This window comes from Kocuria turfanensis, assembly GCF_001580365.1.
GTDB lineage: Bacteria > Actinomycetota > Actinomycetes > Actinomycetales > Micrococcaceae > Kocuria > Kocuria turfanensis.
This window is the reverse complement of sequence record NZ_CP014480.1, coordinates 3094253-3150330: the sequence shown is the minus strand read 5'-3', so window position 1 is coordinate 3150330 and position 56078 is coordinate 3094253. Positions and strand designations below refer to the sequence as shown.

The following is a 56078-nucleotide window of genomic DNA, read 5'->3' as shown; positions in this document are numbered from 1 at the left end:
ACCCGCCCCCGGTGTCCCGCGGCCCCGCTGCGCGCCCTTCCGGCTCTGACCGGCCCCGCCCCGCGCCCCACCGGCGCTGACTGACCCCGCCCCGCGCCCCACCGGCGCTGACTGACCCCGCTTTCCCCGAGTGACCACGGTCTCCTGTGGTCACTCGGGGAAAGCGGGGTCAGTCGCAGCCCGGGCCGAACCGCCCGGGCGGGGGTGTCAGGGGCGGAGCCGTCCGGGGCGGGATCGGTCACGGCGCGGTCGCCCGGGCCAGCTCCCGGCGGAGCATGGACACGAGCAGCTCCGGTCGTCCCGTCACGGTGGCCCAGTCGGTGCGCAGCACCCGCCAGCCCCGGTTCGTGAGGGCCTTCTCCCGCTGTCGCTCCGCGATCAGCACGTGGTCCGCCCTGCCGTGGGCGCCCGAGTAGGTAACCAGCCCGTCGAACTCGAGGATCAGCCGCGCCTGCGGCCACACGAAGTCCGGGCGGAAGATCCCCAGGTCCGTCTCGACCTCCACCTGGAGCTCCGGCGGCGGCAGCCCTGCCCGGACGACGACCAGTCGGGTGAGCGTCTCCCCCACCGACTCCGATCGGGGGTCCGCCAGCTCGAGGACGACCCGGGCTCGGCGGACACCCCGGTGTCCCGGCAGGGCGGCGCACCGGGCCAGGAGCTCCTGCCGGGACACGCCCAGCCGGAGCGCGTGGTCGACCAGGGCCAGCGCTCCGGGCACGGGCAGGAAACGCGCGCAGTCCAGCGCGGTGCGGGCGTGGGAGGTGGCCCGGAAGCCGTTGGCCTCGACCACGTCGGCGGGCGGCAGCTCGGCCCAGTGGTGCACGACGTGCCGGTTGTTCCGGCTCCCGTGGTCGATCTGCTGGATGACGTGCGGGACGAGCGGACGGTGCAGGACCCGGAGGCCGAGCACCGTGGCCGCGGAGTCCCGGCAGAAGACGGGCGCCCGGCGGGCCGAGCGGCGCACGGCCACGTGCATCTGGTACGCCCGGTCGCCGGGCCGGAGCCGGCTCCACCACGGGGCGGGCGCGTAGATGCCCGGCACCACCCGCACCAGGGTCCCCCCGCGGACGGCCCGCTGGGCCGAGGCCGGGGAGATCCCGGCCTCCTCCAGCTCGGCCAGACTGAACAGCCGGTGCGACACGTCGGTCATGCCCCCACCGTGGACCTGCGGGCACCGCGCCGGCCGAGGCGCGGCGAGGTATGTGGACGCTGCCGGGCAGTGGGCCCGTCCGGTCCCGCCGGTGCAGTGCGGCCCGTCCTCGCACCCGAGTGACCACGGGATCCCCGAGTGACCACGGGTTGACGTGGTCGCTCGGAGGTCCCGTGGTCACTCGCGGAGAGGGGCGTGGTCACTCGCGGAGAGGGGCGTGGTCACTCGCGGAGCAGGGCGGGGGCCAGCACCGCCTCGGCGATGCGGTCGGCGTCGGCCAGGGTCCGCGCGCCCAGCTCCGCGGACGCCCCGGCCTCCGCGGCGATCGCCACGCCCCACTGCACGGCCGAGAGCTGCAGGCCGAGCACGTGCACCCCGGGCTCCACCCCGCCGTCGACCCGCACGGCCCGGTACGGGGGGCGGCTGACGTCGAGGCCGGTGCCGGGAACGGTCGCGACGCCGTCCCGGGTCTCCATCGCCCGCACCCGGACCAGGCCCTCCCGGTGCATCGAGGTCAGCAGCGGCGAGATGTTGCGGCGGACGTCGTTGGGCGGTGACATGGCCTCCACCAGGTGCTCGGCGTGGAAGGGCTCGTCCTTGACCCACGGTGAGCCGGCCACGAACCGGCCCTCCTCCTCGTCCACGAGGAACTGCGGGTCGGGGCCCAGGAAACGGACCACCCCGGCCCGGGCGAGGGCCGCCAGCTGCTGGGTCCGCAGCACGGGCGGCCCCGAGGCGAGGCCCTCCACGAACGGCTCGAAGCTCCGGCGCAGCTCGTCCGTCCAGGAGGCGTCACCGATCCCGATGTCCGCGAGCACGGCCTTGAGCACGGTGCGCGCGGCGTTGAGCGAGGCGACCGCCATCTGCAGCGGGTCGTCCTCCCCCGCGAGGGCCCCGTGCACGTCCCGGTCCAGGTGGTGGACCACGGCCGCGGCGTACTCGTCGTGGGAGCCGAAGCCGATCCCCTCGAACGGGCGGGCGAGCCGGAGCGCATTGAGCTGCCGGCCCGGCACCACCGCCGAGGCGATGAGCCGCTCCGCACGGGAGGTCCACGGCCCCTCCGGGTGGTCGTCCCCGGTGCCGAGCACGGCGTCGAAGCGGGCCAGGAAGTCCTCCGGGTCGGTCTCGAACGCCTCGGGGGCCGTCCTGGCCAGGACCGTGTAGTAGTTCCACTGGGCGTCCTTGCGGATCAGCGGGTAGAGGTCCGCCTCGAAGGACAGGGGCCCGTCCGCCCGCGCCGCGAGCGCCCGCACGGCGTCGAGGGTGAAGAAGCGGGTGCGCAGCGAACGCGCGTAGTAGCCCTCGAGCACCGCCTTGGAGCGGTAGGGGGCGCCGCGGCGGGAACCGGCCACGATCACCGGCTCCCGGCCCGAGGGGTGGTAGACGAAGCGCTCCCCCTCCTGGGTGTAGATCCCGCCGCGGCCCTCGGTCACCTGGGCCAGGACGTCGCAGAAGTTCAGCCCCATCCCGCGCACCAGGACGGTCTCCCCGGCCGGCAGGTCCTCCCAGTGGACGTCGGCGGGCACGGCCGGCGGCCAGTAGGTCAGCCCGAACTCCGCGGCGCCGTCCACGAGCTCCTGCTGGTCCGGGCGCAGGTCGGCGTCGAGGTGGCCGAGGGCGAGCACCACGGCGTCGGCCGGCAGGTTCTGTCCGCCGCTGATCTCCACGTCGTAGCGGTGCCGGGCGTGCTCGCGCACGTGCACGCCCACGGCCTCGGCCCGGTGCACGGTCAGCTGGGCCGAGCCCGGGAGGGCGTCCCGCAGGGCGCGGAAGACCCAGTCGAGGTAGACCCCGTACATCCGCCGGGAGGGATAGGACGTGGGGGTCATCCGGGTGAGGTGCGCGGCGTCGTCGGGGTCCACGGCGATCTCCCCGGACACGGCCGCGAGCCGCCAGTGCTCGAAGCTCATGTTCCGCAGCGGCTCGACCGGGTCCACGGGCAGCACCCCGTCGTCGGCGATCACCGTGGGGTACAGCGACGGCGTGTTCATGAGGTAGAGCGGGGACTGGTTCGTCCGCCACACGTGGCCGGGGCCGGGCGGGAAGGGGTCGACGACGTCGATGCGCACGCGGGTGCCCGAGGCCGCCGAGCGGGCCGCGAGCCGCTCCACCACGGACAGCCCGCGCGGGCCCGCCCCGATCACCGTGACACGTCGTTCGGTCCCTGTCCTGCCCGCTGCACTCATGACCATCAGGGTATCGACCCGCGCGGGCAGGGCCGGACGGGGCTGTGCCGGACGGGGGCGGGGCCTACGATGGCGGACATGACCGAGACCGCTGGGACCGCCGCCCGACCGACCGCCGAGCAGCCGCACGACGAGCACCTGTGGCTGGAGGAGATCACGGGCGAGGCGCCGCTGCAGTGGGTCGCCGGGCAGAACGCCCGCACGCTGTCGGCGCTCGAGGGACCGCAGCTGCGCCGTCTGGAGGCGGACGTGCTCGAGGTCATGGACTCGACCGAGCGGATCCCCATGGTCGCCAAGCACGGGCCGCACTACTACAACTTCTGGCGCGACGCCGAGCACCCGCGCGGTGTCCTGCGCCGCACCACGTGGGAGTCCTGGCTGAGCGAGGAGCCCGAGTGGGAGCTGCTGCTCGACGTCGACGCCCTGGCCGCGGAGGAGGGCGTGGAGTGGGTCTACGGCGGCGCCCGGCTGCTGCGGCCCCAGTACACCGGCGGGCAGCACCGGCGGGCGCTGATCAGCCTCTCCCCCGACGGCGGCGACGCCAAGCGGGTGCGCGAGTTCGACCTCGAGCGCCGGCAGTTCGTGCCCGGCGGCTTCGACGTCCCCACGGCCAAGTCCTCGGTGAGCTGGGTCGACGCGGACACCGTGCACGTGGGCACCGACTTCGGGCCCGGCTCGATGACCGTCTCCTCCTACCCCCGCACGGTGCGCGTGCTCCGCCGCGGCCAGGACCTGGCCCAGGCCCGCCAGGTCTTCGAGGTGGACGAGCAGCACGTCCAGGCGGTGTTCGTGCGCGACCACACCCCCGGGTTCGTCCGGGACCTGGCCGTGGACGTGGTCGACTTCTTCTCCTCCCGCACCTACCTGCTGCGGGAGGGCGAGCTCGTGCACGTCGACGTGCCCGACAGCGTCACGGTGGACCTGCACCGGCAGTGGCTGCTGCTGCGGCCCCAGGAGGATCTGGAGCTGGACGGGACCGTCCACCCCGCGGGGTCCCTGCTGGCGGCCGACCTCGAGGCCTTCCTGGCCGGGGACCGGTCCGTGGCACCGGTCTTCGTCCCGGACGAGCGCACCGCGCTGCAGTCCTGGTCCTGGACGGCCGACCGGCTGATCCTGAACCTGCTGCGGGACGTCTCCTCGGTGGTGCACGTGGCCGCACCGGGTCCGTGGACCACCGTCGAGCTGCCCGGGGCGCCGGCGCTGTCCAGCCTGGACGCCTACGCCGTCGACGACGAGGACCCGGAGGCGGGCAACGACTACTGGCTGGTGGCCACCGGCTTCCTCACCCCGACCACCGTCTCCCGGGGCACCCTCCCGGCCGGCGCGGGCGCCGGGGCGCCCCCGCGGGTGGCGAGGACCGCGCCGGCGTTCTTCGACGCCTCGGGGCTGGCCGTCGAGCAGCACTTCGCGGTCTCCGCCGACGGCACCCGGGTGCCCTACTTCCAGGTGGGTCCGGCCGAGCCGGTGCTCGACGGGGGGAACCCGACCCTGCTCTCGGGCTACGGGGGCTTCGAGGTCTCCCGGACCCCCGCCTACTCCGGGGCGCTCGGGCGGTCCTGGCTGACCCGCACCGACGCCGCCGGCCGCTCCGGGGTGTACGTGCTCGCCAACATCCGGGGCGGCGGGGAGTACGGCCCGGCGTGGCACCGGGCCGCGCTGCGGGAGCACCGGCACCGCGCCTACGAGGACTTCGCGGCGGTCGCCGCGGACCTGCAGGCCCGGGGCGTGTGCGCGCGCCGGCGCCTGGCCTGCTCGGGCGGGTCCAACGGCGGGCTGCTCGTGGGCAACATGCTCACCCGGTGGCCGGAGCTCTTCGGCGCCGTCTCCTGCGGGGTGCCGCTGCTGGACATGCGCCGCTACACGAAGCTGTCCGCCGGGGCCTCCTGGATCGCGGAGTACGGGGACCCGGACGACCCCGCGCAGTGGGAGTCCGTGCGCACGTTCTCGCCCTACCACCTGGTGCGCGAGGGTCAGGACTACCCGCCGGTGCTGTTCTGGACCGCCACGAGCGACGACCGCGTGGGCCCGGTGCAGGCCCGCAAGACCGCGGCGCGGATGCTGGGGCTGGGCCACGAGGACGTGTGGTTCTACGAGGCCACCGACGGCGGGCACGCGGGCGCCGGGGACAACCGGCAGGCGGCCCGGCTGCACGCCCTCTCCCACGAGTTCCTCTGGGCGGCGCTGCACCGGGACTGAGCCCGGTCCGGGTCAGCGCCGCTCGCGCTCCGGGACCACCCAGCCCATCACGAGGGAGACGACCCCGATGATCAGGGTGGCCAGCACCGCGGTCCAGAAGAACTCGTCGATCTCGAGCCGCAGCGGCGTGAACGAGCTCAGCCAGGACGTCAGCCACAGCATCGCCGCGTTGACCACGATGGCGAACAGGCCCAGCGTCAGGCAGGTGATGGGCAGGGACAGGATCGTCAGCACGGGCCGCACGATCGCGTTGACGACGCCGAAGACCAGCCCCACGAAGAGGTAGGCCAGGACGGAGGCCGTGGTCTCGCCGCCGACGGCCGAGACCACGGAGGGGTCCGCCGTGAGCTGCATCCCGGGCAGGATCCAGGCGGCCACCCAGATGGCGAGCGCGTTGACGAGGACGCGGAGCAGGAAGGACATGGCCCCATCCTGTCAGGCGCCGGCGTCGGGGCGACAGGAGCGGACGCTCGGTGACGGGCGCCCGGGCACGGAGGCTCAGGGGTGGGCGCGCAGGAACGGACGCCCGGGGGCGGACGCCCGGAAGGCGCTCAGGAGCGGCGCGAGGCGAGGGCCCAGCCGACCGCGCCGAGCGCCGCGACGAGGGCCAGGCCGACGGGCAGGGCGATCCGGACCGGCTCGACGGCCGGCTGCCACGTCACGGCGCCGTCCCGGAGCACGTACACCCCGGCCGGGGAGGCGTTGACCCCGAAGCCCAGGCCCGAGCCGCTGCCGGAGTCCCCGTGCTGCTCGCCGGAGCCGCCCCCGCCGCCGCCCCAGCCGCGGACGTGGGCCACCGGGACGATCGTGGCGCCGTCGAGCTCGTAGGCCTCGCCGAAGACCCGGCGCACCGTCACGGCGTCGAGGGCCCGCTCCAGCACGGAGCGGTCGGGGACCCCGGACTCCCACCGCGCGGTGGTGCGCCCCGAGGACGGGTCGGCCGGGACGGAGGGCTGCTGCTGCTCGGACATGGTCTTCCCCCTGGGGTCGGTCCGTCGGCGACGCTGGGCACCATTCTAGGAAGCGGCCCGGCGGCGGTCACGGGCACGGCCGCAGATGACGCGCGGCACCGGGTCCGGCGGGAGCCCCGGAACGCGAAACACCCCGGACCGTAGGTCCGGGGTGTTTCCGATGTCCTGAGACATCACAACGCGGAGACGGGGGGATTTGAACCCCCGGTCGAGTTTAACCCCGACCCTTCATTAGCAGTGAAGTCCATTCGGCCGCTCTGGCACGTCTCCATCCGCCGTCCACCACGCCGGGTGGACAACACAGGCCAGCTTAAGCGAGGACCGGCCACGGGGTCAAAGCCGACGCCCCGCCCCCGGCCGCGGGACCACCGACCGGTAGAGCCGGTCGAGGTCGGCGGCGATCCGCTCGCTCCCGTAGACGGAGCGGATCTCGTGGGCCATCTCCTCGGGCGGGAGCAGGGCGTGCGCGCCGACGACGTCCAGCACGGCCTGCCCGAAGGCCTCCGGGGTGCGCTCGGCCACGAGCCGCCCGTTGCGGGGATGCACGAAGTCCCGCTGCCCGCCCACGGCGCCCATGACCACGGGCCGGCCCGCGGCGAGGGCCTCGGCGGCGGCGACGCAGAAGGTCTCGGAGCGGCTGGGCAGCAGGAACACGTCCGAGGCGGCCAGGCGCCGCTGGACCTCCTCGGCGCCCACGGTGCCGGCGAGCAGGACGCGGCCCTCGAGCCCGAGCTCCCGCGCCCGGTCCCGGACGTCCTGCTCGAGCTCCCCGGCCCCGCACCAGGTGAGGCGCACGTCGTGACCGGCGTCCCGCAGCCAGGCCACCGCCTCGACCGCCAGCAGCGGGTCCTTGATCGCGCGCAGCGCGCCGACGGCCAGCAGCTCGAGCCTGCGCCCGCGCGGCGGGGCGGTGACGTGCTCGGCGTGGTCGACCACGTTGCCGATCCGCTCGACCCGCTCGGGGTCCGCGAAGCGGCGCAGCACCTCGCACATCATGGTGCTCACGCCCGTGACCCGGTCCGGCAGGCGCAGGATCCGGCGGCTCCAGGCCAGGCGCCGCCACAGCGGCCCGTTCTGCTCAGGGGTGAGCACGCCGTTCCAGTGCTCCGTGTGCACCCACGGGCGGCGGCGGGCGACGGGCAGGCAGACCAGCGCGGCCGAGAACGGCATGGTGTGCAGGACGTCCGCGGCCGCGAGGTGCCGGCCGACCTCGGCCCAGGCCCGCAGCACCGTGGCCGGGCTCAGCGGGTGGAACGGGAGCCGGAGCACGGGGACGCCGTCCCACTCCTCCTGGGCGGCCGGCCCGGTGCGCAGCAGCCGCACGTGCAGGACCCGGACGTCGTGGTGCCGGGCGATCGCCCGGACGTGCCGGGGCACGAACGGGGTCTCCCCGGGCCGCTCCGCGGACGGGTACCAGGTGCTGACGACCAGCACGCGCACGGCGCTCAGCCCTCGTCCGCGACGGTGCGGGCGGTGGCGCTTCCGGTGCTGCCGGCGGTGGTGCCGGCGGTGGCGCCGTCGGGGACGGTGCGGCAGGGGGCGCCGGGAACGCTGCGGGACTCGGCGCAGGGCCCGGCGCTGGACGGGGTGGGGGCGACGGTCATGCTGCCACCCTATCGGCGGGGCCGCGCCCGGGGCGGTCCGGGCACCGTGCCGGGGCCCGAGTAGACTCGGGCCCGATGACCAGCCCAGCCCCCGGGTCGGCCGCCTGATGTCCCGGCTGCGCTCGATCCTCTTCCCGCCCCCCAACCACGCGAACACCGACAACCCCCTGGGGTCGGCGTTCGCGCTGACCGTGGTGGCCGTGTTCGTCCAGGGCCTGTCCCGCTTCGGCTACAGCGTGCTGGTGGGCAATCTGCTGGGCCAGGAGGCGCTCGCCGACGTCAACCTGACGATCTCGCTGGCCCTGTTCCTCGTCCTGCTGTGGCCCCAGGCCTCCGGCACCGCGGCGTCCAAGTTCATCGCGATGGCCCGGGGCCGCCAGGACCCGGACGCGCAGGCGGCCACGGCGTCCTTCACCGCGACCAGCGCCTCCGCGGGCATGGCGCTGCTGTCGGTCTCGGCGGTGCTCTACGCCGCGTTCGTGCTCGAGCTCCCGGGGGCCTACACGGTCTCGGCGGGCCTGCTCGTGCTCTCCCTGTCGGCGTACAACTTCGTGCGCGGCGTGCGCACGGGCAACAACCAGTTCGTGACGACGACGGCGTGGGACACCATCAGCTCGTTCCTCACCCTCACCCTGCTGCTGCTGGTCCTGCTCGCGGGCTGGCACTGGGTGCTGCTGCTGCCCCTGATCACCGGCTACGCGGTCTACGCCCTGCCCGCGTGGCCGCGCCGCAGCCGGGCGCGGCTCGACCCCGCCCAGCGCCGGGAGATCCTGGTGTTCACCGCCTGGGGATCGGCCCACCTGGTGGCCGCGACCGGTCTGATGCAGCTGTCCCTGGTGATCGGCGACGGCTTCGCCACCAAGGCCGAGGTCGGCCTCTACGCCGCCGCGGTGTCCCTCGCGACCCCCGCCAGCATGCTCTCCGGGGCCATGCTCACCGCCCTGTCCCCGAGCGTGGCCCGCATGTACGCCGCCGGCGACACCGGGGGCCTGACCCGCCAGGTGGACACGATCCTGCGCACGATGGTCACGGTCTTCCTGCCGGTCTTCGGCGTGGGCGCCCTGTGGGCGGAGCCCGTCCTGCGGCTGGTCTACTTCGGGGACCCCGACTTCGTGGACGCCGAGCCGCTGCTGGTCCTGCTGTTCCTGGCGGTCTCGGCGACCAGCTTCAACGCCGCGAACGCCCGGCTCAACGGCACCGAGCCCTGGGGGATCAAGGTCCTGGCCGCCGCCAACGGCCTGGGCCTGGCCGTGGGGGTGTGCACCATGCTGCTGCTGGGCCCGGAGCTGGGGATCGTGGCCTCGGCCGTGGGCTATCTCGTGGGCTCGCTGATCAGCGCGGTCCTGCCGCTGCTGGTGGTCTGGCGGCTGGACCGGATGCGGTGGGGCGGGATCGTGCTGCGCATCGTCGTCGGCTACGGGCTGGTCCTGGCCGGCCTGCAGGTGCTCGGCCCGCAGTTCCGGTTGCTGCCGGCCCTGGCGGTGACCGCCGTGTTCCTCGCGGTCTGGGCCGGGCTCAGCGCGCGGGACCTGCGGCCCATGGTCCGGGCCGTCGGGGGCCGCTTCCGGCGCTGAGCCGCGCTCCGCCGGTCACCCGCCGGGCAGGGACTGCGCCCGGCCCTCCGCCAGCCGGTCGAACTGCTCCGCGAAGGCCGGGACCATGGTGACCACGTAGTCGTGGGGCATGTGGTTGTCGTCCATGTAGACCCAGCGGTTGCCGATCCGCGACGGGCACGTCCCGTCCGGGCAGATCCAGTCGCTCATGTCCACGTTGACGAAGTTCCCGTGCGCCGCCTCGAGCGCGTCCGCCGGGTTCTGCGGGGCCAGTTTCTGCTCCCGCGGCGGGTTGCAGCGCGCGGCGTCGGGGCCGTCCTGGTCGATGCAGGTGACCATGTTGAAGGAGAAGCGCGGGTTGTCGCGGATCCCGACCACGGTGACGCCCCGCTCGTCCAGGTCGTCGAGGAGCTGCGCGAACCCGGGAGCGATCTCTTCGCCGGGCCCGTCGGTGGAGGTGACGGTGGAGGTCGTGAACACCACGTCGATGTCCTGCTCCTCGATGTACTGGTCCGTGAGCCGGATGAGCTCCTGGCACTCGGTCTCGTCGGTGGTCTCGACCGGCTGGTACCGGCAGGCGCCCTTGACGGCGGAGAGCAGGTTCCAGCCGCGGTCCTCGGCGACGCGCTGGAACGCCGGCAGCCACTGCTCGGCGTGGGAGTTGCCGACCACCATGGCGTCGACCTCGGCGTCCGGGTCCACGGGCAGGGCCGTGCACGCCACCACGTGGTCGCCGAACCAGTCCTGCGTCGCGTCGTCGCACTTCTCCGGCAGCGTCGCCCACTGGCCCTCCCGCACCAGGGGGTTCGGGATCGTGGGCACCGCCGGGTCCTGCTGCCACGCGAGGTCCCCGGCCAGGACGGCGGCTCCCGGGTTCTCGACGGCGGCCCGCGCCGCGGCCTCCTGCGCGTGCCGGTCCAGGACGACCCGGGCGCCCGCGGCGGGGACCAGCACGAGGGCCACGCACAGCACGATCAGCCCGAGCTGGCGCAGAACGGCCCGCGCCCCGGTCCCGGGCCGCAGCGGCCGCTCGACCAGCCGGTGCACCAGGACGCCCAGGACGATGCTGGCCAGCAGGATGACCAGCCCGTGCAGCAGCGTGGCCTTTTCCCGGTCCGTGACCACCAGATAGGTCACGAGCACCGGCCAGTGCACGAGGTAGACCGCGTAGGAGGCCTCGCCGAGCACCAGGAGGGGGCGGCGGGTGAGCAGGGCGTCGGCCCCGCGCGGGTCGCCGGTGTGGCCGGCGAGGATCACCAGGGCCGCCCCGGTCAGCGGCCACAGCGCCGCCCACCCGGGGAAGGAGCCCTGGACGTCCAGGACCAGCCCGCACACCGCGATGGCCACGAGCCCGGTCCAGCCCAGGACGAGGCGCAGCGCGCCCGGGAGACTGACGCCGCGCAGCACGGCCAGGGCCAGCAGCGAGCCGAGCGCGAACTCCCACAGCCGGGCCCGGGTGTCGAAGTAGGCGAAGGCCTGCTCGTGGTTCGTGGAGACCACCGAGAAGACGAAGGAGGCCAGGAACACGGCCCCGAACACGACGGCGGCCACGCGGCCCACGGGCTGCCGGGTGCGCCGGGCGAGCAGTCCGCACAGGGCGAGCAGCAGCGGCCAGAGCAGGAACACCTGCCCCTGCACGGAGAGGGACCAGAAGTGCTGGAACGGGCTGGCCTGCGAGGTGTCCGCGGCGTAGTAGTCCACCGCGTTGAACGCGAGCACCCAGTTCTGGGCGTACAGCACCGTGGCCGCCGCCTCCTCGATGGCGGCGTACCAGCGGTCGGAGGGGAACAGCAGCCGCACCGCCACGAGGGTGCCCAGCACCGTCACGACGACGGGGGGCAGCAGCCGGGAGAAGGTCCTGGCCCAGTAGCGGCCCAGCTGCGGCCCCGTCCCGTTCTCGAGGCGCCGCACGAAGGAGAGGGTCATCAGGAACGCGGAGATGAACAGGAACACGTCCACCCCGCCCGAGACCCCGCCGATCCACACGTGGTACACGGCGACCAGGAGGACGGCCACGGTGCGCAGCCCCTGGACCTCGGGGCGGAAGCGGTGGGCGGCCGGGGCGGGGGGCGCGGGGGCGCGGTCGGTCCCCGCGGACAGCTCGGCGGGCAGGAGACGGCTCATGAGGTTTCCTCGTCGGGAGGGGGGTCAGACGATGGACAGGCCACCATTGTCACACCGGTCGGTCACACCGGTCGGTCAGACCAGCAGGGACGCGGCCATGAAGCGCAGGGGCGCCTCGCGGTGCAGGACCCGGCGCGGGTCCCGGGTGAGCAGCGTGGCGGGCCGTCCGAAGCGGCGGCGCCGGGTGGAGGCCCGGAGCACCTCGCCGGCGGTGGCCCCGCCGCGGGCGGCGAGGTCGAGCAGGTCCCGGTCGGCCCGGGAGAGCATCTCGAGGGCCGGCCCGCCCACCGCCCCCACCAGCCGGAGGACCGCCCGGCACGTCCGGGCGTCCTCACCGGTCCAGGCCCCCGCCGACGCCCGGGCGTGCACCGCGCCGAGCAGCTGGACCCGCAGCACCTTGACGGCGATCGCCGTGCGCTGCTCCGCGCCCAGCCCGGCGTACCAGGTGCCGGCGAGCAGGTCGGTGAAGGCCTCGAGGTCCTCGGCGAGCGGGCGTGGCCCGCGGGTGATCCGCCCGTCGGCGTCGTCGTGCACCACGTAGTGCGCCCACCGGGGGGCGAGGTCGAGGCGTCCGCCGCCGAACCAGGCGCGGGCGGTGAGTCCCAGGTCCTCGCCGGTGGCGTACTGGCCCTGGAAGCGCAGCCCGCGCTCGGCCAGCACCTCCCGGCGGAGCAGCCCCAGGCTGGTGGTGCGGTAGGCCAGCCGGTCCCTGACCGGGTCGAGGTCCGCGCGGCGGAGCGGGCGGGGCACGGGGGTGCGGAGCACGCCGCCGCCGCCGTGGACCAGGCGCGGGAGCACTGCCGCCGAGCCGTGGCGTTCCGCGATCTCCGTCCAGGCCGCCAGCGCCCCGGGCGCGATGGTGTCGTCGCTGTCCACGAAGGAGACGTACCGGGCGGAGGAGCGCTCCAGACCCAGGTTGCGGGGGGCGGCCGGGTTGCGGGTGCCGTCGAAGCACTCCACCAGGTCGACGAGCGGCCGGTGCTCCGCGGCGAGCCGGTCGCGGATCAGCGCGGCGCCGACGTTGTGGCAGACCACCGTGAGGCGCACCCCGCCGTGGTCGCCGACCGGGAGCCCCCCGGCCAGCACCGCCGCGACGGCGCGGTCGACGGGTCGTGCGGCGGTGTGCACGGGAATGATGACGTCGACGAGCGGCGCGGGAGCGGAGGACACGCAGGACAGCGTACAAGACCGGGCCCGGCCGCTCCCCCGGCCCGGTCCGTGCCGCGGCTCAGCCCTGGGAGGCCAGCACGAAGGGCAGCACCGGCCCGGAGCCGGCCCGGCGCAGGGCGCGGGCGGCCACGGCCAGCGTCCAGCGGCTGTCCACGAGGTCGTCGACCAGCAGCACGGGACGCCCGCCGAGCCGGTCCAGCTCCTCGGCGAGTCCCGGACCCACCTGGAACTTCTCCCACACGGCCGCCAGCCGGTAGGCGCTGTTGCCGCCGTGCCCGCCGGTGGGGAACCCCTCGGGGACGTCGAGCTCCCCGAGGTAGGGCAGGTGGCCGACCCCGGCCATGCCCTCCGCCAGCGAGCGCACGAGCCGGGGCCGGGAGCGGGACGGGACCGAGACGACCGCCGCGGGCCGGTCCGCCCAGCGCCACTCGGCCAGGACCTGCACGCAGGCCCGGCCGAGGGCCGGGTCCACCGGCCCGTCGACCGGGGCGCCCTGCTCGTCGGTGCGGAACAGCTCGCGCAGCCGGTTGCCCCAGCCCAGGTCCGTGAGCCGGGCGAGGGCCCGGCCCTCCGCGCAGCGCAGCTCCTCCGGGATCCGGCCCTTGACGTCCACGCCGAGCCGCGGCATCCCCGTGGGCCACTGCGCCCGGGGCTCCACCACGACGCCCACCCGGGTCAGGGCCGCCCCGGCGGAGTCGGTGGCGCTCTCGTCGACGGTCGTGGGGTACCACGGCCCGGCGCAGGTGTCGCACCGCCCGCACGGTGCGGCCGTGGGGTCGTCCAGCTGCCGGGCGAGGAACTCCATGCGGCACCCGGTGGTGCGCTCGTAGTCGAGCATGGCGTTCTGCTCGTCGACCCGGGCGGCGGCGATCCGGCCGTAGCGCTCGGAGTCGTAGCGCCACGGTACGCCCGTGGCCCGCCAGCCGCCCTGCACGCGCTCCACCGCGCCCTCGACGGCGAGGACCTTCAGCAGCAGCTCGAGCGGGCTGCGCCGGACGTCCACCCGCGACTCCAGGACGGCCACGGAGAGGGCGCCCCCCGCGGCGGCCAGCTCGCCGAGGACGGCGGTGGCCTTCTGCTCCGTGGGCATGGAGGCGGTCGCGAAGTACTCCCAGATCTGCCGGTCCTCCGTCCCGGGCAGGAGCAGGACGTCGGCGTTGTCGGTGGCGCGCCCGGCACGGCCGACCTGCTGGTAGTAGGCCACCGGCGAGGACGGCGCGCCCAGGTGGACCACGAACCCGAGGTCCGGCTTGTCGAAGCCCATGCCCAGCGCGGAGGTGGCCACCAGGGCCTTGACCCGGTTCTCCTTGAGCGCGGCCTCGAGCTCCTCCCGCTCGCCCTGGTCCGTGCGCCCGGTGTAGGCCCGCACCGGCAGCCCGGCGTCGGAGAGCGCCTGGGCGGTGTCCTCGGCGGCCCCCACCGTGAGGGCGTAGATGATCCCGCTGCCCGGCAGGGACTCGACGTGCTCGAGCAGCCACGCGAGCCGGGCCGTGGCCGAGGGCAGGTCCAGCACGCCCAGCCGCAGGGACGCCCGGGAGAGCGGGCCCCGGAGGGTGAAGACCTCCCCCGTGCTCGTGCCGCCGGGCCGCACGCCCAGCTGCTCCTCGACGTCGGCGACCACCCGCTCGTTGGCGGTGGCGGTCGTGGCCAGCACCGGGACCTCCTCGGGCAGGCGCGCGATCAGGTCCCGGATGCGGCGGTAGTCGGGGCGGAAGTCGTGGCCCCAGTCCGAGATGCAGTGCGCCTCGTCCACCACGAGCAGCCCGAGCCGGGCCACCAGCTGCGGCAGCTGCTGCTCCCGGAAGACCGGGTTGTTCAGCCGCTCCGGGGAGACGAGCAGGACGTCGAGCTCGTCGGCCTCCAGCTGGGCGGAGATCTGCCCCCACTCGGTGGCGTTGGCGGAGTTGATGGCGGCCGCCCGCACTCCCGCCCGGGCCGCGGCGGCGACCTGGTCCCGCATCAGGGCCAGCAGCGGGGAGACGATCAGGGTGGGGCCCCGACCGCGCGCCCGCAGCAGCAGGGCGGAGAGGAAGTAGACCGCGGACTTGCCCCACCCGGTGCGCTGCACCACCAGGGCCCGCCGGCCGTGCCCCACGAGGGCCTCGATCGCCTCGAACTGGCCGGGGTGGAAGGCGGCGTCGGTCCGGCCGGTGAGCGCGCGCAGCAGCCGGAGCGCGTCCTCGCGCAGGGCGGTGTCCTGGGCGGTGTCCTGGGCGGTGTCGGAAGCCGGGGAGGTCGTCATGGGTCCCAGTCTTCCAGGGTCCACCGACGCCGTGGCGCGGCGGTCACCGGGCGGTGCAGCACGGCGCACCGCACTGCACCGCCCGGCGCCACCGGTCGGGCCCGGACAGAGCGATGCGCCCGCTGCCCATCCGTCGGAACGGATGGCCCCCGCAACGGGCGCATCGTCCGGCCTGACGGCCGGTGGCGAGCAGAGACTCGCCTGGTGGGAGTACCGCCCCCCAGCGGTGCTCCCGTGTCGGTTCACCCCCCGATGAACCGGTCGCACCGGCACCCCCCGATGCCTGCGTGCGGGCGGCCCATCCCCCGATGAACCGCCGTCGATCCGCCCCCCGACGGATCAGTTGGTTCTGCCCCATCGGGTGAACCAATTGACTCCATGGTGGCAGGGTTTCCATGACCTGTCACGGGGGCCGACGTCATATTCAGAACGGTGGACATCGACGTTTTTTCATGTGTTTGCGCTGGCCACACCGGCATTCTCCCGGCTTCGGGGCACCGGCTCCATTCATTTGCATCGGCAAACGTGGCACGAAGTGGGGACAGGCCGGCCCGGGGACGTCCCCTGTCGGGCACCCGTCCCGGGCGCGGGATGACGTCACGTTGCGCCCCCGGCGCCCGGGCCGGGGGCGCAGCCGCTCAGCCGCGCAGTCCCGGGAAGTCCGCCTCGGTGTACTCGATGCCCAGGCCGTCGGCGGGAGGCGCCGCCGGGGCGCCGGCCGCCGGGCGGTCGGCGGCCGCCTCGCGCTCGCGCAGCACCACGCGGCGGATCTTGCCCGAGATCGTCTTGGGCAGGTCGGTGAACTCGATCCTGCGCACCCGCTTGTAGGGGGCGAGGTTCTCCCGGGCGAAGCGCAGGATCTCGCCCGCGAGCTCCCGGGTGGGCTCCGCCCCGGCGGCGAGCACCAGGTAGGCCTTCGGCACGGCGTGCCGGACGGGGTCCGGGGCCGGGACCACGGCCGCCTCCGCGACCGCGGGGTGCTCGATGAGCACCGACTCCAGCTCGAACGGGGAGATCCGGTAGTCCGAGGCCTTGAAGACGTCGTCGGTGCGCCCCACGTAGGTGTAGACGCCGTGCTCGTCCCGGCGGGCGATGTCCCGGGTGTGGTACCAGCCGTCCTGGACGACCTCGGCGGTGCGCTCGGGCTCGTCGATGTAGCCGGCCATGATCCCGGGGGGATCGTCGTCCACCTTCAGGCAGATCTCGCCCTCCTCGGCGGGCGCGCCCGTGCGGGGGTCCAGGAGCTCGACGACGAAGCCCGGCAGCGGCCTGCCCATGGCGCCGGGCACGACCGGCTGGCCGGGAGTGTTGGCGATCTGCAGCGTGGTCTCCGTCTGGCCGTAGCCGTCCCGGATCGTCACGCCCCACGCCTCCTGCACCCGGCGGATCACCTCGGGGTTCAGCGGCTCCCCGGCGGAGACGGCGGACACCGGCGGGTCCTGGACGCGGTGCAGATCGGCCTGGATGAGCATCCGCCACACGGTGGGCGGGGCGCAGAAGCTGGTGACGCCCGCGCGGCCCATCTGCTCCATGAGGCCCACCGCGTCGAAGCGCTCCTGGTTGAGGATGAACACGGTGGCCTCCGCGATCCACGGGGCGAAGAAGTTCGACCACGAGTGCTTGCCCCACCCGGGCGAGGCGATGTTCAGGTGCACGTCCCCGGGGCGCAGGCCCATCCAGTAGACGGTGGAGAGGTGCCCGAACGAGTAGGAGTAGTGGGTGTGCTCCACGAGCTTGGCCTGCGACGTGGTCCCGGAGGTGAAGTACAGCAGCAGCGGGTCCCGGGAGCGCGTGACCCCCTCGGGGACGAACACGGCGTCCGCGCCGGCGGAGTCGGCGTAGCGGCGCACCGCCCGGCCGGGCAGCTGCGCCCGCGCGGCCTCCACCTCCGCGTCCCCGCCCACGACGACGAGACCGTAGTCCCCGTCCACCGCGGCGAACTTCGGGGCGTTGGCGGCGTCCGTCACGACCCAGGAGACCCGGCCGCGCCGGACCCGGTCCTGCAGGTCCGCGGGCGGCATCATGACGGCGGTCGGGATCAGCGGCGCCCCCAGCTTCATCCCGGCGAGCTGGGTCTCCCACAGCTCCAGCTGGTTGCCCAGCATCAGCAGGATGCGGTCGCCGCGGCGGACCCCCAGGCCCCGCAGCCAGTTCGCGGTGCGGGCCGAGGACTCGGCGAGCTCGGCGAAGGTGCGCCGCTGCTCCGAGCCGTCGGCGGCCACGATCCACAAGGCGTCCCGGCTCCCCCGCCCGGGGTCCCGGGCCACGTGGTCGAACCAGTCCAGGGCGAAGTTGAAGTGCTCCATCCGCGGCCAGCGGAACTCCTCCCGCGCCCGGTCGTAGTCCTCGCGCAGCTCCAGGACACGGTCCCGGACCGCCTCGTACTGCTCGGAGACGCCGGGGGCGGCGTCGGACATCGCGCTCGTGGGAACCGGCTCGACCATCGGGGACCTCTCTCCGTCGCTGCGGGCCGGGCGGGCTCGTCCGGCCGGCCTTCCCGTGCAGTCTAGTGCGGCGCCCCCGCCGCCCGGCCTCTGCGAGGATGGTGCCCACACCCGACGTCCCGGAAGGAGACCTCTCCCCGCCATGCCCTCCCCTGCCACCACGGCCGCTCCCGCCCGCGCCGGCGCCCGTGAGTGGGCGGCCCTCGTGGTGCTGATGCTGCCGGTGCTGCTGATCTCCGTGGACAACACGGTGCTGAACTTCGCGCTGCCCGAGATCTCCCGGGAGCTGCGCCCCACCGGCACGCAGCTGCTGTGGATGGTGGACGCCTACCCGCTGGTGCTGGCCGGACTGCTCGTGCCGATGGGATCCCTCGGGGACCGGGTGGGGCGCCGCCGGCTGCTGCTGGTGGGGAGCACGGGGTTCGCGGTGGTGTCGGCGCTGGCCGCGTTCGCCCCCACGGGAGCGGCGCTCGTGGCGGCCCGCGCGCTGCTGGGGCTCTTCGGGTCCATGCTGATGCCGGCCACCCTGTCCCTGCTGCGCAACATCTTCCACGACCCCACCCAGCGGCGGGCCGCCATCGCGGTGTGGGCCACGGGCTTCTCGGCGGGCGGGGCCCTCGGTCCGGTGCTGGGCGGGTTCCTGCTGGAGCACTTCTGGTGGGGCTCCGTCCTCCTCATCGCCGTGCCGGTGCTGCTGCCCCTGCTGGTCCTGGCCCCGGTGCTGGTGCCGGAATCCCGGAACCCGGCCCCCGGGCCGGTGGACGTGCCCAGCGCGGCGCTGATCATGACGGCCATGGTCGGACTGGTCCACGGCCTCAAGGACCTCGGCGCGCACGGGCCCTCCCCGGCCGTGGCCGCGGCGGTCCTGCTCGCCGCCGCCGCGGGGACCCTGTTCGTGCGCCGCCAGCTGCGCCGGCCGGTGCCGATGCTGGACCTGCGCCTGTTCCGCCACGCACCGTTCACCGGCGGTCTGCTCAACAACCTGGTGGCCTCCACCACCTTCATCGGCGTCCTCTTCTTCGTCTCCCAGTACCTGCAGCTGGTCGAGGGCGTGCCGCCGATGCGGGCGGGCCTGGCCCTGCTGCCGGGCGCGGCCGTGACCATCGTGTCGGGGCTGCTCGCGGTGCACGTGGTCGGCGTCGTCCGCCCGGCGTTCGTGCTCGGCGGCGGCCTGCTGGTCATGGCCTCCGGCTTCCTGCTGGTGCTGCTCGGGGACCTCTCCGGCGGGTCGGTCCTCGTCGTCGCCCTCATGGTGATCGGGCTCGGCTCCGGGGCGGCCCAGACGATCGCGGGGGACCTGATCCTCGCCGAGGTCGCCCCCGAGCAGGCCGGTGCGGCCTCGGCGATCTCCGAGACCGCCTACGAGCTCGGCGCGGGGCTGGGCGTGGCCGTGCTGGGCACGGCCGTCACGGCCACCTACGCGCACCGGGTGGTGCCGCCGCCGGGCCTGGCCCCGGAGCAGGCCGCCACCGCGGGCGAGACCCTGGGCGGGGCGGTCGACGTCGCGGGGGCCCTGGACCCGGCCGCGTCCGACCAGCTGCTCGCCTCGGCGGTGGCGGCCTTCGAGGCCGGGGTGCACCTGTCCGCCGGGATCGGCGCCGTCCTGCTGGGCGTGACCGCCGTGGTCGTGGCCCTGCTCCTGCGCCGCGTGCCGCGGCTGCGCCGCCGGTAGCGCCTCCCGGCCCGGCTCAGCCGCCCAGCCGGGCCGCCGCGTGCTGCTCCACGCGGGCGAGGTCCCGCGGGTTCGGGCCGCTGTCCCGGTACTGGCCGAGCAGCACGTCGACGTGCTCGCGCACCTGCCGCTCCACCGAGGGGTGCACGGTCGCGGACCCGATCCGGGCGGCGAGGTCCACGAGGGCCAGCAGCACGCTGACGTGCCCGGTCGCGTGCGGGCGGATCTGGTCGAAGGGCATGTCCACGATCTCGTCGAGGCCCACCACCCGGTAGCGGAGGCGGGGCTCCCCGTCCACGACCACCGTGTTGCCGGGCAGCGGGCGGGAGACGGCCGTGACGATGCCGGCCGCGACCTCCTCGATGGCGTTGACCGCGGTGTAGGGGTCGTTGGTGCTCGGGGACAGCGCCCGCACCGCCAGCTCCACGACCTGCTGCTCGGCGAACCGTACGTCCTGGTCCGCCGACCGGGAGTCGCCGAGCGCCACGCAGTGCCGCAGCCGCTCCGCCAGCTCCTCCGCCCGGTGCTCGGGCCAGACGCGGAACAGGGGCTCCTCCGGCAGGACGTGGTCGCCCACCCGCGGGACGAGCTCCACGACGACGTCCTGGTCCTCGGCGTGGGAGCGCAGCCGCTCGAAGTTCACGCTGACGACGTAGCCGACGGCGTCCGCGCGGAGCTGCCCGCCGCCGCGGCGGCGGCCGGCGGTCCGCACCAGCTCCTCGGGCGTCTCCTCCGGGTGCCACCGCTCGATCACGGCCAGCAGGCGCCGGCGCACCCCGTGCACGAGGGTGTCCACCTGGACGGAGTCGGCGATGTGGTGGATGAAGTACACGATCAGGGCGACGTCGACCACGGCCAGCAGCACGGCCAGGTTGACCGCCAGGTGCGGCACGAACGGCTGGGCCAGGTCGTCCGAGGCGGAGCGGATCGTGCGCAGCACCAGGAGGGCGTAGATGAAGGTGGAGACCAGCACGCCCAGCACCACCTGGTTGCCGCGGTCCGCCATGAAGTTGCGCACCAGCCGCGGCCCGTACGTGGAACTGGCCGTGGCGACCACCGAGATGGTGATGGAGAACGCGGTCGCGGCCACTGCGAGCATCGACCCGCCGATCGCCGAGAGCATCCCCCGGGACCCGTCGATGCCCACCGCGTAGACCCACGAGATCCAGGGCGAGTCCAGGTCCTCGGGCAGCCACCGGTCCACGGCCACCACGGACTGGGCCAGCACGACGGCGGCCACCACGCACACGGCGGGGACGAACCAGAACTTGTTGAACACCCGGCGCCAGGAACCGGACAGCTTCTGCATGGGACCCACCCTAGGAGACCGCCCGGCCGCCCGGGGTGGGACCCGGCCTCCGGTGCCGGCCGTCCGCAGGTAAGCTGGGCGGCCGGACCTGCGCCCCCGCGGGCGCCGCACCTCCCAGCCGTACCGCCCCCAGTCCCCGAGGAGACCTCTCCATGCCCCACGCTTCGAGCCCGCGCCGACGGCACCGGCCCGCCCGGCCGCTCCGCACCGGTGCGGTGGCGGCCCTGACGCTGACGGCGCTGACAGCGCTGACGGGATGCGGCTCCGACTACCCGCTCGGGGAGCAGCAGCGCCGGGTCGCGGAGGAGGGCGGGTCGGACCTGTCCGGGATCCTCACCGGCGTCGGCTCCTCGGCCCAGAACGCCGCCATGCTCACGTGGCGCAGCGGCTTCGAGTCGATGCACCCCGACGCGCAGGTGCAGTACCTCTCGGCCGGGTCCGGTGCCGGGCGCAGTGCGCTCGTGGGCGGGGGCACCGACTTCGCCGGCTCGGACGCCTACCTGGACGAGGAGGAGCAGGCCGAGGTCGGGCAGTTCTGCGGCCCGGACGGCGCGATCAACATCCCGGTGTACATCTCCCCCATCAGCGTCGCCTTCAACCTGCCCGGCGTCCCGGAGCTCGACCTGGACGCCGCGACCATCGCGGGCATCTTCCGCGACGAGATCACCCGCTGGGACGACCCCGCGATCGCCGCCCAGAACGAGGGCGTGGACCTCCCCGACCTGCCGATCACCCCGATCGCGCGCGCCGACGACTCGGGCACCACGGAGAACTTCACCGACTACCTCCACTCGGTGGCCCCGGAGGCGTGGCCGGAGGAGGAGGACGGGAGCTGGCCGGGCAGCCTGCCCACGGAGCGCTCCCAGGGCAACGCCGGGGTGGTGAGCCTCACCGCCGGGACCGAGGGCGCCGTGACCTACGCGGACGACTCGCTCGTGGACGAGTCCCTGGGCAAGGCCCGGGTGAAGGTCGGCTCCGAGTACGTGGCCGTGTCCGGGGAGGCGGCCGGCACCGCGGTCGGCGAGGCCTCCCGGGTGGAGGGCACCGCCCCGCACGACGTCGCCCTCGAGCTGGACCGCGAGCCGGACGCCGCCGGCGCGTACCCGGTGGTGCTGGTGTCCTACCACGTCTACTGCACGAGCTACACGGACCCGGAGGTGCTCGAGCTGGCCCGGACGTTCGGCCACTACGTGGTCAGCGAGGAGGGCCAGCAGGCCGCCTCCGAGGCCGTGAAGAGCGCCCCGCTGCCGGACAACCTCCGGGCCGAGGCGCAGGCGGCCCTGGACTCCATCGGCCTGCGCTGACCCTGCGGCCCGGGCGTGCGGGTCCCTGCGGATCGGGTCCGGCCCGGATACCGTGGAGTGGTCACCGACCGAGAGGACCACCCTGATGCGCCGGATCATCCCCGCCGCGGCACTGCTCGCCCTCGCGCTGACCGGCTGCGACGACGCGCAGGAGGACGGGGCGAGCGTCCCCGCGACGTCCCCCGAGGCCTCCCCCACGAGCACCTTCAGCCCGCCACCGCCCGTGACCACCACCCCCGCGCCCGAGGGCGCCCCGGGCGATGCGCAGGTCGGGTCCGAGGCGCCAGCCCCGGACCAGCCGGGCCCCGAGTCGGTGCCCACCCCCTCCGAGCAGCTCGACGGGCCGTAGCGGGCGTCCCGCGCGCGCACGACGAAGGTCCGGGCCGGGTCGACGGACGTCCACTCCTCGCCCCGCGGCGCGACACACGCCGCCCGGTCGCCGGGTTCCGCTCCCACATGCACGAACATGGGTACACCCCTCTTCGCTGGAAGGCACCCCCCCATGCACGAGAACACTGCTCTCGTCCCCCGTCCCCCCTGGGCCACCGCTCAGGAGGTGACCGACCCCGAGACGGTCACCAACTCGCGGGAGCTGCCGGCCCGGTCCCTCGCCGGTCCGTCGCCGGTGGCCCTGCTGGAGACGTGGGAGGTCGTCACCACCCCGGACGGGTCCTACGCCCACCCGGACGGCGTGGTCCTGCACATCGGCCACGAGGCCTGGACCGTGGCGCAGGCCAGGGTCCTGCGCGACCGCATCGACGAGGCGCTGGGCCTGCTCGAGTAGGCACGCCCCGCGGCGGCACCGTGCGCCACGAGCGCTGCCGCCGCGCACCGTCCCGGCCGAGCCCGGGAACGCGGAAGGACCTCCTTCCCGGGCGGGGAAGGAGGCCCTTCGAACGGGTGGGCCCCGTGGGGCTCGAACCCACGACCCATGGATTAAAAGTCCACTGCTCTACCAACTGAGCTAGAGGCCCGCGCCCGGCCGGCGGGCACGGGGCGCGGCCGGTCCGGAGCGGGCACCACTCTACCGCACGGTCCCCCGCGGGCCCGGGACCCCACCCGCCCGGGCAGCGCCGGCGAGCGCCCCGGCGCGCCCGCCTAGAGTGGTCGTGAGCACCGTGCACACCGAACCGACCGGAGGAGACCGCCCGTGCCGCAGCCGAGCACCGAGGAAGAAGAGCGCGCCGAGACGGGGCTCTTCGGCCCCTCGGCCGTCACCGCGTACCTCGAGCAGGTGGTGGAGCAGCTGCGGGACGAGCGCGGCGGCGCCCCCAGCTCCTCCATCCCGGCGCTCGCGGAGGCGGACCCGGAGCGCTTCGGCGTCGTCATCGCCACCGCGGACGGCCACGTGTACGAGGCGGGCAGCACGCGGGACGAGTTCAGCCTCCAGTCGATCTCCAAGGCCTTCACCTACGCCCTCGCCCTGCACGACCTCGGGGCGGAGGCCGTGCACGCGAAGATGGACGTGGAGCCCAGCGGGGACGCCTACAACGAGATCTCGCTCCAGCCCGGCTCCGGGCGCCCGGCCAACCCCATGATCAACGCCGGGGCGATCGCCTCGACGTGGCTGGTCCCGGACAGCGACCGCGACCTGCGCCGGGACCGGATCCGGGAGGCCTACTCCCGCTGCGCGGGCCGGGACCTGGCCATCAGCCCCGAGGTCCTCGCCCAGGAGCACGACGCCGGGGACCGCAACCGGGCCCTGGGCTACCTGCTGGCCTCCGCCGGGATCATCGAGGGGGACCCCACCCAGGCGCTGGAGGACTACTTCGCCCAGTGCTCCGTGCTGGTCACCTGCCGCGACCTCGCCCTGATGGGCGCGACCCTGGCCAACGCGGGCACCAACCCGCTCACCGGTGAGGAGGTGTTCGACGCCGGGACCGTCTCCCGGGTCCTGTCCGTCATGAGCTCCTGCGGGATGTACGACGACGCCGGCGAGTGGATGGTGCGGGTGGGACTGCCCGCGAAGTCCGGGGTGGGCGGGGGCATCATCGCCGTCCTGCCGGGCGAGCTGGCGGTGGCGACCTTCTCCCCCGCCCTGGACCGGCACGGCAACAGCGTGCGCGGGGTGCTCGCCTGCGAGCGGCTCTCCCAGGACCTGGACCTGCACTTCACGCACACCGCCCGGGTGGCCCGGTCCACGGTGCGGGCCAGCTACCCGATCGACCAGTCCCCGTCCCTGGTGCGGCGCAACGCCGACGCCGAGGCCGTGCTGGCCGAGCACGGGACGGACGCCGTCGTCGTCGAGCTGCAGGGCGACCTGCTGTTCACGGGCACGGAGACGGCGATCCGCACGGTCCGCGACGTCGCCTACGACGCCTCCTACGTGGTGGTGGACCTGCGCCGGGTGGACGTCATCGCCGACTACGCGATGCCGATGCTGGCCCGGACCCGGCAGGAGCTGCACGCGGCCGGGCGCACCGTGGTGGTGGTCGCCGGCAATCCCGACTTCGGCCGCTCCTTCCGGGGCGATCCGCCGCTGGAGGTCTTCCCGAGCCGGGCCGCGGCCATCAAGTGGGTCGAGGACGCGCTGCTCGAGGAGCACGGCGGGCCGGAGTGCACCCCGTCCCGGGTCAAGCCCGTCGAGTCGGAGCTGTTCTCCCGGCTGGACCCCGCGGACGCCCGCGCGCTGCGGGTCCGCACCGTGGAGCGCTCGTGGGCGGCCGGGGAGAACATCCTGCGCGCCGGCCAGAACTTCGCCGGCATCCACCTCATCGTGACCGGGGACGTGTCGATGTCCCTGCGCACGCCGTCCGGGGAGCGCGTGGAGCTGCAGGTGCTGGGCCCCGGCATGAGCTTCGGCGAGCTCGCCCTGGGCACCGGCGACAAGCAGCACGCGACCCTCAGCGCGGTCACCGACGTCACCGCCCGGGTCCTGTCCCCGCAGACGCTCGCGGAGCTCGAGCAGGAGGACCCGGGGCTGGGGCTGCGGCTGTGGAAGGCGCTGGCCCGGGACGGCTTCGAGCGGGCGGACCAGCAGTGGCGGGACGCGGCGGTGCACGCCTCGGCCAGCGACTGGTGAGCGCTCCGTGGCCCGGCGGGAACGGCGGCCGTACCCTGGACGCATGAGCGACGTCCCCCGCCACCACAAGCCGGTGAAGTTCTCCCCCGAGCAGTTCGACGCCCACGAGGGCGGCCCGGACCCGGCCCGCGTCTCGGAGGCGGCGCACCTCGCCGCCCACGCCCTGGTCTCCCGGGGGCGGGCCAGCGACGACCCGGAGATCAGCCGCCGGCTCATCGAGCTCACCGACGAGCAGGGCCTGGAGGGCATCGCCGAGATGTGGGCGGAGGCCCCGGCGGTCTCGCTCCCCGGGGCGCTGTGGCGGCTCTACGCGCTGCGCGCCGGGGTGCGGAAGGACCCCGTGCGGATGGGCCGGTACTTCGCCGCGGGCCGGGGCACCGCACAGGTCTCCCACGTGGTCGCCGGCGTGGCGGAGCCTCCCGGGGCCGAGGAGATCACCACGATGGCGGACGCCATCCTCTCCGGGGCGTTCAACGGCGAGTTCGACGTCGCCCTCGACCGGTTCGCGGCCTTCTGCCGCGTGATCGCCCTGGGCCGGATCCGGCTGGCCGACACGGGCCGGCTGCCGGTCGTGGACGAGCACACGCCCCGGGGACCGGGCACCGTGGCCCTGACCCAGCGCCTCGAACGCACCGCGGAGGAGCTGGAGGCCTCGGCCAACGCCTGGCGCCGGGGGCACCTGGACTGAGAGCCGGGCCACCGCCGGCCGTGCGGGAGGCCACAGCCGCCGGGCTTGGCCTGCGCGGCACGTGGACTACCATGGACTGCAGGTGCCGGGCCGCGGCAGCCCCGGGCTCCATCTCATAGCCGCCACGAGCGGCCTTCCGCCGAGAGGCGCTCCCGGTCCGGCACCGCCCCCTTCCTCCTCCTCCGCCGCCGTCCGCGGGTCCGCGGGGCGTTCAACTGTGCCGTGTACAGTGAAGCCCGCCGTGCTCCGCGGCGCCGGCCCCGACGTCCAGGATGGTCACCAGATGGCGCTTCGCATCTTCCCGGAGGACGAGCTGGTCCTGGACCTGCTGGCCGACATGTCGGGACAGGTGACGGAGTCCGTCCGCCTCCTCTCGGAGCTGATCGGGTCCCCGGAGGTGGACGTCGCGACCCTCGACGCGATCCGGGAGTGCGAGGCCCGCTCCACCGACCTCTACTTCTCCGTGATGACCACGGTGCGCTCCACGTTCGTGATCCCCGTCCCCCGGCAGGACGTCTACGTGCTGGGGCACTGGCTCAACAAGGCCGCCGAGGAGCTCCTGGCCGTGGCCGAGGCGCACGTCGCCCACGGCCTCACCCGGCCGCCCTCGTACGCCACCGACCAGCTCGGGGTGATCGTGCGCATGTCCGAGCTGACCACCCGCGCCATGCGCGACCTCGCCGGTCTGCAGGGCCTCGACGACTACTGGTACGAGATGCTGCGCCTCGGCAAGCAGGCGGAGCGGATCCACCAGCTGCACATGGCCCATCTCCTGGAGCACCACAAGGCGATCCCGGCCCTGCGCCGGCAGCAGGCCGTCCAGCGCTTCGTGGAGGCGGCCCGGGCGCTGGTGCGCGTGTCCACCGAGGTGGGCCGCATCGTCGTGGCGGAGTCCTGAGCCGCGGTGCTGGTGCTGCTCACGGTCCTGGGCCTGCTCCTGGCCGCCGTCCACGTGGTGGTCAACGGTTTCCACGACGCCCCCAACGCCCTCGCGCTGCCGGTCCGCTCCCGGGCGCTGACCCCGAAGGTGGGGCTGGTGCTGAGCGCCCTGGTGAACGCGGCCGGGGTGTTCACGGCCGGCTGGCTGCTGACCGAGTGGATCATCCCGGCCACCCCCGTGCCGCTGAACGCGGTGGGCTCGGCGGCCCTGGTGTGCGCCCTGGCGAGCACGATCGCCTGGAACGTCTTCACCTGGTGGCTGGGCATGCCGTCCTCCTCGACCACCGCGCTGCTGGGCGGGCTGCTCGGGGCGCTGCTGGGGGCCCGCGCCGTGGACCTGACCGAGCAGGATCCCCTGACCGCGGCCGCGCTCTCCCAGCTCGCCGTCCCGCTCCTGGTGGCCCCCCTGCTGGCCTACGGGCTGGCCTGGGCGCTGGTGGTCCCGCTGCTGCACCTGCTGCGCCACTCCGAGCCCTCGACCACCACCTTCCGCTCCCAGGTGGCCCAGGCCACCGGTGCCGCGGCCATCGCCTTCGGCCACGGCCTCACCCACGGGCGGCGGGCCGTGTGGGTGTTCACCACGCTGCTGCTGTGCGCGGGCCTGCCCGTCTCGGTCCGGACCCCCGAGCCGTGGATCCTGGTCGTCGTCGCGGCGGGGCTGGCCGTGGGGACCCTGTTCGGGGCCTGGCGGATCGCCTACACGCTCTCCTCCCGGATGATCACGATCGACCCCTTCCGCGGCGCCGTGGCCCAGGGCGTGGCGGGATCCCTGCTGTTCCTGGGCGGAACGCTCATCCCGGTGTCGATGTCGACCTCCCAGACGACCGCCGCGGCGATCCTCGGGGCCGGGCGTCAGCAGCGCTTCCACACGGTCAACGTCCGCGTGGTGCGGCGGGTGATCCTCGTCTGGGTCGTGACCGTCCCGGTCTGCGGGTTCGTCTCGGCGACGCTGCTGCTGGCGCTCTCGCCCCTGCTGTAGCGCTCCCGCGCGCGGCCGTGCCGGCGCCCACGCCCGCCGGCACGCACGACGACGGGCGCCTCCCCCCGGTGGGGGCGGCGCCCGTCGTCGTCGGCGCGGCGGCTCAGCCGAAGCGGCCGGAGACGTAGTCCTCGGTCTGCTGCTGCCTCGGGTTCGAGAAGATCTCCGAGGTGGGGCCGTACTCGATGAGCTTGCCGGGCTTGCCCGTGCCCTGGATGTTGAAGAACGCCGTCCGGTCCGAGATGCGGGAGGCCTGCTGCATGTTGTGGGTCACGATCACCACGGTGTAGTCCTGCTTGAGCTCGTTGATCAGGTCCTCGATGGCCAGGGTGGAGATCGGGTCCAGCGCCGACGCGGGCTCGTCCATGAGGATCACCTCCGGCTTCACCGCGATCGCCCGGGCGATGCACAGACGCTGCTGCTGGCCGCCGGAGAGGCTGGATCCCGGCCTGTCCAGGCGGTCCTTGACCTCGTTCCACAGGTTCGCGCCCTGCAGGGAGCTCTCCACCAGGGCGTCGGCGTCCCCGCGGGAGATGCGCTTGCTGTTCAGCTTCACGCCCGCGAGCACGTTGTCCCGGATGGACATGGTGGGGAACGGGTTCGGGCGCTGGAAGACCATGCCGATCATGGAGCGCACCACGACCGGGTCCACGCCGGGGCCGTAGAGGTCGTCGCCGTCGAGGAGCACCTGGCCCTCGGCGCGGGCACCGGGGATCACCTCGTGCATGCGGTTGAGGGTGCGCAGGAAGGTCGACTTGCCGCAGCCGGACGGACCGATGAACGCGGTCACCGAGCGGGCGTCGATCCCCATGCTCACGTCCTCCACGGCCAGGAAGTCGCCGTAGTAGACGTTCAGGTGGTCGACGTCGATTCGCTTGGACATGGTGTGTTCCTTGCTCTTTTCTTCGCAGAGGTGTGTGCGGAGGTGCGGGTGCGTGCGGGAGCCCGGCTCAGCGGCCGGCGGTCTTGGGCGCGAACGCCCGGGCGACGAGACGGGCCACGAGGTTGAGCAGCATCACGATCAGGATCAGGATCAGCGCCGCCGCCCACGCCCGCTGCTGCGAGGGGTCCGGGCTCGTGGGGGACGTCGGGGTCATGATCTGGTAGTAGATGAACGTGGGCAGGGTGGTCATCCAGCCCGAGAAGGCGTTCCAGTTGATCGCCGTGGCGAAGCCGGCGGTCACCAGCAGGGGTGCCGTCTCGCCGATCACGCGGGCGATCGCCAGCGTCACCCCGGAGGCGATGCCGGAGATCGCGGTGGGGATGACGACCTTCAGGATGGTCCGCCACTTGCGCACGCCCAGGGCGTAGGCCGCCTCGCGCAGCTCGTTGGGGACGATCTTCAGCATCTCCTCGGTGTTCTTCACCACCGTGGGGATCATGAGCACGGTCAGGGCCACCGCCGCGACGAAGCCGAAGCGGGTGGACGGGCCGAAGAGCAGGCCGAACAGGGCCGCGGCGAACAGGCCCGCCACGATGGAGGGGATGCCGGTCATGACGTCGACGAAGAACGTGATGCCGCGTCCCAGCCACCCGCCCTTCGAGTACTCCACCAGGTAGATGGCCGTCAGCAGCCCGATCGGCACCGACAGCAGGGTGGCCCAGAAGGTGATCGAGACCGTGCCGACGATGGCGTGGTACGCCCCGCCCAGCACCGGGCTCTCACCCGCGGCGGCGGCGTTGTCCGTGGCGCCGGTGACACCGTTCATGGAGGTCAGCAGCAGGTTCGAGGTCAGACCGGGCAGCCCGTTGGCCAGCACCGTCCAGACCACGGAGATCAGCGGGATCACGGCCAGCACGAAGGCCGTGTAGACGAGGTAGGTCACCAGGGAGTCCGCGCCGTTGCGCCGGCCCTCGACCGCCGTCACGGCGATCGGCGCGGCGATCAGGAACACGACGGCGGCCAGGACGGCCCACAGGGCCACGGAGAAGCCGAGCAGCGCCGCGAGGGCCGCGCCCACCACCACGGCGGCCGCACCGATGGCGGGCACCAGCCAGCCGGGCTTCTGGTTGCGGGTGAGCATCGACCGGCGCGGGGAGGACGGGCGCGCGGGAGCGGAGTTGCGGAGGGCTGTGTTGAACATCAGTTGGCTCCCGAGAATTCCTTGTAGCGGGCGACGATGGCGCGGGCGATCATGTTCACGACCAGGGTGATCACGAACAGGATCAGGCCGGCCGCGATGAGCTCGGACAGCCGCAGGCCGTAGGCCTCCGGGAAGTTCAGGGCGATCTCGGCCGCGATGGTCTGGTTGCCGGACTGGATCAGCGACGCGGTGAGCGGGCCGCTGGAGAGCACCAGGGCCACCGCCATGGTCTCCCCGAGGGCCCGGCCCAGCGCGAGCATCACCGCCGAGACGATGCCCGGACGGGCGAACGGGAGCACCGTCATCCGGATCATCTCCCACCGGGTGGCCCCGAGGGCCAGCGCGGCCTCCTCGTGCAGCTTCGGCGTCTGGACGAACAGCTCGCGCGACATCGCCGTGATGATCGGCAGGATCATGATGGCCAGCACCACCCCGGCCGTCAGCATCGTCTTGCCGGTCTGGGAGGGCGGGCCGGCGAAGAAGGGGATGAACCCCAGGCTCCCGGAGAGCCAGGCGTAGAAGGGCACCATCGACGAGGCGAGCACCGTGGTGCCCCAGGCCCCGTAGATCACCGAGGGGATCGCCGCGAGCAGGTCGATGACGTAGCCCACGGGCTTGGCGATCCGCGCCGGCGCGTAGTGGGAGATGTAGAGCGCCACCAGCACCCCGATCGGGGTCGCGATCACCAGGGCGATGACGGCGGCCACCACGGTGCCGATCACCATGGGCCAGATGTAGGACCAGAAGCCGGCGCCGCCGGAGATGTCCTCGGCGGACGCCTGGAAGGTGGGCAGCGCCTGCAGGAACAGGAACAGGGCCACGGCGGCGAGGACCGCGAGGATCAGCACGCCGGCCCCGAGGCTGAGCCCGGAGAAGATCGAGTCGCCGGCCCTGCCGCCGGAGGCGGTCTTCCTGGCGGTGACGGTGGTGGACATGTCGGGTGCCCCTTCGATTGCCTGACACGGGTCGCGCCGGGACGGGGTGGTGCCCCGGCGCCTGGGTCCGGTGACGCTCCTCACGCGGGAGGCGCCTCACACACAAATGTCCCGTTCGGCGCGAGCACGAGCCGCACGGGCCCGGACCCGCGCCGAACGGGACCAGCAGAGCTGGATCAGCCGGCGACCGTGATCTGGTCGATCGCCTCCTGCGCGGAGGTGCGCAGGTTCTCGGACATCGGGGCCGAGCCGGCGGCGTCGGCCGCGGCCTGCTGCCCCTCCTCGCTGATGACGTACGAGCCGAACGCCTTGGCGAGGTCGGCGGTCTCCTGAGAATCGTACTGCGAGCAGTACAGGTGGTAGGACACGAGCACGATCGGGTAGGCGCCGGAGGCGGTGGTGTCGCGCTCGAGGTCCATCGCCATGTCGTACTCGGCCCGGCCCTCGACCGGGGTCGAGGACTCGACGGCGGCGGAGGCGGCCTCGGCGGAGTACGGGACGTACTCCTCGCCCACGCCCACGGCCACGGTGCCGAGGTCCCCGACGGCGGAGGCGTCGGCGTAGGTGATCGCGCCCTCGGTGGCGCCCGTGGACTGGACCACGCCGGCGGTGCCCTTGTTGTTCTCGGCGGCCCACTGGGAGGGCCAGTTGCCGGAGACCTCCTCGGTCCACACCTCGGGGGCGGCCGCGGCCAGGTACTCCTGGAAGTTCTCGGTGGTGCCGGACTCGTCGTTGCGGTGCACCACGGTGATCGGGGTGTCCGGCAGGTCGGCGTCCGGGTTCTGCTCGGCGATCGCCGGGTCGTTCCAGGTGCTGATCTCCCCGGTGAAGACCTGCGCGATGGTCTCGCCGTCCATGTTCACGGTGTCCACACCGGGCAGGTTGAAGGCCACGGCGATCGGGGAGATGTAGGCGGGGACGTGGAAGCCGCCGTCGGGCCCGCAGACCTCCTTGGACGCCTCGTACTCCTCCTCGTCGAGGTAGGCGTCGGTGCCGGCGAAGTCCGCGCCGCCGGCGGTGAAGGCCTCGCGCCCCGCGCCGGAGCCGTCCGGGGAGTACTGGACCTGGGCCTCGGGGTTGGCCTCCTGGAAGCCGTTCTGCCAGGCGGTCATCGCGGCCTGCTGGGAGGACGCGCCGATGCCGGTGAGCGTGCCGGAGACGCCGGCGCCGGCCGCCGAGGACTCGCCGGAGCCCGTTGCTCCGCCCGTGGCGTTGTCCGAACCGCACGCGGTGAGCGCGAGCGTGCCGATGGCCAGGACGGCCGCGGAACGGCCGAGGTGGGATGCCTTCACTGAATGCCCCTCAAATCACAGTCGTGGCCCGTCGCGGGGCCCATGTCCAACGTGGCGCCGGAAGAGCTCCGGGGCCGTGCAAGAGGTGGATCTGCGGTCGTCCCGCGGACCTCTCACCGAGAGACCCTAGGGAGCGCAGGTGGCCAGATTGGCCCGGCAAGGTGAACGGAGGGTGAACACCGGCCCCGGGAGGCCGGAGGAGTAGCGGATCTCACAGCACGGCCGCGGCCCCCGGGCGCGCCCGCCGGACCGGTCCGGGCGCCCCGGCCGCTCCCCTAGGATGGGCCCATGCAGCCAGGCGACCGTGCGCGAGCCGCGGCCCGTGCGGTGCGCAGCCGCACCCGGGTCGGCCTGACGCGGGTCCGCACGGGGCTGCTCCAGAGCTTCCAGATCACGGTCGCGAGCGTCGGGGCCTACGTGATCGCCGAGCGGCTCCTGGGCCACTCCGGACCGATCTTCGCGGCCACCGCGGCCCTCGTGGCCCTGGGCTTCGCCAAGGACGGACTGCGCTACCGGCGTGTGCTCGAGGTCTCGATCGGCTGCACCCTCGGCATCGCCGTGGGGGACACGCTGATCCACGTCCTGGGCGCCGGGGTGTGGCAGGCCGCGGTGGTGCTCATGACCTCGATCCTGCTCGCCCGCTTCCTGGACAACGGCACGCTGTTCACCACGCAGATGGGCCTGCAGTCCGTGCTGGTGGTCCTGCTCCCGCCCTCCCAGGACGGCGTGTTCGCCCGCTCCACCGACGCCATCGTGGGCGGGGTGTGCGCCCTGGCCATGGCCTACTTCGTGCCCACGGACCCGCGGCGGCAGCCGCGCCAGGACCTGCGGGCGCTGGTCGACGAGTTCTCCGGGGTGCTGCGGGAGGCCGGCCGCGCCGTCGAGGACTACGACGCCACCGCCGCCTGGCACGCCCTGGTGCGCTCCCGCCAGACCCAGCCGCTCGTGGACTCGGTGTCCTCCGGGCTGAAGTCCGCCGTGGAGATCGCGACGGCCTCCCCGCTCTACCGCGGCCGCCGCGCGGAGATCGAGACCATCGGGCGCTCCATCCGCTATCTCGACCTCGCCGTGCGCAACGCCCGGGTGCTCACCCGCCGGCTCGCCTCGGTGCTCAACCACGTGACCCTCTCGGACGAGGCCGTGGCCGCCCTGACCGACGCCCTGGACGACCTCGCGGACGCGGTCACCACCCTGGGCAACGCGCTGGCGGTGGCCGCCCCCGGATCCCGGGAGAGCTACCTGCGCCAGGCCCGCAACGAGCTGGCGAACGTGGCCGGGCGGCTGCACCCCCGCGAGATGGGGGTGCGCACCATGGAGGGCGAGACCCTGGTGCTGGACATGCGGCCGATGGTCGTGGACCTGCTCGAGGCGGCCGGCATGACCCACGAGGAGGCCCGCGCCCAGCTCCCCCGGCTGGAGGGCTGGGACCGCGCCTGAGCGCCGCCCCGGCCGGTGCAGCCCGCCCGTCCCGTCACCGCCGGGTCCGGCCCCGGAGCGCCGAGCCCGGGTGTCGACGGCCCCGGCCGGTGCCGGTGCGGGCGGGACCGGTCAGCAGCAGGACGAGGACAGCAGGGGCAGCGGGGCGCGTCCGAGGGACACCGGCTGCGGGGTCGAGCAGCAGGCCCCGGCCGGCTCCTCGGCGGCCTGCGGGGCGCAGCAGCCCTGTTCCGCGGCGCTGTCGTCGGCAGACCGCGGGGCCGGCACATCGCACGAGCCCCCCAGATCGGTGGAGCACACCCCGGTCTCGGGCAGGACCAGCTGCACGTCGTCGGCGGCTTCCCGGTCCCCGGCCAGGGCGGCGGCGACGGAGCGGACCTGCTCGTATCCGGTGGCCATGAGGAAGGTGGGGGCGCGCCCGTAGGACTTCATGCCCACGATGTAGAAGCCGGCCTCGGGGTGGGCCAGCATCCGCTCCCCGTGCGGCGCCACGGACCCGCAGGAGTGGAACTCCGGGTCGATCAGCGGCCCCAGCTGCCGCGGGGCGTCGACGGCCGGGTCCAGGTCCAGGCGCAGCTCGGCGAGCATGGCGAGGTCGGGGCGGAAGCCGGTGGCCGGCACGAGCAGGTCCACGGCCAGCTGCTGCTCTCCGGCGGGGGTGGCGGCCCGGACGGTCAGCCCGTCGTCGTGCGTGCTGAAACCGGTGATGGTGCAGGAGGTGTGCACCTCGATCACCCCGGACTCCACCAGGTGGCGCAGCCGGGTGCCCAGGGCCCCGCGGGCGGCCAGCTCGTCGCGGTCCTCCCCGCCGTAGACCCGGGTCACGTCGGCGGAGCGCACCGCCCAGGAGAGCCGGGTGCCCGGTTCCTGCTCGGCGAGGGCGCCGAGCTCGAGCAGGGTGTTGGCCGCGGAGTGCCCGGCCCCCACGACGAGCACGTGGCGGCCGGCGAAGCGGTCCCGGTCCCGGCCGGTGACGTCGGGCAGCGGGGCGGTGACGCGCCGGGCGGCCACGGCCTCGGCCTCGCCGGGGGCGGGCAGCCCGGCCCGGCCCAGCGGGTTGGGCGTCGGCCAGGTGCCGGAGGCGTCGATCACCGCGGACGCCCGGACGTCCGTGCACGTGCCGTCGGCGTGCTGGACGCGGACCAGGAACGGGGTCCGGGACCGGTTCGCGGTGCGGGTCTTGTCCATCCCCGCCCGGGAGACGGCGACCACGCGCGCCCCGGTGCGGATCCGTCCCACCAGGACGGCCGCGAGGGGCTCCAGGTACTGCTCCACCAGCTCGGCGCCGGTGGGCAGCGCTTCGGGGTCCGGGGCGGTCCAGCCGCTGCCGGACAGCAGGCGGGCGGCGGCGGCGTCGACGTCGTAGCGCCACGGGGAGAACAGCCGGGTGTGGCCCCAGTCGCGGATCGCCGCCCCCACCCGGTCGCCGGCCTCCAGCACCAGCGGGGTGAGGCCGCGCTCGGTCAGGTGGGCGGCGGCGGCCAGGCCCACGGGCCCGGCGCCGATCACGACCACCGGCAGCTGCGGAATGTCAGAGGTGCTGTCAGGCATGGGTGGTCTCCTCGACGAGAGCGGTGGCGATGCTGTCGGCGTCCTCCAGGGCGGCGAGGTAGCGTTCGGCGTCCAGGGCGGCTGCGCACCCGGTGCCGGCGGCGGTGATGGCCTGGCGGTAGCGGTGGTCCACCGCGTCCCCGCAGGCGAAGACCCCGGACAGACTCGTGACCGTGGTGGGCGAGTCGACGACGATGTATCCCTCACCGTCCAGCTCCAGCTGGTCCTGCACGAGCTCGGTGCGCGGGCTGTGCCCGATGGCCACGAACACCCCGGTGGCCGCCAGTTCGCGGGTGGCCCCGGTGGCGGTGTCGGTCAGGGTCACCCCGGTAACCCTGTCGTCACCGTGGATGGTGCTGACCGCGCTGTTCCAGGCGAAGCGGATCTTCTCGTTGTCCGCGGCCCGCTGCGCCATGATCCGCGAGGCGCGCAGGACGCCACGGCGCACGACCACGGTCACCGAGGCGGCGAAGCGGGTGAGGAAGAGGGCCTCCTCCATGGCGGAGTCCCCGCCGCCGACCACCACGACGTGCTGGTCGCGGAAGAAGAACCCGTCGCAGGTCGCGCACCAGGACACCCCGTGGCCACTGAGCTTCTTCTCCTCGGGCAGGCCGAGTTCCTTGTAGGCGGAGCCGGTGGCCACGATCACCGCCGGGGCCCGGTAGGTCTTGCCCTCCAGGGTGGTGACCTCCTTGAGGTGGCCCTTCAGCCGGACGGTGGCGGCGTCGTCGTCGTCGATGACCGCCCCGAAGCGCTCGGCCTGCTCGCTCAGCCCGGCCATGAGCTCCGGGCCCTGGATCCCGCCGGGGAAGCCGGGGAAGTTCTCCACCTCGGTGGTGTTCATCAGCGCACCCCCGCGGGTGACGGACCCGGCGATCACCCGCGGGGCCAGTCCGGCGCGGGCGGCGTAGATCGCGGCGGTGTAGCCGGCCGGGCCGGAGCCGATGATGATCAGTGCGTCCGTCGCAGCAACGGTGGCGGTGCCGGTGGTGGTGTCCGGACTCATGACGGTCCCGCGCTCACTTCTCGTTCTCGGTGGGCAGCAGCTCGGAGATCAGCTGCTGGATGCGGGTCTTGATCTCGTCGCGGATGGGGCGCACGGCCTCCATGCCCTTGCCGGCCGGGTCCTCCAGCTCCCAGTCCTCGTAGCGCTTGCCCGGGTAGAACGGGCAGGCGTCCCCGCAGCCCATGGTGATCACCACGTCCGAGTCCTGCACCGCCTCGTCGGTGAGGACCTTCGGGGTCTGCGCGCTCATGTCGATGCCCTCCTCGGCCATGGCCGCCACGGCGGCCGGGTTCACCGCGTCGGCCGGGGCGGAGCCGGCCGACCGGACCTCGATCCGCCCGCCGGAGAGGTGGGCCAGGTAGGCGGCGGCCATCTGGGACCGCCCGGCGTTGTGCACGCAGACGAACAGGACGGAGGGCTTGTCCGTGGTCTCGGCGGAGGTCGTCGCGGTGGTCTCAGCAGTCATGGGGATCGTCCGTTCTGTCGGAGGAGGAAGGAGGCGAGGGGATGGTTCAGGCGGGCGTGCCGTCGGTGAGCTCGGTGAGCAGCTGCTGCACCCGGGTGTCGATGTCGTCGCGGACCAGGCGCATCCGCTCCGTCCCCTCGATGCCGCGGGTGGAGGGCTCGTCGGTGTGCCAGGTCTCGATGCTCCCGTGCATGCCCTCGAGCGGCTCGACCTTCGCCTCGTCCCCCAGGACCACGACCCGGTCCGCGGACCGCAGCAGGTCGGGGTCGATGGGCTTCGGGTGGCCGTGGGACATGTCGGCGCCCACCTCGGCGACGACCTCGGCGGAGAGGGCGTTGATCCTGCTCCCCGGCGTGGTGCCGGCGGAGTGGACCTCCACGGCCCCTGCGGCGTGGTGGGCCATGAGGGCGGCGGCCATCTGGGACTTGCCGCCGTTCTTGGCGCAGACGAACAGAACGGAGGGCTTGGTGGTCTCGGTGCTCATCGGATACTCCTCGGACGTCACAGGGTCAGCGGGTGGGGACGGTGCGGTCACCGGGGAAGAGCTTCCGCCCGGCCCACAGGGAGACGTACACCAGGGCGACGAGCACGGGCACCTCGATGAGCGGGCCGACCACTCCGGCCAGTGCCTGCCCGGAGGTGACCCCGAAGGTGCCGATGGCCACGGCGATGGCGAGCTCGAAGTTGTTGCCGGCCGCGGTGAAGGCCACGGTGGTGGACTTCGCGTAGTCCAGCCCCAGGGCACGGGAGGCGAGCAGGCCGATGCCGAACATCAGGAAGAAGTAGACCAGCAGCGGCCACGCGATCCGCACCACGTCCCAGGGGTTGGAGGTGATCGCGTCGCCCTGCAGGGCGAACAGCAGCACGATGGTGAACAGCAGGCCGTACAGGGCCCAGGGCCCCAGCTTCGGCAGGAACGTGCCCTCGTACCAGTCGCGGCCCCTGGCCTTCTCGCCCAGGGTGCGGGTGAGGAACCCGGCCACCAGGGGGATGCCCAGGAACACCAGCACGGAGACGACGATGGACCACACGGAGAACTCCGCCGAGGTGGTGGGCAGGCCCAGCCAGGAGGGCAGGACCTGGAGGTAGAACCAGCCCAGTGCGCCGAAGGCGATGACCTGGAAGACGGAGTTGATCGCCACCAGCACCGCCGCGGCCTCCCGGTCCCCGCAGGCCAGGTCGTTCCAGATCAGCACCATCGCGATGCACCGGGCCAGCCCCACGATGATCAGCCCGGTGCGGTACTCCGGCAGGTCGGGCAGGAAGATCCAGGCCAGGGCGAACATCAGCGCCGGCCCGACGATCCAGTTCAGCACCAAGGAGGCGCCCATCAGGCGGCGGTCGCCGGCCACGCGGCGGGTCTCGTCGTAGCGGACCTTGGCGAGCACCGGGTACATCATCACCAGCAGCCCGACCGCGATCGGCAGGGACACCTCGCCGATCCGCACGGCCTCGAGGGCGGTGTCCAGGCCCGGGACGAACCGGCCGAGCAGCAGGCCGGCGAGCATGGCGGCGACGATCCAGGCCGGCAGCCAGCGGTCGAGGAAGGACAGGTCCTTCATCACCCCCTGGGAGGTGGCGGAGGCGGTGGCGGTGGTGCTCATGGGCGGCTCGGTCCTTCGTATCGACGACGATCTATCGGAAACCCTAAGGGTCATATCGACACACGTCAATGTAGGATGGGGGGATGACTCTCGCACCGGACCTCCAGGCCGCCGCCGATCAGTGCGCCCCCCGCACGACGGGCGCGGAGTGCTGCTCGCTCTCGGGCGGGCCCATGACCGCCGACGACGCCCAGCGGATCGCCGGCCGGCTCAAGGCCCTGTCCGACCCCACCCGCCTGCGGCTGCTCTCGCACGTGGCGGCCCAGGGCTGCGGTGCGGTCTGCGTGTGCGACCTGACCGCGGTGGTGGACATCAGCCAGCCCACGGTGAGCCACCACATGAAGAGGCTCGTCGACGCCGGGCTGGTCACCCGGGAGCAGCGCGGCAAGTGGGCCCACTACTCCGTGGTGCCCGAGGCCTTCGCCGAGCTCCGCTCCTTCCTCGACCTGGGCTGAACCGGCGCTCCGGCCGTCGGCGGAGAACCTCCGCCGACGGCCGTGCGCCGGGGCCGCCCGCTGGACGTCCGCTCAGGCCGCGCGCCAGGGGCCGAGCCCCAGGGGCCGCCCGCTGAGGTCTCTCGCTGGGGCCGTCCGCTGAGGCCTCCCGCTGGGGCCGTCCGCTTAGGCCGTCCCCCGCGGCCGATAGCCTGGACGCCATGAGCACCCGCACCCGCCGCAACTCCCCCGCCTACCGCTGCACCGAGTGCGGCTGGAGCACGGCCAAGTGGGTGGGCCGGTGCGGGGAGTGCCAGGCGTGGGGCACGGTCGAGGAGATCGGCGAGCACAGGGCCCGCACCACGGCGGCACGCTCCATCGCCGAGCCCGCCCGGCCCATCGCCCAGGTCGACGCCACCGTGGCGACCTCCGCGCCCACCGGCGTGCCGGAGCTGGACCGGGTCCTCGGCGGCGGCCTCGTGCCCGGGGCGGTCGTCCTGATGGCCGGGGAGCCGGGGGTCGGGAAGTCGACGCTGCTGCTCGACGTCGCCGCCCGCTTCGCGGAGGGCGCCGGCGCGGGGACCCGCGACGTCCTCTACGTCACCGGCGAGGAGTCCGCCGCGCAGGTGAAGCTGCGCGCGGACCGGATCGGCGCCGTCGCCCCCACCCTCTACCTGACCGCGGAGACCGATCTCGCCACGGCCCTGGGCCACATCGAGACGATCTCGCCCCGCCTGCTCGTGGTCGACTCCGTCCAGACGCTGGCCAGCGCCGAGGTCGAGGGGTCAGCCGGCGGGGTCACGCAGGTGCGCGAGGTCGCCGCCTCCCTCATCGCCGCGGCCAAGAAGCGGAACATGACCACCCTGCTCGTCGGCCACGTGACCAAGGACGGCTCCATCGCCGGGCCGCGGCTGCTGGAGCACCTCGTGGACGTGGTGTGCCAGTTCGAGGGCGAGAAGCACTCCCGGATCCGGCTGCTGCGGGCGGTGAAGAACCGCTACGGGCCCACCGACGAGGTCGGCTGCTTCGACCTCACCGAGACCGGGATCACGAGCGTCGAGGACCCCTCGGGCCTGTTCGTCTCCCGCACGGCCATGCCGGTCTCCGGGACGTGCCTGACCGTCACGCTCGAGGGCCGCCGGCCCCTCCTCGCCGAGGTGCAGGCGCTGCTGGACCGCTCCGCCACCGCGCAGCCCCGGCGTGCCACGGCCGGCCTGGACTCCTCCCGGGTGGCGATGCTGCTCGCCGTCCTGCAGCGCCGGGCGGGGGTGAACCTGGCCGGGCTGGACTGCTACGTCTCCACGGTCGGCGGGGTCAAGCTCACCGAGCCCTCCACCGATCTCGCCGTGGCCATGGCCCTGGCCTCCGCCGCGCAGGACCGGCCCCTCCCCCAGCGGCTCGTGTGCTTCGGGGAGGTCGGGCTGGCCGGTGAGGTGCGGCCCGTCCCGGGCATCGGCCGCCGCATCCAGGAGGTCGCCCGGCTGGGCTTCACCCACGCGGTGGTGCCGGCCAGCTCGACCGGACCGGGCGCGGTCCCGGCCGGCTTCACCGTGCGGGAGGTGACCACGATCACCGAGGCCATGGAGCTGCTCTTCCCCCGGTCGGGCGCCGGTTCCGGGCAGAAGCGGCAGACCGCCGCGGCCGTATGATGTGACCGTGGCGAAGACCCCTGAGAACGCACTGCGCAAGACGCTGGCCCGCATCGCACCGGGCACCGAGCTGCGCACCGGTCTCGAACGGATCCTGCGCGGCCGCACCGGTGGCCTGCTGGTGCTGGGCTTCGACCGGTCCGTGGAGGCGATCTGCTCCGGGGGCTTCGACATCAACACCGACTTCTCCGCGCCCAAGCTGCGGGAACTGGCCAAGATGGACGGCGCCATCGTCTGCGACCGGGACGCCACCCGCATCCTCAAGGCCGGGGTGCAGCTCGTGCCGGACGCCTCGATCGACACCAGCGAGTCCGGCACCCGGCACCGGTCGGCGGAGCGCACCGCCAAGGAGACCGGGGTCCCGGTGATCTCGGTGAGCCAGTCGATGAGCGTCATCACCATCTACGTGGGCGAGACCCGCTACGCGATCGAGGGCTCCCAGTCGATCATGGCCCGCGCCAACCAGGCGCTGCAGACGCTGGAGCACTACAGCAACCGCATGGAGCAGGTCCTCGGCAACCTCTCCTCGCTGGAGATCGAGGCCTCCGTGACCGTGCGGGACGTGGCGCTGACCCTGCAGCGCATGGAGATGGTGCGGCGGATCTCCTCCGAGATCGGCTGGTACGTCCTCGAGCTGGGCGTGGACGGCCGGCTCATCGCCCTGCAGCTCGAGGAGCTGACCGCGGGCACGGGCCCGGGGCCCGACGTCGTGCTGCGGGACTACCTGCCCGACGACACTCCCGCGGAGGGCATCGACCGGGGGCTGGAGTGCCTCGCGGAGCTCACCCCCGCGGAGCTCATCGACCTCCAGCGGATCGCGGTGTCGGTGGGGCTGATCGAGCCGCAGGGCAGCCTCGAGACGGACCTGCACCCGCACGGCTACCGGCTGCTGGAGGGCATCAAGTCCATGCCGCGGGCGGTGGCCAACCGCCTGGTGCGCCAGTTCGACGGGCTGCAGTCCCTGATGGCCGCCAACCTCGAGGACCTCAAGGCGGTGGAGGGCATCGGCGAGCAGCGGGCCCGCACGGTCCGCGAGTCGCTCTCGCGGATGGCCGAGACCAGCCTGCTCGAACGCTTCATGTGAGCAGGGTGCGGCCCGCTCACTCCAGGACGAACGCCGCGGGCTCGCTCCTGCGCTCCCCCAGGGAGACCGCCAGGCGGTAGTACCCGGGCTGGGCCTCACCGCCCGCCTCCGCGCAGCCCTCGGCGGTGCGCTGGAGGTTCCACGTCAGCCGGGCGCTCTCCTCCTGCCCCGGTTCGAGGGTGCGCTCGGCGTCCTCGGAGCCGGCCTGGCAGTGCCGGCTGTCGAAGACGGTGTCGGCGCCCGAGCTCACCTCGTAGACCATCTGCGAGGTGCCGGCGTTGACCGTGCAGGGGTCGTCGCCCGTGTTCTCCAGGGTGAGCACCAGCACGGGCTCCTCGCCCTCGGGGTAGCTCTCCCGGTCCGTGGACGCCCGCACGGCCAGGTCGGCCCCGCACTCCTCGACCGGTCCCTCCGTGGCGCTCGCCGACGCGGAGGCGGAGGGGCTCTCGTCGGGCCGCGGCGTGAAGTCGGCGAAGGGCTCCTGGGAGACCGTGGGGGCGGCGGTGGTCGCCGCCGGGGCGGGGGCGGCCTCCGGCTCGCCGGGGCCGAGCATGGCCACGACCGCCGAGCCCATCCCCACGGCCACGAGCAGCAGCAGCACGCCCGCCGCGACCGCGGCGACGATCCGCCGGCGCCGGTAGACCGCGGGGCTCACCCGTCGCGGGTCGGAGGTGCGGGGAGCCCGTCCGTCGTCGTCGTGACCGTTTCCCGACCGTCCGTGGGGGGTGCTCCCGGAGCCCTTCTGCGCCATGCCACCAAGGCTACAGTGGGTGCGATGAGCTCCGTTCCCGCCCCCGCCCCCGCCGTGGACCCCGGCCTGCCGGACCTGCACCGCGCCGTGACCGGCTGGTACGACGTCGCCGCCCGGGACCTTCCGTGGCGGGACCCGGACTGCTCCCCGTGGGGCGTCATGGTCAGCGAGTTCATGCTCCAGCAGACGCCCGTGGTGCGCGTGCTGCCGGTGTGGCGGGCCTGGCTGCAGCGCTGGCCGCACCCGGCCGACCTCGCGGCAGCGAGCACCGGCGATGCGGTGCGCGCCTGGGGCCGGCTGGGCTATCCGCGGCGGGCCCTGCGCCTGCACGCGGCCGCGGTGGAGATCACCGAGCGCCACGGCGGGCGCGTCCCGGCCGGGCACGACGAGCTGCTGGCCCTGCCCGGCGTGGGCGCCTACACCGCCGCCGCGATCGCGGTGTTCGCCTTCGGGGACCGGCAGGTCGTGGTGGACACGAACATCCGCCGCGTGCAGGCCCGCGTGGTCTCGGGACGGGCGCTGCCGTCCCGCTCCCTGACGGCCGCGGAGACCCGGCTCGCCGAGCGGCTGATGCCGGAGGACGACGCCCTCGCCGTGCGCTGGAACCAGGCGGTGATGGAGCTCGGCGCGGTGGTCTGCACCGCCCGCTCGCCGCGCTGCGAGCAGTGCCCCGTCCGGCACGCGTGCGCGTGGGTCGCCGCGGGCCGCCCCGAGCCGGCGGAGGCCCCCCGGGGGCAGAGCTGGCACGGCACGGACCGCCAGGTCCGCGGCGCCGTGCTGGCCGTGCTGCGGGCCGGGCGCGACCCCGTGCCGGAGCCGCACCTGACCGGCCCGGTCGACGTCGCGACCGGCACCGGGCTGGCCCCGGAGCCCCTGCGCGCCCTGGACGCCCTGCACGGCCTCGACGCCCCGCAGGAGCAGCGCCGGCGCGCCCTGGACGGGCTGATCCAGGACGGTCTGGCGGTGCGCGGCCCCGCGGGGATCAGCCTTCCGGGCTGAGCTCGAGGATCATCCGGGTGTTGCCGAGCGTGTTCGGCTTCACCCGGGCCAGGTCGAGGTACTCGGCCACGCCCTCGTCGTGGGAGCGCATCAGTTCGGCGAAGACGTCCGGGTCCAGCTGCTGCTGGTTGGGCATCACCTCGAAGCCGTACCGGCGGAAGAAGTCCACCTCGAAGGTCAGGCAGAACACCCGGGAGACCCCCACCGCCCGGGCCCGCTCGATGAGCCCCGCCAGCAGGGCGCGCCCCACGCCGCGCCCGCGCCAGGCGTCGGAGGTGGCCAGGGTCCGGACCTCGCCGAGGTCCTCCCACATCACGTGCAGGGCCCCGCAGCCGACGAGGCGCCCCGGGGCGTCGTCGGCTCTCTCGGCGACGAGGAACTCCTGGATGCCCTCGTAGTAGGCGACCGTGTCCTTGTTGATCAGCACCCCGGCCCGCGCCAGCGGGGCCACCAGCTCCTTGATCGCGGGGACGTCGGAGGTGCGGGCGGGTCGCAGGCGCAGTTCGGTCACGCGGCAAGTGTACGCTCGCTAACTCCGCAGGCCGCCGGGCATGTCGTCCCGCGACCGCCCGCACTTCGGGGGACGCGGAAGGGCCCGCCGCGCGGGTGCGCAGCGGGCCCTTCCGTCCGGCGGGAGGGGCTCAGCCCTCGGCGCCGCGCTCCCCGTCCCCGCGGACGACCTCGACGTCCTCGAAGCCGCCCATCGGGTCGACCATGCCGTCGCCGGTCAGGTCGTACATCGGGGTGGAGGAGAAGGTGAGGACCTCCTGGTCGCCCTCGCCCTCGGTGCCCACCGTGATCTTCTCCCCGGAGCTGATCTCCCCGAAGAGGATCTTCTCCGAGAGCCGGTCCTCGATCTCCCGCTGCATGGTGCGGCGCAGCGGCCGGGCGCCCATCGCCGGGTCGTAGCCGCGGCGGCTGACCCACACCTTGGCGGCGTCGGTGAGCTCGATCGACATGCCCTGGTCCCGCAGCCGCTCCTGCAGCCGGGCCACGAAGAGGTCCACGATCTGGACGATCTCCGACTCCGTCAGCTGCGGGAAGACGATGATCTCGTCCACGCGGTTGAGGAACTCGGGGCGGAAGTGCTCCTTGAGCTCGTCCTGGACCTTGGCCTGCATCCGCTCGTAGCTGGAGGCGGAGTCCACCCCGGTCTGGAAGCCCACGGGCACGGCCCGCGAGATGTCCTTGGTGCCCAGGTTCGTGGTCATGATGATCACGGTGTTCTTGAAGTCCACCACACGGCCCTGCGAGTCGGTCAGGCGGCCGTCCTCGAGGATCTGCAGCAGGGAGTTGAACAGGTCCTGGTGGGCCTTCTCGACCTCGTCGAAGAGGACCACGGAGAACGGCTTGCGGCGCACCTTCTCGGTCAGCTGGCCGCCCTCCTCGTAGCCCACGTAGCCGGGAGGGGCCCCGAAGAGGCGCGAGACGGTGTGCTTCTCCTGGTACTCGGACATGTCCAGGGTGATGAGGGCGTCCTCGTCCCCGAACAGGAACTCCGCGAGCGCCTTCGCGAGCTCGGTCTTGCCCACCCCGGTGGGGCCGGCGAAGATGAACGAGCCGCCGGGCCGCTTCGGGTCCTTCAGGCCGGCGCGGGTGCGCCGCATCGAGCGGGACAGCGCCTTGATGGCGTCGTCCTGGCCGATGATGCGCTTGTGCAGCTCGTCCTCCATGTGCAGGAGACGGCCCGTCTCCTCCTCGGTGAGCTTGTACACGGGCACCCCGGTGGAGGCGGAGAGGACGTCGGAGATGACCTCGGGGGTCACCTCGGCGAGCTCGTCGCCGCCCTCGCGCCAGGCCCGGTCCTTGTCGTCGCGCTCGGCGATGAGCTTCTGCTCGGTGTCGCGCAGCGAGGCGGCCTTCTCGTAGTCCTGGCCGTCGATGGCGGCCTCCTTGAGCCGCTTCACCTCGGTGATGCGGTCGTCGAGCTCCTTGATCTCCGGCGGAGCGGTCATCCGCTTGATCCGCAGCCGTGCGCCGGCCTCGTCGATCAGGTCGATCGCCTTGTCCGGGAGGAAGCGGTCGGAGATGTAGCGGGCCCCCAGGTGGACGGCGGCCTCGAGGGCCTCGTCCGAGATGGAGACGCGGTGGTGGGCCTCGTACTTGTCGCGCAGTCCCTTGAGGATCTCCACGGCGTGCGCCTCGGAGGGCTCGTCCACCTGGATCGGCTGGAAGCGGCGCTCCAGGGCGGCGTCCTTCTCGATGTGCTTGCGGTACTCGTCGAGGGTGGTCGCGCCGATGGTCTGCAGCTCGCCGCGGGCGAGCATCGGCTTCAGGATCGACGCGGCGTCGATCGCGCCCTCGGCCGCGCCGGCGCCGACGAGCGTGTGGATCTCGTCGATGAACAGGATGATGTCCCCGCGGGTGCGGATCTCCTTGAGCACCTTCTTGAGCCGCTCCTCGAAGTCGCCGCGGTAGCGGGAGCCCGCCACGAGGGAGCCGAGGTCCAGCGTGTAGAGGTGCTTGTCCTTGAGGGTCTCCGGGACGTCGCCGCGCACGATGGCCTGGGCCAGGCCCTCGACCACCGCGGTCTTGCCGACGCCGGGCTCGCCGATCAGCACCGGGTTGTTCTTGGTGCGCCGGGAGAGGATCTGCATCACGCGCTCCATCTCGCGGAAGCGCCCGATGACCGGGTCGAGCTTGCCCTCGCGGGCGGCCGCGGTGAGGTTGCGGCCGAACTGGTCCAGCACCGCCGAACCGGCGGGGGTGCCCTCGGACTGCCCGGCCGAGCGCACGCCGGCGCCCTCCTTCTCGGGGGTCCCCCCGCCCTGGTAGCCGGAGATCAGCTCCAGCACGGTGGAGCGCACCTTCTGCGGCTCCGCGCCGAGCTTGGTCAGCACCTGCGCGGCCACGCCCTCACCGGCGCGGATGATGCCCAGCAGGATGTGCTCGGTGCCGATGTAGTTGTGCCCGAGCTGGAGGGCCTCGCGCAGGGAGAGCTCGAGGACCTTCTTGGCGCGCGGGGTGAAGGGGATGTGCCCGGACGGGGCCTGCTGGCCCGGGCCGATGATGTCCTGGACCTGCTCGCGGGCGCCGGTGAGGGTGATGCCCATCGAGTCGAGCGCCTTGGCGGCCACTCCCTCGCCCTCGTGGATCAGCCCGAGCAGCAGGTGCTCGGTGCCGATGTAGTTGTGGTTGAGCATCCTGGCCTCTTCCTGGGCCAGCACCACGACCCGGCGGGCGCGGTCGGTGAAGCGTTCGAACATGGATACTCCTCAGTCGATGTCTGCAGACGATGCTACGCACCCGGGAGCCCGATCGGGGGGCTGTTCGCCACCGGCGAGACGGGGGGCCGGCACGAGCGCGGCCCGCGCCGCGGAAAAGGCCCGGCCGATATCGGTATTTGCGTCCGCACCGCCGAAAGCGCAGGTCACCGAAGTAATTCCGGGGACCCTGTCCCCGCACCGGCCCACGGCTATTCCGGAGGCTGCACGGGGGCCGTGCGCGGCAATAGCGCCGACCCGCCGCAGAACGGGCCCGGCACCTACAGATTCCGGCCGCACGGAACGCCGCCGGAGAACTGCCGGGGTTATGGCGATGTGATGGCGACGTTATGCCGAGGACGTGACGGAACTCCGCCGGAACACAAAAGGAGGGGCCGGAATACCGGCCCCTCCTGCTGGTGTCCGCGCCGGCGCCGGGTCGTCCTCCGGGCACCGGTGCGGGTGCGCTCACTGGTGGGCGTCGTAGTACGCCTTCTGCACGTCCTGGTGGATGCGGCCGCGGTCGGAGACCGGGTGGCCGTTCTCCCGGGCCCACTGCCGGATGGCGGCGGTGTCCGGGTTGGACCTGCCGGTGGGGCGGGCGCCGCCGGAGCGCGCCTGCTTCGGGGACTGCTTGCTCTGGGCCCGCCGGGCCTTGGCGATGAAGGGCCGCACGGCGTCGCGCAGCTTCGCGGCGTTCTCCTCGGAGAGATCGATCTCGTACTGGGTCCCGTCCAGCCCGAAGCGGACGGTCTCCTCGGCCGGTCCGCCGTCGAGGTCGTCCTCGAGAATGATCTTCACGGTCTGTGCCATGGCTGAAACTCTCCTCCGCCTTTCGGCGTTCGTCCTGCTGAGGTCGCGCCGGTCCGGCGCGACCTGAACTGCTGCTGATTCCCCCGTGCCGGGACGGAAGACCCGGATCATGAATTCCGACCGGCACCGGGAACTCCTGTTCCCGGTGCTGTCGACTTTATCCTACAATTTCGTGGAACAATTCGTCAGCACGAAAAAGGGGATAAGTTCCGGTGGGATTCCCGGGGAAACTCGGGGGTTGAAACCCCTTCACCGATCCGAATTCATCGGAAAGGCCGCGGGCGGCGGGGACGGGCAGCGCCGGGTCAGCGGCGCGTGCCGCGCCCGCGGCGCGGCCGGTGGCCGAAGGGCACGTCGGCGCCGTCGCGCTCCCGGATCTGCTCGTACCAGCGCTGCGCGTCCTCCTGGGAGCGGGACTCGGCGGCGCGCTCGGTGCGGTCGCCGCGGAAGATCGACCGGAGGATCAGCCAGAAGATGATGCCGATGCTGATGGACGGCAGCAGGACGACGATGTATTCCATGGGGTGATTCTCCCGGGACGGTCTGGACGGAGGCTGAGGGCCCGCGGACGGGCTCAGTCCTGCTCCGGCTTCATGAGGGGGAACAGGATGGTCTCCCGGATCCCGAGGTCGGTGAACAGCATGATCAGCCGGTCCAGGCCCAGGCCCAGCCCGCCCATGGGCGGGGCGCCGTGCTCGAGGGCGCGCAGGAAGTCCTCGTCCAGGCGCATGGCCTCGTCGTCACCGGCGGCGGCGCGGCGGGACTGCTCGGTGAGCCGCTCCCGCTGGACCACCGGGTCGATCAGCTCGGAGAAGGCGGTGCCGCGCTCCATCCCGCCGATGATCAGGTCCCAGGCCTCGATCAGCCCGTGCTCGGAGCGGTGCTGACGGGCCAGCGGCTGCGCGGAGGGCGGGTAGTCGCACACGAAGGTCGGCTGGATCAGGGTGGGCTCCACGATCTCCCCGAACAGCTCGAGCACGTGCTTCTCCGCGTCCCAGGCCGGGTCCACCGCGACCTCGTGCTCCTCGGCGACCCGGCGGAGCTCCGCCACGGGCGTCTGCGGGGTGATCGTGCGGCCGACGGCCTCGGACAGCGCGGGGTACACCGAGAGCCAGCGCCACGGTCCGCGCAGGTCGATCGTGCCCCGGTCCGTCTCGATCGTGTCCATGCCCAGGGCGTCGGCGCACGCGAGGATGATCTCCCGGATCCGCTCGGCCATCGTGAACTGGTCGGCGTAGGCCTCGTAGGCCTCCAGGGTGGTGAACTCCGGGCTGTGCGAGGAGTCGACGCCCTCGTTGCGGAAGACCCGGCCGATCTCGAAGACCCGCTCGATCCCGCCCACCACGGCGCGCTTGAGGTAGAGCTCCGTGGCGATGCGCAGGGTCATGTCCTGGTCGAAGGCGTTCAGGTGGGTCTCGAAGGGCCGGGCGCTCGCCCCGCCGTGCACCAGCTGCAGGATGGGCGTCTCGATCTCCACGTAGCCGCGCTCGACCAGGACGTTGCGCACCGTCTGGATGATCCGCGCCCGCTTCACCACGACGTCGCGGGCCTCGGGCCGGACGATGAGGTCCAGGTAGCGCCGGCGCACCCGGGTCTCGTCGTTGAGCTCGTTGTGCAGCGTGGGCAGCGGCCGCAGGGCCTTCGAGGCCATGGACCACGCGTCGGCCATGACGGACAGCTCGCCGCGGCGGGAGGCCACGACCTCGCCGTGGACGGCCACGAAGTCGCCGAGGTCCACGAGCTGCTTCCACTCGGCCAGGGACTCCTCGCCCACCTTCGCGAGGGAGAGCATGACCTGCAGGCGGGTGCCGTCCCCCTCCTGGAGGGTCGCGAAGCACAGCTTGCCGGTGTTGCGCACGAACACCACGCGCCCGGCCACGCCCACGAACTGCCCGGTCTCCTCGCCGGGCTCCAGGTCGCCGTGGGCCTCACGGACCTGCGCGAGGGTGTGCGTGCGCTCCACGCCCACGGGGTAGGCCTCCCGGCCGGACTCGAGCAGCCGGGCGCGCTTGGCGAGCCGGAACTGCATCTGCTCCGAGAGCTCGGCCTGCTCGGCGGCCTGGTCCTGGACGGTCGGGGTGGTGTTCTGCGCGTTGGTCACAGTGGTCCAGGATATCGCGGGGGTCAAATCCCTCCCCCGGGGCCCGGGGACGCCCGGGCGGCGGAGCTCAGAGGGCCAGGTTGTCGATCAGCCGCGTGCTGCCCACGTGCGCCGCGACGAGGGCGAGGGCCCCGGGGGCGGGCGCCGCGGGCGCCAGCGTGCGGGGGTCGACGACGACGAGGTAGTCGAGCCGGACCTGGTCCTCGGCCTCGATCCGGGCGCGGGCGGCGTCGAGGTCCAGCTCCCCGGCCGCGAGCGCCCGCAGGGTGGCCGGGAGCACGAGCGCCGCGTGCCGCTGGCCGGCGTCGAGGTAGCGGTTGCGCGAGGACAGGGCCAGGCCGTCGGCGTCGCGCACGATGGGCACCGGGCGGACGGTGACCGGCAGGTCGAAGTCGGCGACCATCCGGCGCACCAGCAGCAGCTGCTGGGCGTCCTTCTCCCCGAAGTAGGCGCGGAAGGGGCCCGGTCCGGGCGGGGCGGTGATGTTGAGCAGCTTGTTGACCACCGTCAGCGCGCCGTCGAAGTGGCCCGGCCGGCTGGCGCCGTCGAGCACGGCCCCCAGCGGGCCCGCGGTGACGCGCACCAGCGGCTCGCCGTCGGGGTACATCTGCTCCACGGTGGGGGCGAACACGAGGTCGGCCCCGCACCGGGCGAGCAGCTCGAGGTCGGCCTCGAGGGTGCGCGGATAGCGCTCGAGGTCCTCGTCCGGGCCGAACTGGAGCGGGTTGACGAAGACCGAGACCGCGACCACGGCGTTCTCCTCCCGCGCGAGGCGCACCAGGTGGGCGTGCCCCTCGTGCAGCGCCCCCATGGTGGGCACCAGCCCCAGCGACGCCTCGCCGGGCGCCGCGGCGAGGCGCTCGGCGAGGGCGGCGCGGAACTCCCCGATGCCCCGGCAGACGCGGGGGGTGGTGGAGGTGATCACGGGGTGTCCTTTCCGTCGGTGAGGTCGAGGGCCGCCAGCACGGCGTCGTAGCGGGGGCGGTCGAGCAGGCCGCGGTCCAGGGCACGGCGGGCGGTGACGCGGGCGAGGTCCAGGTAGGCCAGCAGGACGTCGTCGCCCTGGTGCCCGTGGGCGTACTCGTCCAGGGCCCCGCGGTGGGCGGCCACGGTGCCCGCGTCCCCGCGGGCGACGGGGCCGGTCAGCGCCGACTCCCCGGAGGCCAGGGCGTTGTCGAGGGTCGCGCGCAGCAGGGGCCCGAGCATCCGGTCCGGGTGCTCCACGCCGATGTCGCGCAGCACCTGCATCGACTGCCCGGCGACGGTCATCAGGTGGTTGGCGCCGTGGGCGAGGGCGGCGTGGTAGAGCGGGCGGTCGGCCTCGGCCACGACCACCGGCTCGGCCCCCATCTCCACCACGAGCGCCTGGGCGATGGGCAGCACCGGCGCCGGGGCGGTGATCCCGAACGAACAGTCGCTCAGCCGGGCGAGGTCCAGGCTCAGGCCCGTGAAGGTCATCGCCGGGTGGACGGCCAGCGGGATGGCCCCCAGCCGGCGGGCGGGGTCGAGGACGCCGGTGCCCCAGCGGCCGGCGGTGTGCACCACGAGCTGCCCGGCCTGCCACAGCTGCGCGTCGGCGAGGCCCTGCACGAGACCGGGCAGCTCGTCGTCGGGCACGGCGAGCAGCACGAGCTCGGCCCGGTCCAGGACGGCGGGCACGTCCAGGACGGGCACGTCCGGGAGGAGGGCCTCGGCCCGGTCCCGGCTGGCCTCGGAGACCGCGTTGACCCCGACCACGGCGTGCCCGGCCGCGCGCAGCGCCGCGCCGAGGACGGCGCCCACCCTGCCGGCGCTGACGATCCCCACCCCGAGGCGTCCGGGGCGGTCCGAGGGACGGGTCATGCTCTCTCCTGCAGGGGGGTTCGGGGGTGGCGCGGGGCGTCGGCCAGTCTACGGGCGCCGGCGGCGTGCGCCGCCTGGGCGGCCGCCAGGGCCCGGGCATCCCCGGTGTCGAGGTGGGCCACGGCCACGGTCACCGGCCCGGGGGTCGAGTGCAGGTGGACGTCCGCCAGCCCCAGGGCGCGCTCGAGCGGGCCCTGGGTCACGGCCACGGACTGGGTCTTCTCGTGCGGCAGGACGTCGGTGCGGCGGCTCAGCCGGCCCGAGCGGACGGCGAGCACGTCCTCCGTCGCGGCGAAGCCGGTGCGGCGGTGCACCAGCGGGTCGAGCCACCGCGCCCGGGGCGGGGAGGTGGTGTAGCGGCCCTGCGCGCCGAGGCCGTGCAGGCCCTCCCCGAGCAGGGCCGTGAGGTCCCCGTCCCGGGCGCCGGGCAGGGCCAGGTGCAGGACCGTGCGCACCTCCGGCAGGGTGCCGACCGGCAGCAGGGTGGAGCGCATGGCGTCGCTCTCCCCCGCGGCGGGCCCGTAGCCGGCCACGTTGACCCGGATCCGGTACCAGCCGAAGGGCCGCCACAGCAGCGGCTGGTCCACCCCCACCGCCTGGATCCGCCCGGCGGGGACCGTCTGGGAGCGGACGCTGAACAGCCCGTAGCGCACGCGCATGCCCTCGGGGATGCGCAGCAGCCGGAAGCGGTAGCCCTGCTCGAAGCGGCGGTAGGCCACCGCGCCGAAGCTGACCAGCCCGGGCAGCCAGGCCGCGAGCACCGCCGGACCGGCCACGGGGTCGAGCACGAGCGCAACCGGGGCGGCGAGCAGCAGCGCGGCCAGGACCACGGCGGAGCCGGAGGCCAGCACGGAGCCGAGCAGCCGGGGCACGGGCACCGTGAGCACCGGGCGCTCCTCGTCGCCGGTGGCCGCCCACGGTGCGGGACGCCGCACGGGCGCCCCCGGCAGGCCGCCCGGACCGGCCGGGGAGTCCGGGCCGGCGGGGCCTCCCGGTCCGGCGCCGGCCAGCCCGAGCCGGCCCAGCAGCTCGCCGCGCAGCGCGCGGGCCCGGTCGTGCGTGAGGTAGGACAGGGACACCGCGGACTGCCCGGCGTCGGCCACCTCGAACTTCAGCTCGGCCAGGCCCAGCACGCGGGGCAGGAAGGGCCGGTGGATGTCGATGGCCTGCACCCGGTCCAGGCGGGCCTGGCGCTCCTGGCGGAAGAGCACCCCGGAGCGCACCCGCACGTGCTCGGGCGTCACCTGGTAGCGGGTGAACCACCACGCGACGAGCACGACGGCGCCCGCCACCAGCAGCACGAGCAGCACGATCCCGGCCAGGACCCACCAGAACACGGCGTCCACCCGGCCGGGGTCGAAGTCCTGCGCCGGGGAGTCCCGGCCGCCGAGATAGCCGCGCACGAAGTCGTCGAGCACGATGTTGACGAAGCCGCCCGCGAGCACCAGGATCGCCAGCCACCCCTTGACCACCGGGGTCAGCGGGTGGACGCGGTGCCACGGATCGGCCGGTGCGGGCGCCGGAGCGGGGCCGGGGGCGGCGCTCACAGGCCCGCCAGGAGGGCCTCGCCGCGTGCGGTGAGCCGCTCGCGCAGCCGCGAGGCCTCGGCGTGCTCGACCCCCGGGATCTCGGCGTGGCTGCCGACGGCCGCGGTGTGCAGCTTCACAGTGGCCAGCCCGAAGCTGCGCTGCAGCGGCGAGACCGACACGTCCACGTACTGCATCCGGCCGTAGGGGATGACGGTGACCCGCTGGTAGAGCAGCCCGCGGCGCACGAGCAGGTCCTCCCCGCGCTCGGCGTAGCCGATCGCCCGCACCCGCCGGGGGGCCAGGAGGACGGAGAGCACTCCCACCACCAGGACCGCCGCGGGCGGCAGCAGCAGCCAGCCGAGCGGGGCCCCGGACCAGATGCCCGTGCCGGCCAGCACCGCGGGCCACCCCACCACCGCGAGCCAGAACACGGTCCCCGCCAGCCCGGACAGCACGGTCACCGTGACGTGCCGGGGGGAGACCCGGGTCCACACGAGCCCGTCCGGGTCGATCGCCCGGTTGCTCAGCGGGACCCGGTCACCGGGCGTCCCGGCCGCGGGGCCGCGCACGGGGCCGTTCGCGGATCTCTCGGGCATAACCACCTTCTCCCTCGGGGAGCTCCTTCTGCCGTCCCCTACCGTACTCGGCGTCCTCCTCGGCCTCGGGGTCGTGCGGCGGGAGCTTGCAGAAGCCCTCCACGATCCAGCCGACGACGACCAGGCCCAGCCCCGCCGCGGCGTGGGTCAGGCACGCCCACAGCGGCCCCTGCTCGGAGCGCACCGACAGCAGGGCCAGCTGGTCGACGGCGATGGCGGCGTGCCAGCCGGTGAGCACGGCCCCCGCCCAGGCCCCCGCCTGCGCGCCGGCGGCGGTGCGGGCGGCCACCAGGGGGTCGAAGCGCTCCGGGTGCGCGCCCTCCTGGTAGCGCTTGACCCGCAGGCCGAGCACGAGCAGGGCCACGGCGGCGGCCGCGACGGCCGCGAGCGAGACCCACGGCAGGATCAGCAGCGGCCCGCCCGCCCCCGTGGAGAGCCGGTTGGCGGTCCAGCCGAGGGCTCCGGCGGCGGCGGCGCACAGCAGCAGGGCCGGGACGGTGAGCACGTGCACGGCGCGGCCTCCTCAGTCCCGGTCCTCGCCGCCGGGCCCGGCGGGCAGCAGCGGCACGGTGTCCGGGCCCAGACCGCCGAGGTCCGCGGCCTCGCGGGCCAGGTCGGCCACCCGGCGCCCCTCGAGGGTCGCGGCGGGGTCCATCAGCGCCCAGGGCACCAGCACGAACGCCCGCGTGGCGGCGCGCAGGTGCGGGACGGTCAGCTCCGGCTCGTCGAGGCGCAGCTCGCCGTAGACGACGATGTCGATGTCCAGGGTCCGGGGTCCCCAGCGCTGGGTCCGGGTGCGGTGGTGGAGCTGCTCGATCTCCTGGCAGGCCCGGAGCAGGCCGAAGGGGCTCAGGTCCGTGTCCACCTCGACCACCGCGTTGAGGTAGTCGCCCTGGTCCGGCGGGCCTCCGACCGGCTTGGAGCGCACCACGGGCGAGGCCCGGGTCAGGGTGATCCGGGGGTGGGCGGCGAGGTCGAGGGCGGCCCGGCGCAGGGTGTCCTCCCGGTCGCCGAGGTTGGCGCCGAGGGCGAGGACGGCCCGGGTTCCCACGTCAGCGCTCCCGGTAGATCGTCACGGACACGTCGGAGAAGGTGACCTCGATGGGCGCCTTGGGCTTGTGCACCGTGACCTCCACCGCCTCGAGGGGGAACCGCTCGAGCAGCCGCCGGGCGATGCGGTCGGCGAGGGTCTCCAGCAGGTTCACGCTCGGGCCGATCACGATGTCCCGGACCTCCTCGGCGACCTCGCCGTAGTGGGCGGTCAGGGCGACGTCGTCCTCGGCCCCGGCCCGGGAGAGGTCCAGGTACATCACCAGGTCCACGAAGAACGGCTGCCCGCTGCGCTTCTCCTGGTCCAGGACCCCGTGGTAGCCCACGGCGCCGATGCCCAGCAGGTTGATCCGGTCCCGGCGGTCGGGCACGCGCGGCGGAGCCGCCGGCACGTGCTGGCGGCCGGCCCGGTCCCCGGCGCGCAGGCGCCCGCCGTCGGCCTCCTCGCGCGGCAGGCGGCTCATCGGGCCCCTCCCCCGGCCGCGGCCGCCCGGGCGGCACCGGGGCGCAGGACCGCCGGCTCGGTGCCGAGCCACGCGTGCGCGACGGCCACGGCGTCGGCGCTGGCGCGGACGTCGTGCACCCGCACGGCCCACGCGCCCGCGTGGGCCGCGAGGGCGCCGACCGCCGCGGTCGCGGCGTCGCGCCCGGCCGCGGGCCGTGCGGTGCCGTCCGTCTCGAGCAGCGCGCCGAGGAAGCGCTTGCGGGAGGCGCCCACCAGGACCCGGTGGCCCGTGGCGGTGAAGCGCGGCAGGGCGCGCAGCAGCGCCCAGTTCTGGGCCCCGCGCTTGGCGAAGCCGAGCCCGGGGTCCAGCACGATCCGCTCGGGGGCCAGGCCGGCGCCGACCAGCCGGTCCCGCAGGGTCTCCAGCTCGGCCAGGACGTCGTCGACGACGTCGTCGTAGTCGGCCAGCCCGTCCATGGTCGCCGGCGTGCCCCGGGCGTGCGTGAGCACGTACGGCGCCTGCCGCTCGGCGACGAGCTCGACCATCTCCGGGGTCACGGACAGTCCGGAGACGTCGTTGACGAGGTGCGCCCCGGCGTCGAGCACCGCCGCGGCCGTGGCGGCGTGGAGGGTGTCGACGCTGAGCACCGCCCCCGCCGCGGCGAGGGCCTCCACCACGGGCAGGATCCGGCGCTGCTCCTCGGCGGGGGTGATCCGCTCCGAGCCCGGGCGGGTGGACTCCCCGCCGACGTCGAGGACGTCGGCGCCCTCGGCGAGCAGCCGCAGCCCGTGGGCGATCGCGGCCTCGTGCCCGGCGTGCTCCCCGCCGTCGCTGAAGGAGTCGGGGGTCACGTTGAGGACGCCCATGACCAGGGTCCGGCCGGTGGGCAGGTCCTCGAAGGAGCCCCAGCCGAGGGGCCCGTACGCGGTGCGGGTCGTCGTGGTCACCGGCTCAGCGCCCCAGGATGAGGCTCATGGCCTCGGCGCGGGTGGCGGTCTCGCGCAGCTGGCCGCGCACGGCCGAGGTCACGGTCTTCGCCCCGGGCTTGCGCACCCCGCGCATCGACATGCACAGGTGCTCGCACTCGACCACCACGATCACGCCGGCGGGCTTCAGGTGCTCCACGATCGCCTCGACGATCTGCGTGGTGAGCCGCTCCTGCACCTGCGGGCGGCGGGCGAAGAGGTCCACCAGCCGGGCCAGCTTGCTCAGCCCGGTGACCATGCCGTCGTGGCCGGGGATGTAGCCCACGTGCGCGTGGCCGTGGAACGGCACGAGGTGGTGCTCGCACGTGGAGTAGAACGGGATGTCCTTGACCAGGACCATCTCCGAGTGACCGATGTCGAAGGTCGTCCCGAGGATCTCGGCGGGGTCCTGGTGCAGGCCCGCGAACATCTCCGCGTAGGCTCGGGCCACCCGCCCCGGGGTGCCCTGCAGGCCGTCCCGGTCGGGGTCCTCGCCGATCGCGAGCAGCAGCTCCCGCACGGCCGCGGCCACGCGGGGCTGGTCGACCGCCCCGGCCCCGGCCTCGAGCGCGGGGGCGGGGTCGGGGTAGGGCGGCTCGAAGGCCTCCGCGGCCAGGTCGTGCGTGTGCGTGTGCGTGCGGGCCTCGTGGGGCAACGCGCCCTCCTTCGGGATCTGCCTGGTCTGCCG

At 74.0% G+C, this 56078-nt stretch carries 51 protein-coding genes and 2 tRNA genes (2 of these 53 running past the window's edge); 16 read left to right on the top strand and 37 right to left on the bottom strand.

All coding sequences use genetic code 11. The annotated features are described in order from the left end of the window. A protein-coding gene (locus AYX06_RS14500) for an ExeM/NucH family extracellular endonuclease (RefSeq protein ID WP_062736370.1) crosses the window boundary here: on the top strand, position 1 shows a 1-nt sliver of it. 2660 nt of this gene lie to the left of the window's left edge; a 1-nt sliver of its 2661-nt coding sequence is all that appears in the window; its start codon lies off the left edge, out of view; its stop codon straddles the left edge of the window (only 1 of its three bases is visible, at position 1). A 237-nt stretch (positions 2–238) separates the two neighbouring features. Here the strand turns inward: AYX06_RS14500 and AYX06_RS14495 are convergent, their stop codons facing one another. Together AYX06_RS14495 and AYX06_RS14490 are read right to left on the bottom strand one after the other, a co-directional pair. Then, a complete protein-coding gene (locus tag AYX06_RS14495) occupies positions 239–1150 on the bottom strand; it encodes a type IV toxin-antitoxin system AbiEi family antitoxin domain-containing protein (protein WP_062736369.1) in 912 nt (303 codons plus the stop codon). Positions 1151–1371: 221 nt separating this feature from the next. Further along, on the bottom strand, positions 1372–3336 hold the full coding sequence (locus tag AYX06_RS14490) for an FAD/NAD(P)-binding protein (RefSeq protein ID WP_062737105.1): 1965 nt from the start codon (positions 3334–3336) through the stop codon (positions 1372–1374). Positions 3337–3414: 78 nt separating this feature from the next. Here AYX06_RS14490 and AYX06_RS14485 point away from each other — a divergent pair, with 78 nt between their 5' ends. Continuing rightward, on the top strand, positions 3415–5532 hold the full coding sequence (locus AYX06_RS14485; protein ID WP_062737104.1) for a prolyl oligopeptidase family serine peptidase: 2118 nt from the start codon (positions 3415–3417) through the stop codon (positions 5530–5532). A gap of 12 nt (positions 5533–5544) precedes the next feature. Here the strand turns inward: AYX06_RS14485 and AYX06_RS14480 are convergent, their stop codons facing one another. From AYX06_RS14480 to AYX06_RS19895, 5 genes are all read right to left on the bottom strand, one after another. Continuing rightward, a complete protein-coding gene (locus AYX06_RS14480) occupies positions 5545–5955 on the bottom strand; it encodes a phage holin family protein (RefSeq protein WP_062736368.1) in 411 nt (136 codons plus the stop codon). A 128-nt stretch (positions 5956–6083) separates the two neighbouring features. After that, positions 6084–6503 carry a spore germination protein GerW family protein gene (locus AYX06_RS14475; protein ID WP_147017512.1) on the bottom strand — a complete coding sequence of 140 codons (420 nt, stop codon included), beginning with the start codon at positions 6501–6503 and terminating at the stop codon, positions 6084–6086. 181 nt (positions 6504–6684) lie between these two features. Then, positions 6685–6773: transfer RNA gene (locus AYX06_RS14470), tRNA-Ser, on the bottom strand. Positions 6774–6836: 63 nt separating this feature from the next. After that, entirely contained in the window at positions 6837–7943 is a 1107-nt protein-coding gene (locus tag AYX06_RS14465; RefSeq protein WP_062736367.1) for a glycosyltransferase, read from the bottom strand. Positions 7944–7948: 5 nt separating this feature from the next. Then, a complete protein-coding gene (locus tag AYX06_RS19895; RefSeq protein WP_157093469.1) occupies positions 7949–8107 on the bottom strand; it encodes a hypothetical protein in 159 nt (52 codons plus the stop codon). Positions 8108–8214: 107 nt separating this feature from the next. Here AYX06_RS19895 and AYX06_RS14460 point away from each other — a divergent pair, with 107 nt between their 5' ends. Beyond that, positions 8215–9681 (top strand): lipopolysaccharide biosynthesis protein, encoded by a 1467-nt coding sequence (locus tag AYX06_RS14460; protein ID WP_062736366.1) that lies wholly within the window; start codon positions 8215–8217, stop codon positions 9679–9681. Between the two features lie 15 nt (positions 9682–9696). Here AYX06_RS14460 and AYX06_RS14455 read toward each other — a convergent pair whose 3' ends face one another. The 4 genes from AYX06_RS14455 to AYX06_RS14440 form a co-directional block, all read right to left on the bottom strand. After that, positions 9697–11784 carry an acyltransferase family protein gene (locus AYX06_RS14455; RefSeq protein ID WP_062736365.1) on the bottom strand — a complete coding sequence of 696 codons (2088 nt, stop codon included), beginning with the start codon at positions 11782–11784 and terminating at the stop codon, positions 9697–9699. Positions 11785–11859: 75 nt separating this feature from the next. Further along, entirely contained in the window at positions 11860–12954 is a 1095-nt protein-coding gene (locus AYX06_RS14450) for a glycosyltransferase (protein ID WP_062736364.1), read from the bottom strand. Positions 12955–13012: 58 nt separating this feature from the next. After that, positions 13013–15196: a RecQ family ATP-dependent DNA helicase gene (locus tag AYX06_RS14445; protein ID WP_062736363.1), complete on the bottom strand. Its 2184-nt coding sequence runs from the start codon at positions 15194–15196 to the stop codon at positions 13013–13015. A gap of 638 nt (positions 15197–15834) precedes the next feature. Then, the gene (locus AYX06_RS14440; RefSeq protein WP_062736362.1) at positions 15835–17640 is read right to left on the bottom strand and encodes an AMP-binding protein; all 1806 of its coding nucleotides are present in this window, start codon (positions 17638–17640) and stop codon (positions 15835–15837) included. Positions 17641–17782: 142 nt separating this feature from the next. Here AYX06_RS14440 and AYX06_RS14435 point away from each other — a divergent pair, with 142 nt between their 5' ends. Next, a complete protein-coding gene (locus AYX06_RS14435) occupies positions 17783–19312 on the top strand; it encodes an MFS transporter (RefSeq protein WP_062736361.1) in 1530 nt (509 codons plus the stop codon). 16 nt (positions 19313–19328) lie between these two features. Here the strand turns inward: AYX06_RS14435 and AYX06_RS14430 are convergent, their stop codons facing one another. Further along, the gene (locus tag AYX06_RS14430; RefSeq protein WP_062736360.1) at positions 19329–20621 is read right to left on the bottom strand and encodes a DUF2254 domain-containing protein; all 1293 of its coding nucleotides are present in this window, start codon (positions 20619–20621) and stop codon (positions 19329–19331) included. 152 nt (positions 20622–20773) lie between these two features. On the opposite strand from AYX06_RS14430, the gene pstS (AYX06_RS14425) reads away from it, so the two are divergent. The 3 genes from pstS (AYX06_RS14425) (at position 20774) to AYX06_RS14415 (ending at position 22709) form a co-directional block, all read left to right on the top strand. Further along, positions 20774–21925, top strand: a complete 1152-nt coding sequence (gene pstS, locus AYX06_RS14425; protein ID WP_062736359.1) for a phosphate ABC transporter substrate-binding protein PstS — start codon at positions 20774–20776, stop codon at positions 21923–21925. A gap of 85 nt (positions 21926–22010) precedes the next feature. After that, complete coding sequence (locus tag AYX06_RS14420; RefSeq protein WP_062736358.1) at positions 22011–22274, top strand: hypothetical protein; 264 nt, start codon at positions 22011–22013, stop codon at positions 22272–22274. A 153-nt stretch (positions 22275–22427) separates the two neighbouring features. Then, positions 22428–22709: a hypothetical protein gene (locus tag AYX06_RS14415; protein WP_147017516.1), complete on the top strand. Its 282-nt coding sequence runs from the start codon at positions 22428–22430 to the stop codon at positions 22707–22709. A gap of 117 nt (positions 22710–22826) precedes the next feature. Here AYX06_RS14415 and AYX06_RS14410 read toward each other — a convergent pair. Next, a tRNA-Lys gene (locus AYX06_RS14410) sits at positions 22827–22899 on the bottom strand. 176 nt (positions 22900–23075) lie between these two features. Between AYX06_RS14410 and glsA the strand changes: the two genes are divergently transcribed. The 4 genes from glsA (at position 23076) to AYX06_RS14390 (ending at position 27553) form a co-directional block, all read left to right on the top strand. Then, positions 23076–24947 carry a glutaminase A gene (gene glsA, locus AYX06_RS14405; RefSeq protein WP_062736356.1) on the top strand — a complete coding sequence of 624 codons (1872 nt, stop codon included), beginning with the start codon at positions 23076–23078 and terminating at the stop codon, positions 24945–24947. A gap of 43 nt (positions 24948–24990) precedes the next feature. Further along, positions 24991–25635, top strand: a complete 645-nt coding sequence (locus AYX06_RS14400) for a hypothetical protein (protein ID WP_062736355.1) — start codon at positions 24991–24993, stop codon at positions 25633–25635. A 283-nt stretch (positions 25636–25918) separates the two neighbouring features. Then, the gene (locus tag AYX06_RS14395) at positions 25919–26533 is read left to right on the top strand and encodes a DUF47 domain-containing protein (RefSeq protein ID WP_062736354.1); all 615 of its coding nucleotides are present in this window, start codon (positions 25919–25921) and stop codon (positions 26531–26533) included. A 6-nt stretch (positions 26534–26539) separates the two neighbouring features. Beyond that, positions 26540–27553: an inorganic phosphate transporter gene (locus tag AYX06_RS14390; protein WP_062736353.1), complete on the top strand. Its 1014-nt coding sequence runs from the start codon at positions 26540–26542 to the stop codon at positions 27551–27553. Between the two features lie 103 nt (positions 27554–27656). On the opposite strand, the gene pstB is transcribed toward AYX06_RS14390, so the two are convergent. The 4 genes from pstB to pstS (AYX06_RS14370) form a co-directional block, all read right to left on the bottom strand. Continuing rightward, on the bottom strand, positions 27657–28436 hold the full coding sequence (pstB, locus tag AYX06_RS14385; RefSeq protein WP_062736352.1) for a phosphate ABC transporter ATP-binding protein PstB: 780 nt from the start codon (positions 28434–28436) through the stop codon (positions 27657–27659). A 67-nt stretch (positions 28437–28503) separates the two neighbouring features. Further along, entirely contained in the window at positions 28504–29637 is a 1134-nt protein-coding gene (gene pstA, locus AYX06_RS14380) for a phosphate ABC transporter permease PstA (protein ID WP_062736351.1), read from the bottom strand. Further along, positions 29637–30572, bottom strand: coding sequence for a phosphate ABC transporter permease subunit PstC (gene pstC, locus AYX06_RS14375; RefSeq protein ID WP_062736350.1), 936 nt, complete (start codon positions 30570–30572; stop codon positions 29637–29639). The genes pstA and pstC overlap by 1 nt, the downstream gene beginning before the upstream one ends. A 176-nt stretch (positions 30573–30748) precedes the next feature. Further along, complete coding sequence (pstS, locus tag AYX06_RS14370) at positions 30749–31864, bottom strand: phosphate ABC transporter substrate-binding protein PstS (RefSeq protein ID WP_062736349.1); 1116 nt, start codon at positions 31862–31864, stop codon at positions 30749–30751. Between the two features lie 288 nt (positions 31865–32152). Between pstS (AYX06_RS14370) and AYX06_RS14365 the strand changes: the two genes are divergently transcribed. Continuing rightward, positions 32153–33301 carry an FUSC family protein gene (locus AYX06_RS14365; protein ID WP_062736348.1) on the top strand — a complete coding sequence of 383 codons (1149 nt, stop codon included), beginning with the start codon at positions 32153–32155 and terminating at the stop codon, positions 33299–33301. A 111-nt stretch (positions 33302–33412) separates the two neighbouring features. On the opposite strand, the gene AYX06_RS14360 is transcribed toward AYX06_RS14365, so the two are convergent. From AYX06_RS14360 to arsB, 5 genes are read right to left on the bottom strand one after another with little or no spacing between them, the layout of a single operon-like run. Next, positions 33413–34852, bottom strand: a complete 1440-nt coding sequence (locus tag AYX06_RS14360; RefSeq protein WP_062736347.1) for an FAD-dependent oxidoreductase — start codon at positions 34850–34852, stop codon at positions 33413–33415. After that, positions 34845–35858 carry a thioredoxin-disulfide reductase gene (gene trxB, locus AYX06_RS14355; RefSeq protein WP_062736346.1) on the bottom strand — a complete coding sequence of 338 codons (1014 nt, stop codon included), beginning with the start codon at positions 35856–35858 and terminating at the stop codon, positions 34845–34847. The genes AYX06_RS14360 and trxB overlap by 8 nt, the downstream gene beginning before the upstream one ends. A 13-nt stretch (positions 35859–35871) precedes the next feature. Continuing rightward, positions 35872–36324, bottom strand: coding sequence for an arsenate reductase ArsC (locus AYX06_RS14350; RefSeq protein WP_062736345.1), 453 nt, complete (start codon positions 36322–36324; stop codon positions 35872–35874). A 46-nt stretch (positions 36325–36370) separates the two neighbouring features. Next, complete coding sequence (locus AYX06_RS14345) at positions 36371–36808, bottom strand: arsenate-mycothiol transferase ArsC (RefSeq protein ID WP_062736344.1); 438 nt, start codon at positions 36806–36808, stop codon at positions 36371–36373. A gap of 25 nt (positions 36809–36833) precedes the next feature. After that, a complete protein-coding gene (arsB, locus tag AYX06_RS14340) occupies positions 36834–37928 on the bottom strand; it encodes an ACR3 family arsenite efflux transporter (RefSeq protein WP_062736343.1) in 1095 nt (364 codons plus the stop codon). An 83-nt stretch (positions 37929–38011) separates the two neighbouring features. Here arsB and AYX06_RS14335 point away from each other — a divergent pair, with 83 nt between their 5' ends. The 3 genes from AYX06_RS14335 to disA all read left to right on the top strand — a co-directional run bounded on the left by AYX06_RS14335 (position 38012) and on the right by disA (position 41095). Next, positions 38012–38383 carry an ArsR/SmtB family transcription factor gene (locus AYX06_RS14335; RefSeq protein WP_062736342.1) on the top strand — a complete coding sequence of 124 codons (372 nt, stop codon included), beginning with the start codon at positions 38012–38014 and terminating at the stop codon, positions 38381–38383. Between the two features lie 200 nt (positions 38384–38583). Next, positions 38584–40011, top strand: a complete 1428-nt coding sequence (gene radA, locus AYX06_RS14330; protein WP_062736341.1) for a DNA repair protein RadA — start codon at positions 38584–38586, stop codon at positions 40009–40011. A gap of 7 nt (positions 40012–40018) precedes the next feature. Continuing rightward, positions 40019–41095 carry a DNA integrity scanning diadenylate cyclase DisA gene (gene disA / locus AYX06_RS14325; protein ID WP_062737102.1) on the top strand — a complete coding sequence of 359 codons (1077 nt, stop codon included), beginning with the start codon at positions 40019–40021 and terminating at the stop codon, positions 41093–41095. Positions 41096–41111: 16 nt separating this feature from the next. Here the strand turns inward: disA and AYX06_RS14320 are convergent, their stop codons facing one another. After that, positions 41112–41846 (bottom strand): hypothetical protein, encoded by a 735-nt coding sequence (locus AYX06_RS14320; protein WP_232319320.1) that lies wholly within the window; start codon positions 41844–41846, stop codon positions 41112–41114. A 24-nt stretch (positions 41847–41870) separates the two neighbouring features. Between AYX06_RS14320 and AYX06_RS14315 the strand changes: the two genes are divergently transcribed. Beyond that, positions 41871–42845, top strand: a complete 975-nt coding sequence (locus tag AYX06_RS14315) for an HhH-GPD family protein (protein ID WP_062737100.1) — start codon at positions 41871–41873, stop codon at positions 42843–42845. On the opposite strand, the gene AYX06_RS14310 is transcribed toward AYX06_RS14315, so the two are convergent. The 14 genes from AYX06_RS14310 to folE form a co-directional block, all read right to left on the bottom strand. Beyond that, a complete protein-coding gene (locus AYX06_RS14310) occupies positions 42829–43356 on the bottom strand; it encodes an amino-acid N-acetyltransferase (RefSeq protein WP_062736340.1) in 528 nt (175 codons plus the stop codon). The genes AYX06_RS14315 and AYX06_RS14310 overlap by 17 nt on opposite strands. A gap of 130 nt (positions 43357–43486) precedes the next feature. Next, positions 43487–46051 (bottom strand): ATP-dependent Clp protease ATP-binding subunit, encoded by a 2565-nt coding sequence (locus AYX06_RS14305; protein ID WP_062736339.1) that lies wholly within the window; start codon positions 46049–46051, stop codon positions 43487–43489. Positions 46052–46516: 465 nt separating this feature from the next. Beyond that, a complete protein-coding gene (locus AYX06_RS14300; protein ID WP_062736338.1) occupies positions 46517–46861 on the bottom strand; it encodes a histone-like nucleoid-structuring protein Lsr2 in 345 nt (114 codons plus the stop codon). A 305-nt stretch (positions 46862–47166) separates the two neighbouring features. After that, complete coding sequence (locus AYX06_RS14295) at positions 47167–47382, bottom strand: hypothetical protein (protein ID WP_062736337.1); 216 nt, start codon at positions 47380–47382, stop codon at positions 47167–47169. Between the two features lie 53 nt (positions 47383–47435). After that, positions 47436–48962 carry a lysine--tRNA ligase gene (gene lysS / locus AYX06_RS14290; RefSeq protein WP_062736336.1) on the bottom strand — a complete coding sequence of 509 codons (1527 nt, stop codon included), beginning with the start codon at positions 48960–48962 and terminating at the stop codon, positions 47436–47438. Positions 48963–49029: 67 nt separating this feature from the next. After that, positions 49030–49884 carry a pantoate--beta-alanine ligase gene (gene panC / locus AYX06_RS14285; RefSeq protein WP_062737099.1) on the bottom strand — a complete coding sequence of 285 codons (855 nt, stop codon included), beginning with the start codon at positions 49882–49884 and terminating at the stop codon, positions 49030–49032. Beyond that, entirely contained in the window at positions 49884–50804 is a 921-nt protein-coding gene (locus AYX06_RS14280; protein WP_062736335.1) for a Rossmann-like and DUF2520 domain-containing protein, read from the bottom strand. Before AYX06_RS14280 ends, panC begins: the two co-directional genes overlap by 1 nt. Further along, positions 50801–52351: a PH domain-containing protein gene (locus AYX06_RS14275; RefSeq protein WP_062736334.1), complete on the bottom strand. Its 1551-nt coding sequence runs from the start codon at positions 52349–52351 to the stop codon at positions 50801–50803. Before AYX06_RS14275 ends, AYX06_RS14280 begins: the two co-directional genes overlap by 4 nt. Further along, positions 52348–52860: a PH domain-containing protein gene (locus AYX06_RS14270; protein ID WP_062737098.1), complete on the bottom strand. Its 513-nt coding sequence runs from the start codon at positions 52858–52860 to the stop codon at positions 52348–52350. Before AYX06_RS14270 ends, AYX06_RS14275 begins: the two co-directional genes overlap by 4 nt. A gap of 10 nt (positions 52861–52870) precedes the next feature. Then, positions 52871–53440, bottom strand: a complete 570-nt coding sequence (locus tag AYX06_RS14265; protein ID WP_062736333.1) for a DUF3180 domain-containing protein — start codon at positions 53438–53440, stop codon at positions 52871–52873. Between the two features lie 12 nt (positions 53441–53452). Further along, on the bottom strand, positions 53453–53980 hold the full coding sequence (gene folK, locus AYX06_RS14260; RefSeq protein WP_062736332.1) for a 2-amino-4-hydroxy-6-hydroxymethyldihydropteridine diphosphokinase: 528 nt from the start codon (positions 53978–53980) through the stop codon (positions 53453–53455). Between the two features lies 1 nt (position 53981). Further along, positions 53982–54443, bottom strand: coding sequence for a dihydroneopterin aldolase (gene folB / locus AYX06_RS14255; RefSeq protein WP_084271645.1), 462 nt, complete (start codon positions 54441–54443; stop codon positions 53982–53984). Then, complete coding sequence (gene folP / locus AYX06_RS14250) at positions 54440–55372, bottom strand: dihydropteroate synthase (protein ID WP_062736331.1); 933 nt, start codon at positions 55370–55372, stop codon at positions 54440–54442. Before folP ends, folB begins: the two co-directional genes overlap by 4 nt. 4 nt (positions 55373–55376) lie before the next feature. After that, a protein-coding gene (folE, locus tag AYX06_RS14245; protein ID WP_147017518.1) for a GTP cyclohydrolase I FolE crosses the window boundary here: on the bottom strand, positions 55377–56078 show its 3' portion. It continues 42 nt past the right edge of the window; only the last 702 of its 744 coding nucleotides appear in the window; its start codon lies off the right edge, out of view; the stop codon is at positions 55377–55379.

Bases quoted from the DNA above. Each gene is read 5' to 3' on its own strand.
- AYX06_RS14350 (WP_062736345.1), bottom strand. From the start codon at position 36,324: ATGACTGCTGAGACCACCGCGACGACCTCCGCCGAGACCACGGACAAG.
- AYX06_RS14475 (WP_147017512.1), bottom strand. From the start codon at position 6,503: ATGTCCGAGCAGCAGCAGCCCTCCGTCCCGGCCGACCCGTCCTCGGGG.
- AYX06_RS14480 (WP_062736368.1), bottom strand. From the start codon at position 5,955: ATGTCCTTCCTGCTCCGCGTCCTCGTCAACGCGCTCGCCATCTGGGTG.
- AYX06_RS14490 (WP_062737105.1), bottom strand. From the start codon at position 3,336: ATGAGTGCAGCGGGCAGGACAGGGACCGAACGACGTGTCACGGTGATC.
- trxB (WP_062736346.1), bottom strand. From the start codon at position 35,858: ATGAGTCCGGACACCACCACCGGCACCGCCACCGTTGCTGCGACGGAC.
- AYX06_RS14360 (WP_062736347.1), bottom strand. From the start codon at position 34,852: ATGCCTGACAGCACCTCTGACATTCCGCAGCTGCCGGTGGTCGTGATC.
- AYX06_RS14485 (WP_062737104.1), top strand. From the start codon at position 3,415: ATGACCGAGACCGCTGGGACCGCCGCCCGACCGACCGCCGAGCAGCCG.
- folB (WP_084271645.1), bottom strand. From the start codon at position 54,443: ATGAGCCGCCTGCCGCGCGAGGAGGCCGACGGCGGGCGCCTGCGCGCC.
- AYX06_RS14440 (WP_062736362.1), bottom strand. From the start codon at position 17,640: ATGGTCGAGCCGGTTCCCACGAGCGCGATGTCCGACGCCGCCCCCGGC.
- AYX06_RS14395 (WP_062736354.1), top strand. From the start codon at position 25,919: ATGGCGCTTCGCATCTTCCCGGAGGACGAGCTGGTCCTGGACCTGCTG.
- AYX06_RS14300 (WP_062736338.1), bottom strand. From the start codon at position 46,861: ATGGCACAGACCGTGAAGATCATTCTCGAGGACGACCTCGACGGCGGA.
- AYX06_RS14400 (WP_062736355.1), top strand. From the start codon at position 24,991: ATGAGCGACGTCCCCCGCCACCACAAGCCGGTGAAGTTCTCCCCCGAG.
- AYX06_RS14305 (WP_062736339.1), bottom strand. From the start codon at position 46,051: ATGTTCGAACGCTTCACCGACCGCGCCCGCCGGGTCGTGGTGCTGGCC.
- AYX06_RS19895 (WP_157093469.1), bottom strand. From the start codon at position 8,107: ATGACCGTCGCCCCCACCCCGTCCAGCGCCGGGCCCTGCGCCGAGTCC.
- AYX06_RS14435 (WP_062736361.1), top strand. From the start codon at position 17,783: ATGCCCTCCCCTGCCACCACGGCCGCTCCCGCCCGCGCCGGCGCCCGT.
- arsB (WP_062736343.1), bottom strand. From the start codon at position 37,928: ATGAGCACCACCGCCACCGCCTCCGCCACCTCCCAGGGGGTGATGAAG.
- AYX06_RS14345 (WP_062736344.1), bottom strand. From the start codon at position 36,808: ATGAGCACCGAGACCACCAAGCCCTCCGTTCTGTTCGTCTGCGCCAAG.
- AYX06_RS14495 (WP_062736369.1), bottom strand. From the start codon at position 1,150: ATGACCGACGTGTCGCACCGGCTGTTCAGTCTGGCCGAGCTGGAGGAG.
- pstC (WP_062736350.1), bottom strand. From the start codon at position 30,572: ATGTCCACCACCGTCACCGCCAGGAAGACCGCCTCCGGCGGCAGGGCC.
- AYX06_RS14445 (WP_062736363.1), bottom strand. From the start codon at position 15,196: ATGACGACCTCCCCGGCTTCCGACACCGCCCAGGACACCGCCCAGGAC.
- AYX06_RS14335 (WP_062736342.1), top strand. From the start codon at position 38,012: ATGACTCTCGCACCGGACCTCCAGGCCGCCGCCGATCAGTGCGCCCCC.
- AYX06_RS14280 (WP_062736335.1), bottom strand. From the start codon at position 50,804: ATGACCCGTCCCTCGGACCGCCCCGGACGCCTCGGGGTGGGGATCGTC.
- AYX06_RS14365 (WP_062736348.1), top strand. From the start codon at position 32,153: ATGCAGCCAGGCGACCGTGCGCGAGCCGCGGCCCGTGCGGTGCGCAGC.
- pstA (WP_062736351.1), bottom strand. From the start codon at position 29,637: ATGTTCAACACAGCCCTCCGCAACTCCGCTCCCGCGCGCCCGTCCTCC.
- AYX06_RS14315 (WP_062737100.1), top strand. From the start codon at position 41,871: ATGAGCTCCGTTCCCGCCCCCGCCCCCGCCGTGGACCCCGGCCTGCCG.
- AYX06_RS14460 (WP_062736366.1), top strand. From the start codon at position 8,215: ATGTCCCGGCTGCGCTCGATCCTCTTCCCGCCCCCCAACCACGCGAAC.
- AYX06_RS14420 (WP_062736358.1), top strand. From the start codon at position 22,011: ATGCGCCGGATCATCCCCGCCGCGGCACTGCTCGCCCTCGCGCTGACC.
- AYX06_RS14415 (WP_147017516.1), top strand. From the start codon at position 22,428: ATGCACGAGAACACTGCTCTCGTCCCCCGTCCCCCCTGGGCCACCGCT.
- pstB (WP_062736352.1), bottom strand. From the start codon at position 28,436: ATGTCCAAGCGAATCGACGTCGACCACCTGAACGTCTACTACGGCGAC.
- AYX06_RS14320 (WP_232319320.1), bottom strand. From the start codon at position 41,846: ATGGCGCAGAAGGGCTCCGGGAGCACCCCCCACGGACGGTCGGGAAAC.
- pstS (WP_062736359.1), top strand. From the start codon at position 20,774: ATGCCCCACGCTTCGAGCCCGCGCCGACGGCACCGGCCCGCCCGGCCG.
- radA (WP_062736341.1), top strand. From the start codon at position 38,584: ATGAGCACCCGCACCCGCCGCAACTCCCCCGCCTACCGCTGCACCGAG.
- AYX06_RS14430 (WP_062736360.1), bottom strand. From the start codon at position 20,621: ATGCAGAAGCTGTCCGGTTCCTGGCGCCGGGTGTTCAACAAGTTCTGG.
- AYX06_RS14455 (WP_062736365.1), bottom strand. From the start codon at position 11,784: ATGAGCCGTCTCCTGCCCGCCGAGCTGTCCGCGGGGACCGACCGCGCC.
- AYX06_RS14295 (WP_062736337.1), bottom strand. From the start codon at position 47,382: ATGGAATACATCGTCGTCCTGCTGCCGTCCATCAGCATCGGCATCATC.